Origin of the sequence: Shewanella maritima (assembly GCF_004295345.1) — a bacterium.
GTDB lineage: Bacteria > Pseudomonadota > Gammaproteobacteria > Enterobacterales > Shewanellaceae > Shewanella > Shewanella maritima.
In genome coordinates this window covers 4,152,572-4,210,242 of sequence record NZ_CP036200.1, presented here as the reverse complement: position 1 = coordinate 4,210,242, position 57,671 = coordinate 4,152,572, and the positions used below count along the sequence as shown (strand labels likewise).

The window sequence follows — 57,671 nt, the reverse complement described above, 5'->3', positions numbered from 1 at the left end:
GTTAGACCCACAACCATACCTGCAATCGCGCCCTCTTTATTGATAGTGCGAGAGAAGATGCCCATTACAATCGCTGGGAATAGTGACGCAGCAGCTAAACCAAATGCAATTGCAACCACTGCGGCAACAAAGCCTGGCGGATTAATACCGAAGTAACCGGCCATTACAATACCTGCCGCCGCCGCAATCCGAGCATACAACAACTCTTGCTTATCGGAGATATCTGGCATAAAGCTCTTCTTAAGTAAATCATGGGACACCGAGGTAGAGATAACTAACAGCAGACCGGCAGATGTTGATAGCGCCGCAGCTAAACCACCAGCTGCAACTAGCGCGATAACCCATGCTGGTAAATCTGCAATTTCAGGCGTCGCCAGTACCATGATGTCTCGGTCAATCTTCATCTCATTGGCATCACCGTTCGAATAGTAGATGTTGCCGTCGTTGTTTTTATCGTCCCACTTAATTAGGCCTGTTTTCTCCCAGTTTTTAATCCAATCTGGTGCAGTTTCATAAGCAACACCTGTTGATTCAGGGCCATTGATGGTTTCAATCATGTTTACACGAGAGAATGCCGCTAATGCAGGAACCGTAGTGTACATAATCGCGATGAACACAAGTGCCCAACCAGCCGATACACGTGCATCTTTAACTTTAGGTACAGTGAAGAAACGTACAATTACATGTGGCAGACCCGCAGTACCAAACATCAGAGCACCAGTAATAAAGAACACGTCAATCATGCCCTTAGAGCCTTCGGTATATTGGGAGAAGCCTAGCTCGGAGGATAATCCATCGAGCTTATCGAGCAAGTATGTGCCAGTACCATTACCGGCTGCATCAATCAATTCAGCACCAAAGCCAATTTGTGGTAATACGTGACCTGTCATCATCACTGAGATGAAAATCGCTGGCACCATGAATGCAAAGATAAGCACACAGTATTGAGCAACCTGAGTATAGGTAATACCTTTCATGCCGCCGAGCACCGCATAGAAGAACACCACAGCCATACCAATGTACACGCCAGTTTCAACTTCAACCTCTAGGAAGCGCGAGAATACCACGCCAACACCACGCATTTGGCCTGCAATATAGGTAAAACAAATGAAGATGGCACACACAACCGCTACCGTACGCGCCGCTTGTGAGTAGTAACGGTCGCCAATAAAGTCTGGCACAGTAAACTTACCAAACTTACGTAAGTACGGCGCCATACACAGTGCTAGTAATACATAGCCACCAGTCCAGCCCATAAGGTAAACCGAGCCGTCATAACCCACAAACGACACAATACCTGCTAATGAAATAAACGATGCGGCCGACATCCAGTCAGCGGCAGTTGCCATACCGTTCATCACTGGAGGCACCCCACCACCAGCAACGTAGAACTCTTTAGTAGAACCTGCGCGAGACCAAATCGCGATACCTATGTACAGCGCAAACGTTGCGCCAACAATTAGGTAGGTCAGTGTTTGAACGTCCATTGCCCTATCTCCTTAGTCTTCTTGCACGTTGTATTTTTTGTCCAATGCATTAGCTTTTGCCACATAGACAAAAATCAATGCCACGAACACATACATTGCGCCTTGCTGCGCGAACCAGAAGCCTAATTTGAATCCCATGAAGGTAATTTCATTGAGCACATCCACCAATAAAATACCGCATCCAAAAGACACTGCTGCCCATATTGCCAACAAACTAAGAACGAGACGTAGGTTCTCTTTCCAGTAGCCTGCTGCCTTATCGTTATTTTCAAAAGCCATAGCGACTCCCTTGTGCTATTTATTGTAAAGTCTTAGCAAATCTAGCAAGTCTAAAGGGAGGGACAATCAAGACCTTAGTCTAAGCTCAACTTATAATCGCCATTAAAACCCTCAATTAATAACAGCTAAATCAACAACTTAAGCCAATCTAAAACGATTTCGTCCAGATCGAGCATGCTAGACTATGGTCTAACAGTACGCAGGGCGAAAACGGAGTAAGCCTTCTGGTTGATGGGGAATCTAAGTAAAGGAAAGCATTGTGCATGTTAATAACTGTAATCTGAGCTTTATTTTGCAGTTAACTTGAGATAAGCGCCTCTAGCAGTTACAATTTTTTAACAAAGGATGACACAAAAGTTGTAGCGGCTTAATAGGACTGTGAATTGCTGACAAGCAAGAAGATAAACCAACAACATTTAACGTTTGCAATTGTTTTTGGCTTACTTGGATTCGCCATCAACAGCTACCCGATCCCATTTTTTGCTAACGTACAATTAGTATTAGGCAATACCTTTTACGTCATTTCAGCGGTGTTATTTGGCCCCTGGTATGCACTAATTACCGCTACGATTGCAGCTACAGGGTTGCTTTTAGCCTGGGACAGCCCGCACGTCTACGTTATCTTTTGTCTTGAAGCACTTTTTTTAGGTTATTGCCGTAAGCGAGACATTTACTCGTTATATGGCAGCGCAATTTATTGGGTGTTCATCGGCTCACCAATTTTTTACCTATACTCTCGAGTGTTTTTTGATATACCAAGTGAACACGTCCCCTTCACGGTGCTGAAACAAGGTATTAATGGATTAATCTACGTCAGCATTGCTTCACTGCTTATACTGTTTGTCCCAAGATTATGGAACTTCGAAGGTAAAGTTCAGGACAAAAAACGCCGCCAATTCAGCGCCCAGCTAACCTACTTTATGACGCTGATGGTGACAGTTTCACTATTGATTTCGGCAATCGTGTTCAATTACTTTTATTTAAGCCGCCAGCAAGATTTGCTGCAGAGCAAGTTGGAAAGTAATGCGTCTTACATTGGCTCTGCGACTGAAAACTACTTGAACAACCATAAACAAGTCATCGACAACGCTGCTAAGCAATTTAACTTAATGCAATCCTCAACAGAGCAGCGCCAGCAGTATTTAAATACCCTGCATCAATCTTATCCAGGCTTCATTACCATGTTAATAGCTAACCAAGATGCTCATGTTATTAACGCGTCACCTAGTTCTCGGTTTTTAAATATAAAGGGAGATATTCAGCAGATATCGATTAAAGATCGCGACTATTTTATTGAGGCTTTTTACAACCGTAAGTTGTTTATCTCTTCAGTTTTCTTAGGCAGAGGCTTAGGTAATGAGGCCATTATCGCCATCAGCGCCCCGCTATTCGATAAAGGGATACCTACTGGTATCATTGAAGGTTCGCTAGATTTGAACCATATCAGTAAAGTAGAAGATATTGCTAAAGAAGCGCGCGAGCAATCAATCATCCTACTTGATGAGCAAAACCAAATAGTCTATGCCAGCGATGAATTAGGCCTTAAACCCATCACTCAATTTCAATACAACCAAGGAAATAAGTTTTACCGTACCAGTTTAGACCTACTCAATATTCATGACATAGAATCCATTACTCCTGAGTATTTCTACGCTAAAAAGCAACTTAATAACGGCTGGACGCTATATGTTGTTGAGGAGTTCTCGCCACTACTAAAGTTAGCAGAAAGCCAAATGCTCAACAGTTTTATCATGTTATTGGTGTCACTGCTCTTCTCTTATCTGATATCAACCAAGATTAGCCGCTTGCTTAATGGTCCGCTTGATTTAGTCGCCAACCACTTTAGTAAAATGGACGCTAAACAGTTGCAAAGTTTACAACTTGACGAGTCATTTCCTCGCGAGGTCTACAACCTGTACCAAAGACTATCTGCCAGTAAGCAGCAATTGCTGTCACACCAAATGGCGTTAGAAGGCATTGTCAGTAAGCGCACTAAAGAGCTAGAAAGCGCCAACAAAAAACTAAAAGACCTAGTTGATAAAGACACATTAACTGGATTGTACAACCGCCGTTATGCCGAAAATCGATTTAATGATGTATTGGATTTCTGTTTGCGCAGTGAACAGGCCATTACTGTCGCAGTGCTAGATTTAGATTTCTTTAAAACCATTAACGACTCATACGGTCATCTGGCCGGTGATGAGTGCTTAAGACAAGTCGCTAAACTGCTAAAAACGCACTTTAAACGTGATACTGACATTATTGCTCGCTATGGCGGTGAAGAGTTTATTCTTATCTTACCTATCTCGAATGCGCTTAAAATTGAGCAACACCTCAACACCTTCCGCAAAGCCATTGAAGCCAATGAAATCGTTATGCATGAAACCGGTAAGCGCTTTAACGTGACTGCCAGTATTGGCGCGATTACCGCCAATGCCAGCTACTCGAAAGACTTAGACGACTGGATCCGCATTGCGGATAACAACCTTTATCAGGCTAAAGATGTAGGTCGCAATAAGGTGATTATTAACATCATTGATGACACCACCCTATTCGATGAGAATTCGCCAATTGAAGAAAAAGAAGTAAAACAGAAACTAGAACAACCCGAATAGTCCACTTTTACGCTATTACACTAATACAAACTATTGCTCAGCAGCAAAGGTTAATGCTCAATAAAGCCTTGCATCCGCTCTACCACATACGGATAAAACGGGTTCCATTTTTGTCTCAGCATATCCGATGGCGGCACACTGAATAATCCGCGCTCACCACTGTAAATCGCCTGCCCAATGCGGATAAACGGGTAGTCATCAGCAACATCAACGCCATACAGTGGGTCATTTGCAGGAAACGGCAGCGCTACATGAGAGAGTGAAAACACATCTTGTGGCCAAATGTAGTTAAGTGTTTTGAACTGATCGCCCTTTAACTCATGACTAACGGTTCTCGCTTGCACTTGTGCTGAGTTTACTGAGATATTTTCCACTAGCGTTACATCAAAATTCTTGTTTATATCCAAACCTAATGTCGCTAGCTCAGCAAGCGGCTCATTGGTCATTAAATTACGATTCACCAGGTTTCGATTCACATCAAACATCACGATTTGATGCTCACCCACTGGTAAATAACGGTATAAATTATTAAGAATCGCGCTGGTTGAAACCGTAGCATCGACAGCTGATTGAAAGGTTAAAATCGGCGCTATTTTTTGTTGTTGCTCAGGATTAAACTGACTAATTAACTCAAGATTGCGCTGCGCCACACCATAAACCACATCGGCCGCATTAACCGCAAACGACAAATACTTAAACGGATCGTACTCAATTTTGATGCTATTCCAGGCAAGCTTTTCTAGCCCTAGCAGTTCACCTAACCTTGCCTGCCAATAAGCACCTGCAGCAATGGTAGGCAGGCCAATAGCGGGTGACACAAACACCATACGCTCATAACTTCCCTGCTTACCTTTAGCTATTTTTTCAAGCTCATGGTTAAGCGCAAGCGCGGCGCCAGTTGAAAACCCCACCACATATAACGGCTTACCGTTGAGCTGCTGTTTTAGATCCTTGGTCACCAGAGCAACCGCTTTAGCCATATCTTGCCAGTGCAAGTCGGTTAACGCGCTAGGAATGGTGCCATGCCCAGGTAAACGCAGCGATACCACATCTGCACGGTCTATAAAATTTTCAGCCAGATGACGCATCGAATATGGCGAGTCAGACATACCGTGAATAAACAACACGCCAAATTGTGCCGATTCACTGCGCGACACAAAAGTGCGATTCCAATTAACTTGCCATTGCCTTGGATCAGCAAGCGAGTCAGTTTCAAAACGATTGATTGCGGAAGCGACGGTTGGCGAGTAGCGTTGGTAAATCTTGGTGTCGACCTCTGCAAACAGCTTATCTTCAAGCGCTAAATAATCATCAAGCGTTTCAATGCCCTTTTGACCGCGATATTGATGGGTGAGCTCAGTCTTGTGCCATAAGTCCAAATCCGCACGATTATTTAACACCCACACCAGCCCAAACAACCCTGCGACAATAATGCCAATAAGGGCATAGCACAAAGCAAATAGAATATGTTTAGTTGAACCAATAACAATCGCGCGCATGGGTTTCCTTTCTATAGCGAGTGAAGTAACCTGATTTTGTTTCAGTTTACCGATTGTAGCGATGAAATATAACCACGCCGTTAACGCTTATTTATCACTAATATTATAAGGATAGCTACTTGTGCCCCATTACCAGATAATTGGTGATATCAATGCTGAAATACTCATTTACCTGCCCAATGTGCCTATCATGCCGAGCTATGAAGATGGAGTATCAAGCGCTGAGAATAAACCCATAGCGCCTGATAACCCAAAATTTTGCCAACAGTTAATTGCTTTAAATGGTAACCATTGGCGTAAAATCCTCACCATAGCGGCGAAGCTATGCGCCCATGATGAAAGCCAGTGGCGAGATATCAAAGATAGCCTGTTCTCTAGCAGTGGAACTATTACTAAGTGTAAAAGCTGTGCCTTGATTATCTGCTGTGACAAAGAATTGCAGCCAGAGAAAACTCTACACCGACAGCAAGAGCCACAAGTGAAAGTTGATTCACTCATCAACAATCAAACCGTGTGGCATATTTTTGCAGGGCAACAAGTTCAGCAACATTTTAATCTCGATTTAGCTAAACAAATTGAAAAATCCGATGCTGACTCACCAGATAAACTGCCAAGCAAAACAGTTAACAGGCAACTATTAACGCCCTACCTGGATTACCGACAATTTCCCAATAAACTGATTACTGAAATTCGCAAGGTTATTCACGACTATGACTGAGTCATCCCAAGCTGCATCATTAGCAAGAAGACGCAGCTAGGGCATTGATTAACAAAGAATCCACCAATTGAGAAATTAACGGTACAAAAACGCCGCCCAAGATTTACTCATTGGCGGCGATTTTAATTGGCAGCTTTTACAATGTTATCTAACGACTAATCGTAAATCGTTGGAATTGGCTCGCGCTTGTGTTGAGTACGCTTGTAAATGCCAATTAGCTTGGCTTCAACGCTGTCATCCACATCTTTGCCTTCTAGGAAATCATCGATTTGATCGTAAGTCATGCCTAATGCCACTTCATCTTCAAGCTGCGGTTGATCTTCTTCCAAATCAGCCGTTGGCGCTTTAGTGACTAATACATCTGGCGCACCAAGGTAGCTTGCTAGCTGGCGAACTTGACGTTTGTTCAAACCAAAAATTGGTGCTAAATCACACGCACCATCACCGTATTTGGTGTAAAAGCCAGTAATGTTCTCAGCGCTATGATCAGTGCCCACTACTAAACCGCCAACCATACCAGCGATTTCATACTGGGCAATCATCCGCATACGCGCTTTAACGTTACCTTTAACAAAATCAACTTTACTCGCCTCAGGCAGCTCAATACCCGCGCCTGCAAGACCTGCTAATGTAGATGCATGCACGCCTTCAACGCCATCAGCAATGTTTACTGTGACTTGTTTACTTGGCTCAATGAACTGACAAGCTAGCTGGGCTTCGTCTTCATCTTTTTGCACGTGATACGGCAAACGCACCGCAATAAATTGATAAGCCTTGTCGCTTTGCTCGGCATTTAACTCGTTCACCGCTAACTGGCATAAACGCCCAGTGACTGAAGAGTCCACACCACCACTGATCCCAAGTACCAGGCTAGTGGTATGTGACTCCTTTAGCTTGGCTTTAATAAAGGCAACGCGGCGCTGCACTTCAAACTCAGGCTCAATTGCTTTGAGCACTTTCATTTCCCTTAAGATTTGTCCTTTCACGTCAGGCTCCATTACATCAAATTAAACTAGCCTGAACTTGGGATAAGGAAGTGCCAATGACTCTCTTGTTCAGAGCTAGATCTAGCACTAAGTTTCTAGCGAGATAGTTTTGTTTAGTTCAAGGCGAAGCTACGCGTCAATAGCTAGCCTATTGCAAGTAGCTTCAACACAGAAATAGACAAAAATAGCCGTTAGAAACCGATTTATTATCCCGAGTTCAGGTTAAACTAGAACCATTCTATAAAATTCAGCCATAAAAAAAACGCTAATGTGGAATTCACTAGCGTTTTTTTATCTAAAAATAGGTATTTCTAGCCAACTGATTGAAACCAAAGTCGATGTAAGCGTTTACTATCGCTCCCAGTATGACTCTTCTAGGCTGTCTTCTCGCTCGGGTAAGGCGCGAGACAAACGCGGGCTATGCTGAGCTAACACTTCGTAAGCAACGCGGTTAGCATACTTACAAATTTGCGAGAATGACGAATAGCATAATCCCTCACGCTTATGCTTGCTCGAACCAGGCACGTTTACCTTGTGGAACACGTTAGCAGATAAGTCGTGTAACAATGCTGATAAAGCTCCATCGCCCGCGCCATTGGTGTTACGGATAAGCTCTGGACCGCCCATATAAGGTGAAATATGCGCATAAACCTTAATTGGCTCATCACAATCAGCTTTTAACATCGGGCGCGAGAACTCATAACGGTTAAACTCAGGAATAGCGCCAGGCAGCAGTGGATGACTCGTTTGGCGCTTAGCGCTGTCATCAACATAACCTGCAGTGTAAAGACCAATTGGGCCAGCTGTGGTTAATACCATGTCGCACCACTCAAGCGCTGCTTCACTCGCAAGCAGTGGGTCAACTTGACCTGTTAATGCCTCACCTTCATCTTCATTCATCGCAAGAATAGTCACATGTTCTTTAATGAACTTTTGCCACCACTTAGGGTCTTCCTGAATTAAGAAGCGTGTTCCTAGGGTTAGTACCACTGGTACATCGGCTTCTTTGGCGTATTCAATTGCCTTCATTGCCGCGCTAGTCATGCCATCGCCTTCAGCGGCGCGCATTAGGTACGCAGTAAGTACTAACGCCGCACTGTTTTGTACCACATCTTTATTGATGAACTCAGGCGTTAGCTTGTCCATCGAACCTTTGCTAATGGCGAACGTACGCTCACCATCGTCAGAAATCAGCGTGAAACAACGACCAATCGGGCCATCAACAGGTTGTAGGTAGTTAAGGTCAACTTTAGATGAGGTGTTGCATAAATAACGGTATGCGTAGCTGCCAACCATAATATTTTGGCTCATTACGCCAAACAGCACCGAGCGGTCATCGGCCAAAATCGAGTAGTTATGTACCGTGTTACCAATGGTGCCACCAGCAAACTCGTCGCTGATCATATTGTTCGACTTAAGCTCGGTATATAAAGCGTGCGCTTGCTCGTCGTTAATAAGAGTAGAGTTTCCTTTTGGTAGGCCGTAACGCTCTAACAATTCCGCTTCAACTTTCGCCTCAATGTCGACCAAAGTTTGGTCAATACCACAGACATAACTTGCTTGTGCTTGAGGTTGATGAGTGAGTTGAGCTAACAGGGGATCGCGATGATTTACTGGAAAGTAATGTTTAGATTTACGCTGTCCGGGAAACTTCATATTGTACTCTCGTTGATTAGCATCCGTGCAATTTAATCTATAAACCGCCATATAGGCATAATGGCGGCAGATCTTACCTGAACACTGAAATAATTAACACTGTAACGGCTATAACTATCTGAACCTATGGTTATATATTAATCAGGGATCACATTTCGTCAATTGCTTGTTAGTTAACTTTTTTGCGCTTGTTTATAGCGCTTTACCAACACACATACCTTTGATTGTTTAGCAAAGCCATATTGTAACTATCACTCGCTGATCAATGCCGAGTCTCGTATAATAGCCGCCACTTATTTTTCATCCTTCAAACGGGCTTTACCATGGCAAAAACGGCATCTGCACTTCACATTCTAGTTAAACACAAAGTACTCGCTGAAGAGATCATGGATAAACTCAATAAAGGCGCCAAATTCGATGTGCTTGCAAAAAAGCACTCTACTTGTCCATCAGGTAAAAAAGGCGGCAGTTTAGGTGAGTTCAAAAAAGGACAAATGGTGCCAGCATTTGACAAAATTTGCTTTACTGGCGAATTGATTAAACCACACCTAGTAAAAACTAAGTTTGGCTGGCATGTGGTTAAGGTGCTGTATCGCACTTAACGGCTAAGGCTCAGTAGACATCCCTCTCACTTTATAAGTGTGATAAGGGCTCTCAACAGAGAGCCCTTTGTTATTTTAACCATTCAATTAGTGTTTACGGCGGCCAAATCCAACCAAAGCTAACATCATTAATGCCAACCAACCTAAACTACTGCCTGATGAATCAGTTTCAGGCTCTGGTTCAGGTGTCACTGGTGTAGAAGGCTCAACGCCATCTGACATTACTGTAAGCATAAAGCTTGTTGATGCCTGATCTTGTTGGTTAGTGCTATCCATCACTGTCACCGTCACTTCGGTTTCACCATGCCAGTCAGCAGCAGGCGTAATGGTTAACATAGCGCCGTCAGCGGTTACGGTAACATTATCACCAGATGCACTAACAGAGACCGCACGGTTTTGACTATGCATGTACTCAACAGCAATACCTTCAAGTACTGTGTTCTCATCTATTTGATGATCAGCCATATCAAACACAGTTATATTGCCGGCAACAGGAACAGCAACAGACTTATTGACCGTGTTTCCGGTGCTCAATGTTGCACTAACCATTACGTCATTGTCACTTGCAACTGCTGCACTAGTTACTTTTGCTGAGAAACGAGTCACTAATCGTGTACTTTCAGGCCCTTGGTAGTTAGCACAAATCACCATATTACTGCCAAACTTCTCTGGCTCGTTCACTGCATAGTCATCTACATGGAAACCGTTAACTGGGTAGTAGAATCCACGCACACCTTGGTACCCCTTCAAACCAATCGTATGTTCACCTTTATCGTCATTCATTTCTTCATAAGTGAAGATCAACTCATAAACGTTAGGGGTAAAGTCGATTTCGGTAGAAGCCAGTATTGAGAAGTTATAGTGAGTTTCATAGTCTATCTCTGCGCCAAACCAACCAGGAATAGAGCCATACATTTTCTTCCATTGCACGCCAAGATATTTACTGTCGTTTAGTGCGGCAGCAAACAGCCCGTTGCTATACGGTGTAAATGTATCAAAGTCGATACCAGACTCATTAATTGTCACCCCATCTTTGCGCCAGTAAGGAGCAACCACTAGATCTTTAATCCCGTCAAATTCCAGGGTATAGCCAGGTAGAGACTCAATCACATGGGCATCAAACTTAAGCAGTCCATTACCCATAATGGTGATGATATTGGTTGTGTCATCACGAGAGACACCGTACAAAGGAATATGTGGGAAATACTTGTCAGCACCGACGAAATCCGGAATTTCAAACATTTGATTCCAAGTGCTGTCAAACCCAGGAAGCTGAGGAACGCCAAGCGCTTCAAGATCTAAGAAGTGAGTCTGATCGCTAAACGGTAAGCGACACATTTCATCCTCAAGACTTGTAGTGAACTCATAACGTGGCTCATCATCTTTAGATGAAGGTTGAGTACCATTTATCATCAGTTGCTGTGCCTGTGTCTCAGTTGTCATTGAATTGAAGAACTCGTTACCACGCACGCTATCTTCAATTAGCGTCATCCCCGCTGGTAGCTCAACTGTCAGGTTTAGCTCACGCTCTAAGCCATTTAAGTTAGCTTGATGAACCAGTTCAAAATCGACAATATCGCCTACGTTTGCGCCAGTATGAGAACTTGTGAGCTGAACGTCATCACTCGTACGGGTTAAACGCAGCGGTATTAAACCGATATCTTCTGTGTTACTCGTATCAGTTCCAAGGGCAATTGCACCATGATATACGTCACCTTCTACAGCGCTAGGTAAATCCCAGTTGATATTCAAAGACTGTGGTGTAAACCCATCGCTAGAAGTCGGTGACACACTCACTTCACCAGAAGCCTGATCACTAACTAGAACTACATTGGTCACAAAGCGATTAGCCATGTCATAAGGATCTTCCCAATATAGTCCCCACTTCATATTGGTTAGCATGTACCAATATTGCCCTGGCTCAGGGTTATTGATGGCGCAGTAATCACGCATTCGCCAATCTGAGACACAAATCGCTTCGTTATCCCAGTGGATCTTGCCATCATTATTTACATCACGACCAATACTCAAATGGCTTACAAATTTAGCAAAGTTATCTTCCTCAGCGATCTCAACTATGAGTCGCTTAGTTCCCTCTGGAACCTCGAAGAATCGATAACCAATTTGCGAGTCCTCACTCGGCACTGAATCTTCCATATCAAATGGCCACTCAGTATTCATTTTAAGGTGATACTCTTGCTGTTCGCCTTTCGCCATTCCATAAACCACAGCTGACAAATTATCAGTCGCTGAAGCAACAAGCTCTGGAGACAAAAATTCACCTTGCTCACGACCTATATTAGCCTCAATGATCACTGGAAGATCAGCCTTCTTATAAGTGGTGATAATTGGTAATACTTGCTGAGGCTTGCCAGAGTCCATTGGGGTTAGCTGCAGCTGCCCCTGGAAGGTGTAGCCGTTAGTATTACCTTGCCCTAAAGGCGAGTCAGATTGAAAATCGATATCAGGCAACTTCGCCGTCACCATAATACGCTGGCTTTCGCCGGCACTTAGCGAAAAGTTTGTTGGCGTAACGCTAATATCCATAAGCGACGCGCCCGTATAACCGATTTCTTCAGCACTAACATTCCAACTACCGTCTTCTGTTGCTGTAACCACTCTAAACCAACTGCAACTCCCTTCGCATTCACGGTTAACCAAATACGGCATGTTGAGCATTTTGACGTCACCGCCCACTAATGGATCTGCATTTTGATAATTCTCAATGGTTTCATCCAAAGTTAATGTCGCATTGATTGCCCTCGCGACATTGACAACACCAGCACCACCGTCGTCAAACGCAAATGAAGCTTGAGTCGCAGTAGTCGTTAAAGCAGATTGAATTTCCGCAGGGCTCCAATCTGGGCGGGCATTTTTAATCAACGCCATCGCACCTGCTACGTGCGGTGAAGCCATCGAGGTACCGCTAATTGCAGCCCAATTCATACCATAGCCTGTCATGGTAAAAATTCTGTCATTAGCGTAAGCAGCAAATACATCTACACCAGGAGCTGCCAACGTCGGCGTCATGATATTTGGATTGGTCTTACTCGGACCGCGAGAGGAGAAATCAGCCAGCTCATCAGCCTCGCCCATTTCTGTATAAAGTGAGCCGTCACTGATGGTAGCAGTATGACCAATACCAGCGGCTAACCATTCAACCACTTTACTGCCGTCATATGCGCCGATGTGTGCCGTCGGCAATGAATAATAATCTGCAACTTTCACAGCATCTGGCGACTCATATTCCCAATCTTGCTGAAGGTTATATAGGATCATCGCCCCTGCACCACCAGAGCGAATATTGTCAGCCTTGGCAACCCTAGCCTGGTCGCTACGCTGGCACACAACAATTGGCGAAGTAGCTAACGTAGAACCATCGGGGTAGAAACTGAATGTCCCCTCTGCAAATGGGGCATCACAACTCGCGTTAGCGCTGTCATAATCTGCAGCTAAAACCACAGGGCCAGTGTAGCCACCTGTTATTGATGCCGCACGCATTGGCCCCCAAGGACTAGGGCTTTCTTCACCACCAGTAAAACCATCAATGGTTTTTTCTTTAGAGGTAATTACGCGCCCATGAGTACTAGCAGCAACTGTCGTTACCCAAGGGGAGACATGGTCCATCCAAAAGGAACCAGCGTTACCCGCAGATGCAGCAACAGATATTCCTGCCTCACGTGCGGCTAGAAAAGCAAGTTCTGTAGGGGCTTGCCACGGATATTGCTCTGCACCACCAATGGAGTAGTTAATTACATCTACACCATCAGCAATAGCATCGTCGATAGCTTTTAGAGTCGTTTCTTGTGGGCAGCCGGCATAAGGTGCCCCTTGACCACCCGCCCAACAAACTTGGTATGAAACAATGTTCGCATGAGGTGCCACACCAGACACTCGCGGGAAGACTAAGTCAGTACCTCGCCCTGTAATTTGTTCACCATAGCCACTCTCAGCAACCTGGTAGGCAACATCAAGCAACACGTTACCAGCAACGGTCGAAGCAGTATGCGAGCCATGACCGTTATAGTCTTCGCCATTTGCTGGGCGAACATGTTCCCATGGAGCGTTCCAACCTAACCCTCTAAATACCGGATCACCATAGCTATCGGTAATTTCCGTATACGAGCGAATACCGATTAATTTGTCGTTACACATGTGGGAAAAATCGACTTGCTCGCAGTCACCTAGGTAATTGCCCGTACCAAGAGGGTTTATAATAGCTATGCCATCATCACCCATTGGAGCAAAAGACGGGTGCTGGCTATTAATCCCCGTATCGAGAATACCTACGGTAATACCGGCTCCGGTAAATTCGGTGCCTGTTGCAGCACCCGACCATACTTTATCAGCGCCAATATGCTCAGGGCCCACATCAGTATGCAGTTCTTGCACTATAGAGCGGGTAACAGCGCGAACCCCATCAAGCTTTGCCACACGGGCTGCTTGCGCTTGAGTCATCATTAAACTCATACCATTGAAAGCATATTTGTAGGATTGGCGAACGTTGTTATTAGCTCCCGCTTTGGCACTAATATCAGAAAGCACTTTAGCTTGTTGATTTTCAAGGTAGCCAAGATAACTAACACTGGCCGCCGACTGCAGGTTAAGTTTAACCCTAGGCTGCTTGCCAAATTGCAAAGGCCCTTGAGCAACACTTGCAGCAGTTGCCTGTAGTCCAGAAATACCACCATGATAAGTTGCAATTGGCGCATCTGAAAGCTGCACAATGTAAGTATGCTCACCCGGAGCTAAATCGGTTTCCATTTGAAATGGAACCTTATCTAACCCCACCTTTCGAATATGTTGATTAGGCGCGACAGTTTGAGTGGGACGATTCAACCTAGCATTTTTAAACTCATGCATACGTTGATATTCTTCATTTGAAATGTCGACGCCCTGAACGTCCATGCTAGCCAAAGAAAGTGATACAGGCTGCTGACTGGCAGCAGCTCCTGCACCTGCTGCATACATAGCCGCAATGGTCATTAGGCTTATCTTTTTTATTTTCATTAAAACCTTCCTGTTTTTCTACCACTCGAAAAAAGCCACCAGTGGTAGTGTTGAAAAATCCGCAAGCTGGTAATCAGCTCGCTATCAAATTGTTATCTTTTTGTTTAATTTCAATCCAATAGAAAGCACCTATAGCTTGATGCGCGGAAGGTATATTCGAAATAAAGAGTTTTTACATCGGCAGGTTTTTAACGCGAAAACAGTCGCACAATCTAGGTTCAGCTAATATTGCTGATTATTCACAAGCATCAGCTTCATCAAATTCGCGACAACCTGATACAAATTGTAACAACCTAGCACCCCTTAGCTTGCTCACTAATTTTTTATTCGGTAGCTTGTGCAAAAAATTATTGATTGCAATAACCAGTGTGCGGGCCAACTCGCAAAAATAGTCACTAAAACTGCATAGATTAAGCTGGATTTAACTCGGGTTATTTATGCTTGTTACCTAGTTAAATTTAAGAGGTGATAATGGAGCTAAGGCATCTAAAGCACTTTGTTACTTTGGCTGAATATAAAAGCTATAGCCTTGCTGCTAGTGAGCTCAATATCTCCCAGCCATCATTAACAAGAAGTATCCAGCGTTTAGAGAGCTTACTTGAAGCCAAACTAATGGAGCGCAACTCTCGATTTGTAAAACTCACCTACTTTGGCAATATCGTGCTAAAACACAGTGAGAAAATCTTATCGTCAGTCAGTGACCTCGAAGCAGAAGTTAAGCTGCCAAGAGACGACTCATTCAATGATATCGTGCTAGGTGGAGGTAACTTAGTAGCATCCCATGTCTATGACAGTATTTTGGTTGAATTCACAAGAAAGTACCCTAACTTTAATGTCGAGCTTTGCTATCGCTATGTCGAAGAGTTGTATGGCTTAATGCTTAAGGGAGAATTGGATGTTTTTCTCGCAGAAACCAGAATCACTCAATTAGACAAGATGCCAGACATTGACATCATCCCTTATTGTGAATCAAAAGGCGTCTTTTGCTGTCGCCCTGGACATCCACTATTAAAAGAGAAATACCTATTTACCCCAAGACTAAAAGACTACCAAATAGCCTTACCTCGAGGCACACCAGTAGAAATAACCAGTGCATTTGATGACTTGTTTGACACCGAACGAGAATATTTCAGCGGCTTAGTTCGTTTTGAAGAAATCCACACCATCAAGCACTCTTTGTACAACAGTGACATGATTTGTTTATTACCCGATGTCATCGTCAAGCAAGAGCTAGAAGCTGGCCGACTGGTATTGCTGAATATTAACAATATGCCTCAAATAGATGTGGCTTATGGGATCGTAACGATGAAAGGTAAGCCAATCAAACCAGCTGTTAAAAAGTTTATTGAGTTTGTACAAACCACTGCCGAGCATAATAGTTAACCCAGCGTTGGTCATTATTGTTAGCTGTTATGCGCAATAACTTAAATCTGTTTTATCACTTTGGCAGGGTTACCGCCAATCACCACGTTGTCGCCAAAGCTTTTGGTGACAACTGCGCCAGATGCCACAACCACGTTATCACCCAAAGTCACACCAGGGTTAATCGTTGCATTACCACCAATCCAGCAGTTGTCGCCGATAGTTATGGCTTTCGCAAACTCTAAACCGCTATTGCGCTCAGTTGCATCTAACGGATGACTTGCGGTGTAAATACCAACCTGTGGGCCTATCATACAGTTATCGCCAATGACGACCTTGGCGCAATCAAGAATTACACAACCAAAATTGGCGTAAAAGTTGTCGCCGACAAATATGTTACTGCCATAGTCGCAGTTAAAATGTGGCTCTATGGTGATGGCACCTTTTACCGCGCCAAATAGCGCTTTTAATAACTGCGTACGCTTAGCGTTATCTGTCGCTGCAGTGTTATTGTATTTGGCACTTTGCTCTCGGGCGTTGATCCGCATTGAGGCCAATTCAGCGTCTGCAGGGTCATACATTTCCCCTGCTATCATCTTTTCTAATTCAGTTTTCATCATCTTGCTACACCAAAAACGCTCGCCAACAAAGTCCATTAAAAAAGCCCGTCAAAACAGCCCCTCGAAAAACTCATTAGCCTATACTGCAAAACTCGTTTTTAACCTGTCTCAGCCATTTCAACAAGACAAGAGCGACCTAAAATTACCACTTTGTGAGCAAAATTAAACTACGGTGAACATGACAACCGCTTACTCCAACCACTTAACTAGTTTCAATCAAGACGCCTTAGTGATCAGCCAGGTAACAAGTCCGGCATTAATTGTCAGCTCGGCCATATGATCTAAACCAATAAGTTGCACATTATGCGGAAGTTTAACATCAGCCAACGCTACAGTACCTGTATGGCAGATATAATACATTTCATCGTATTGTGGCATCCCTTCAAATTGCTCAATGTAGCTTTTGAGTTCTTCCTTCGATGACTGAGACTTCACTTGGATAAACGCTCTACGACCAGTAACAGGCGACATAACATCAAGGTCAATCGATTTTTCAACTTTGCCTAAAGTGGCGACGCGTTGCCAGCCAGCATTGGCAAACACCAGATCGACCAGTAACTCAAAGTCTTGCCAGCCTAAGTTACTAATTAGTGGCTTTATGCTGGACTCAAGTTGCATAAGCGAGTCCTTAGCAGCTTTGACTTCAGCAAGTTCAATGGCATTAATTCGTTTAAGCAGGTAATCCGACTCTTTTACCGAGCAAATCGTGCCTCTAAACATCTGCACTTTAGTTAATTTCCCGCTTAGGTTCTCAACATATAAAGGCTCAGAATTAACGTTCCAAGACTGCCACTGGCCGATGACATTCCTAACCCTGCTGCCATCTTCAAGCTCAATGACTTCTTCGCTGGCAAAACACCAATACAGTTTGCGCTTATAAACCGTAATCCACATGGTAGTTGCAGGTTGCGTGTAAAAATCCTTAATCTGGTTGGTGGTTTCTGTGGCTTTGCCTTTCTTTTTCCACTCTTGCCAATAGCGATTGATAAAATCCCAATCACCTTCTAAGCATTTCTGATGATGAGGATTATCAAAGCCAAGTCTGATCATTGGCTTATCACCTTCGATACAACGCGCCTCCCAGTCGCCAGAACGCCCGAGCTTAATAAATTTTACTGTTGTCGCTTCTATCAAATCTAAACCCTCAACTGAACCCTAAAAATGCCAGCCTGATTGAGCAGGTGTTGCTAGCTTGAGTTAACTGCGCACTACACCAAACCGAATACAACTGTGTTTACTGGGTCATTATCTCCAATAATTGGGGTTGCGGTTGTAACGCAAATAACATTAGCCATTGATAATTTGAAGTGAAAAAATAACGACACAAAACTGTGAGCCTAGATTGACCAAAAGGTAAATTGAAGAATCGGAACTAGATACCGGCTTCATGAAAGAACGTAAGCTAACAACAAAAACGGCTAAACCCAAAAACAGGTTTAGCCGATTGATTGCGTATTTGAGATAGGTATTCTGAGCTATAACGCTAGAGCTTGAACCGCCAATAGTGTTCGCAGGAGTCCTATCCTTTAGGTATATTTTATTTTACCTGGGCGAAAAAGGATTCATCCTTGCTTGCAGCAGTAATAGTTTTGTAACCCAACGCTTTGGAATAATAATAAATATAAAACCGATCACAGGAAATATTAATGTAAATAAAAAAGCACTCAATTTAATGCCGAAGTCTGTAGTATCAACTCCGTTGTAATTTAGTACTCCATTTGGGTCTAACATTATCCGTCCAAATGAATAAGACATAAACCCACCAAGGACTACGAACCACCAACCTATAAATCGATAGCCAAGCCTTTTCTTCCTTAACTTTGAGAACGCTTTATTCTTTAACTTCCTGACCAATTTTCGCCCCATATCAGTATATAGCTAACGCCCGCGTATCGGGAGTCCCAAGCTCAACTCACTTGGAATCAATATTTAGACAAACATGGTGCGTTCTGGCCTAATAAATCTCGCCAAGGAAACTAAATCCTACACCACGTGAGAGCCTACAAACATACTACATCATCAGCCCTTCGAGCAACGGCCTAGAAATTTACAGAAACGTCTTTATTTTCTTATTGTTACAGCCCATTCACTATTTTGGGAAATCAATAGCCTCAGCCTTAAAGAGTCACTGCAACATAGTGAGCCTTTACTTGCTGATAACGGCTTAGCAATTGATACAAGCTAATGGCATAAACCAGCACGATACCAAATGGGATCACAACAAAACGTTGCTCAGGAAACACATACCAAGCGATAACGATAAGTGCGGTGCGCAGCAAAGTATGAATAATGCCAACGTTATGCTCTAACGACCATGATATAGGTAACCACATTAGCCCTGATACAATGCCAATAGCCATTGGCACTGCGGTATAGTTTTCTAATCCAAATGGAATAGCGACAGCAAACGCACACCACGACATGCCTAAGGTATACAGAAACAATGTATCAAAAGGGTTGCGTTCTTCCTTTTTCATAAGCAGTTTTTCACCCGTAAAGCGTGAGATGAAAAGTGCTAGGTAAAAGATACAGCCCGTACCTATGTAAACTGGCAACACCATATTCTTGACCGGTACAAATAATGCGGTAATTCCTAATGCCAACCAAACAATGGCACCAGCAATCGGCATAGTGATTAGTTTTTTCTGCTTATATTCTTCACGATATTGTTCAAGAGATTTGGTCTGTAGGGGCATAGTGTGTTCGTCCATTGGGTGATGTATGAATATATTATTGATACAAAACCCAAATAGGACTGCAGACAAAAGTCATCAGTCGTATGTGACAATTGTCATTAGAGGCGCAGTGCTTTAATCAGAGAACACAACAAAAACGTTTTATTCATGCCCATGAGCACTTTCCTATGATTGAGTTTGTTATGACTACGGAATACCCGGAACCCAAACCTCATAGACTAAGTTATTGATTTTATACTTAACCGTAGATTGAAATGAAACGGGCTTAGATAGAAGCAATCGTGCGGTATTATCATAGACACTCAAAACCGGTGTTTCATCAATGATGAAATAGTACCTTTGATCTGGAGTTAAACCACACTCACCAACACCATTGTTATGAACGATTCTGAGCGTTGACCCGTTTGCATTTATCAAATTGGCATTAGGCGCATAACTTAATGTGTCGCCACCACAATCAAAAATCTGGTTGTTGGTAGTAGAGTGATGAAAGCTGCCTAATAGGTTTTCAAACACATAAACGTTTCGGTTAGTCGAAATCGTTAAAGTGGATTGGCAATCATCTGTTTCAGGAACACAAGTCCGCTTTTCATCAAATGAAGCTATAACTTCATCTGCAGCATGAACGTTAAAGTAAAGAAGAGCTTGCAGTAGCAGATATTTATGCATGATTGTTTAAGATCTAACGCCCCCGTTTGCAGCCAATTTGGAGAACAACAGAGAACCAGTGCGACAACAAGCGCTTGTTAAGAGGCATTGGCACCCTCTGCCTCATCTAATTTCCTTAAGGCAAACTTCCCCCTTTCAGATACAGCGTGTGAGCTGTCTGAAGCAAAGCGTTCGGCAAAACCTCTGGCCTTTATACCTAGATTGCCCAATTCTCGTATTAGAATTTCTGCTGAAACACGCCTAACGATGGATGAACAATCTTCAGATGACCTTTTTAGTAAGTATATTAGTGGGGTATCAATTTCTAACTTTCGCTCGCCAACGATAGGCTTTAGCCTGCCTTCGCAGTACCTTATATCAGTCCACACCCATTTTCGTCCTTCCATCCATACAACTCGCCCTTCAAATAAGCTGCGGTATGCCTTTGCTCGAACCGAAGGCTGAATAGCGGATTTAGCTATTTCTTCAATTTGCCCATCAAGTATCGTAGTGCGACCTAGCTGAGAAAAGAGTGATGGCATAGGCCCTGAAGCAGACATAATTAACTTGAACCGAAGGGACTTTGCTATCTCTTTTTCACAGATAATTTCCTGTAGAACCTCTTTATCTGCTTCTTCTATCCTACCCCACGAGTTCCAATTGGAAAGCGCGACGCATAATGCCTCAACTACATATTCAGGATCAGTCGACCTTGCTATTTCAAGGAGCTTTTCCCTCGCGGCTTTACGAACCTGGGGCACCCAATCATTGAGTCTACGAACTGCAAGAGAAAAAAAGAAAGTGTTCGGTGCAGCCCCAGATAAGGCCCGAACTGCTTTTTCACGTTTGTAGCCATCCCAACTAATAAGATCAAGCCAAGTTACTAATTCCTTGGGCTTTGACCATACCTTCCACCTTGGGGGAATAAATTCCCTTATAGCTGAAGAAAATTCCGAACGAATGATTCGCTCCCAGTAGTCAAAACTCGAAAGAGGCAACTGAGACGTAACTTCAACTAGTTCAGACATATCAGCGACTACTTTGCTGCCTGAGCTTATCGAGCTAGCAAATGTTCTCACTGCTGAAATAATCTTGTCTTCCATAATCTGAGATTGTTGCACCTACTATTTTTGGTTTTTAACACCTTTATAAACCACACGGCATGCGGAGCCAGCTTGGTATAAAATTCGTGAAGTGCAATATCAAGTTGGCGGAGTATGTTGCGTCGGTTTTAACAAACTTTGTTATATTTTGGTACTATGAATAAAATTTAAAATCTTGTTGAAGCCTTCTTTCTAATTCTTCTTCAGAATCAAACTTTACTGTATTTGGATAAGGAGGTGACTCTTTATTACTAGACCAAGTAAGATGAACTATATATTTATTGCTACCAGATAAAATAAGGATTTCATCGCAATCTTCACGCTTAGCAATTACAGATAACTCTTTGCCAAATAGAATATGACCAATATCGATTTCTGTTTTAGCTTCGAATGACAATTTATTTTTATGAGGTTCGGAATATTCATTAATATCTAACCACGGTTCTAAATACATTTTAGTCCTCTAAAAATATAACGCCCTGTTAATGGGCAAAATATAGTTGGCTAAAATTAAGCGACGAAGGAGCAAAAGCCAACTGTATTTTGTCCTTGTTAAACAGCTTGTTAGGTACCGAAGTACACCTTGGCTTTATCGTATTTAAAGAGGTAAACCATTAGCAAGCATGGAATTATTAAAGCAAAAGGTAAATAGATAAAACTTTCTCCATTAACGTTTAAAATGACAAATGTTCCTAGAATAATCAACGCATAAAACTGGCGGCAATATTGCCACTTTTTTAAAAGTAAAATTGCACTAATAGGAAAAAGCGAACCTATTAAAATCAAGTCAATCCCCAAACCATTTTGCCAAATCTCATCATAGCCCATAGACTGGCCTTTATAGCTGAAATTTACATCAAAACCAGGAATTGTAGCCGACAGGAAAAACAAAAAGCAAAATAATCCGTGCGCTGTTATGAATTTCAATAGTAGAGGCATGGATTTAAAATCTTCGACCACGATAAGGTACCTAACGCCCGCATAAGGGGCTGATAATGCTTGGCTATACTTGTAAAGCGAAGCGGAACCGAGCCAAGCATTAGCAGTCCCTTCACTTTATGCGCTTGTTATACACCGCTTACGGCATTCAAGTATGTCTTTGAACCTAAGCCAATTTGCCCCCAAATAGATCTTTGGTGATTTCCTAAGTAATCGTACTGCTCATCTGCATCGTACAACGTTATTATTTGCTCAGGAAAAACATATTCGCTTCGTTCGAATGTATGTTCCAATGGTTCATTGGCAGATATAAGAGCGAATAATTTAGAAGCCTCTACATCAAATACATTAACACCCAAGTATGTTACGACATAAGATTCATCTAGAGCTACACCAATAAAACTTACTAAGTCATTTTCAAACTCAACCTGAAGATTACCATTAAAATAATAGTCGAGAGAATTTCTAGATGAATCAAACGAACCGCCAAGAATTTCGCGAACTTCTGTTCTAGGCATACCTAATTTGATTGAGCCAATTCCATTGTGCGGATTTATCGAAAACTCCATAACTTCCCTTGGTGTATAACGCCTTGCTAAGGTGCGGCTAACACCACGGAACTTGGGCAAAGCCACCGTAACCATTAAACTCAACCGAACCCAAAATGCCAAAGGTTAGCCGTCACTCTTAAGCAATTTGTTAGGGCTGAACTTAGTTCATTTCGGGGATTCGAGTGAAGACCTCATTTCCCTTAGCCCACTTTTGTTCTGATTTAGGGTCAGTAAGTGCTACAAGAAGAGCCTGACCTAATTCATGCGGTATTGCTGACAAACCACGCGATTCGTAGCTATCTGAGAATCCTTTACCTATTGCTCCAGTTTTTACCACGACTTCAGTATTTTCAGGAACTTGTGCATGTGGGTCCTCACACACTTGAGCATCGAGGGAGTTATACTTGCGGCACATCATTGGCCTATATTCGTAAATACTACATGCACCATTTTCTAACATTACGCATGGTATGATATGTTCATCGAACCGTAGTCCGGTAGCCTTATCTGCATAGGTCATCAGCTTTTCAATAAATGCCTGCATTTCAGACTTGGACATCGAACCTTTGAGCTTCTTGGTTATGTAAAAAACTTCGGGAGCTAGTACCTCAACTCGGAGATCACAACAATAACTACACCCCTTTCGACATCCGAATTTAATGCCTTTCTTTTTTACAGAGCTAATAACAGAGTCAATTTTATTGTGAAGATCACCCACCAGGTTTATGGCGTAAACAGAATTTTTATTCGCCCTAAGTCGCTTTCGGTATTCTTTTTCAGTTGCAACAAATATACTCTGGACTTCAAGTCGCTCTCTTTCATTTAAATTCAGCATATTTTCCCTCACATGCAATGTTACTTTTTTGCCTTCTTAAGCCCTAACGCCCTGCTAATAAGTGAACCAAGTGCTGGCGGGCGATTTGCTCAGCAAATGGCATGACAGCGTTGGTGAATCTGGATTTAGCAGCTTGTTAGCTATCCCTTTTCAGATTCGACGTCTTTATTAGACCAGATTAAGCCTAGCTCAGGGCTTTCGATTGTAAAACTAGAGAAGACACAACTGTAGGACTGCGCGACGTCACACATAAACTCTACCCAGCCAATAAAATCAACTTGGCTTAGTTCATTGCCATAGGGTCGAGTTGTGCCACTTAAAAACTGATATCCTTTATCATCTACATCACTGAATTCCAGTTCATAGTTTTCACTTAACTGTTTACCCAGTTCTTTTAGTTTTTCGGGAAGATCGCAAAAATGAGTAAAATCCATGGCAAACACAGTTTCACTTGAGACTCCTGCTTTCAACATGTTTTCCCAAAGTTTTGTTGCTTCGTCTACCTTTCGAGTTTTGATTCTTGAGTAGTAGTCATCCCAAGTTTGTTGAGGATCGTCCATGATATTCCTTGTATAGCTAACGCCCACGTTAAGGGGCGGATAATGCTTGGCTAAAATCTGCGAGGAACGAGCGTCAGCCAAGCGTTAGACGTCCATACCTTAAACTGCTTGTTATATTTACTTTTTATTGAGCTTATCAGCGTTTTCAACTTTATCCCAATCTAGATATTTAAGCTGAATTGGAATTAACTTACTTGAACGATTTAATAAAGCATAAACTACCAAAACGAGACAAAGTAAAAACCCAATATAAACACCTTTCAGAAAAGAGCTAAATTCATAAAAATTGGAAGCGACTAATGGTGTGAATAGTGCAACGATCAGATAAAGGTAAAACAATGGATGCTGAAGCTTTAAAGCTTCAAATAAAGATAATTCTTTTTTGTTTTTTAATTTAAGCCACCTATCTAGATGTAGCTTCTCTATATTAATCACGACATTTCCGAAGTAAATATAACGCCCGCATAAGGGGCTGATAATGTTTGGCTAAACTTGTGTAGCGAAGCGAAACCGAGCCAAACTTTAGCAGTCCCGTCACTTAATGCGCTTGTTAGGTATACATTACTCACCGTACTCAGATAAGTACAATTTTACACCTAGCTTTCCCATTAGACTCATAGCCTTAGGTGAGAGAATAGCTCCGCCACCGCAAGCATTTTCTCTGATGCTGAAACCAACATCAGCGATGTAATTTGAAGAAGGAAGATTTGATGAGTTTTCAAAAATCCAAGATTCTAGTTCCTTTATTTGAGATGGAAGATCCCAAACACCTTTTGACAACGTGGCGATCGTTTCCTCTGAACCTTCGACTTTAATGTAAATTGGCACCTATCTTCCTTGTATACCTAACAGCGTATTAGCGGGAATTCCGAATTAATCCATTAACATTTAGCCGAAACTCAAACCGATACACGTTTTTTAATTAATAATTCCAATAACTTACCAGCATCATCAACTAACAGCAATAGCAGCTAGCTACAGGAGAAACCGAGAATTTACTTAACCGAGAATTATCAGGTCTCGTTATGTAAATAATGACAACTGAGTAACACTATAAGAATCAGTAATTTAACAGTATTTCATTTTGTAAACCGAGAATTTTGTCACTTACATAACGAGAAGCGATTAGCGCTGTTTCCTGCTTTAAAATTAAACCTGTATAAAAACACAACAACAACACTGTCATCGATTGATGGATTGTTTAAACAACAGCTACTACGAGCTATCGCTTATCCTGGCGAAATCTTTGCTGGCATGGATGCCAGCGTAAAGCACTCTTGTGAAACTAAGAGGGGAAGTATTCACGGCATCTTTCAAAAGGAGTGCTGATAGCTCAACAACAAAAGCCAACTTAAGCTAGATACTGTTACTGTTACTGTTGCTGTTGCTGTTGCTGTTGCTGTTGCTGTTACTGTTGCTGTTGCTGTTGCTGTTGCTGTTGCTGTTGCTGTTTAAACAAGTAAATCAACAAACAACTCAGCCAAACTCAATTAAATTAAAACCGCCAAACGCAAAAAAGCCTGCATGATGCAGGCTTTTTAGTCAGTAATTTAAGCGTTTACGCTAATTACTTAAGTGCAGCTGATAGTTGCTCGCTCACAGCAGAAACAGTTTGCGTACCGTCGAACTTGCTGTACTTAGTTTTACCTTCAGCAGCGAACTTACCGTAGTAGTCTACTAGTGGCTTAGTTTGTTCGTGGTAAATACCAAGACGCTTACGTACCGTTGCTTCTTCATCGTCAGCACGGATTTGAAGCTCTTCACCAGTTACATCGTCTTTACCTTCCTCTTTTGGTGGATTGTATACGATGTGGTAAACACGGCCTGAACCTGGGTGTACGCGACGACCGCTCATACGCTTAACGATCTCTTCGTCTGGTACGTCGATTTCGATTACGTGATCGATGTCGATACCGTTTTCTACCATAGCGTCAGCTTGTGGAATAGTGCGTGGGAAACCGTCTAATAGGAAACCTTTAGCACAGTCGTCTTGAGCAATACGCTCTTTAACTAGACCGATGATTAGGTCGTCAGATACTAACTGACCCGCATCCATCACTTTTTTAGCTTCTAAACCTAGTGGTGTACCAGCTTTGATTGCAGCGCGTAACATATCACCAGTAGAGATTTGTGGAATACCGTACTGCTCCATAATAAATTGGGCCTGGGTACCCTTACCTGCTCCTGGAGCACCTAATAAAATAATGCGCATCTTCAAAGTCCTCTTTATTGATTCTCTGTTGTTACTCTTCCCACGTTTTTAGGGCGGCGATTTTCGCACATTTCTCGCAGCGATCATAGCAGTTTCATAAAGCCATTAGACCTATATCTAATGGCTGATGATCTGAATCAATTAAGCGAGTGTTTAATACAGCAAGGTATATAACTGGCGGCGATATTGATTAGCCAAGGCGTTGCCCTGACCTATGGCGGTTAAAATTTCCATAAAGGCTTGTTTAACTTGACCATCTTCTGCGCTGAGATCTTTTTTCAAGATAGCGAATAATACTTCTAGTGCTTCGTCATTTCGCTGCGCGGCGTGTAGCGCTTTACCTAAGGCGATCGCGACTTGTGCATCACCACTTTGTTGGTATTGCGCTGCTAAATTACGAATTTCAGGCGTGTCTGCCGCCTCTTCAGCCAGAGCAAGCTTTGCCATAAGGTTTTGGTAGTAGCTGTCTTGATCGGCTAAACCAATCGCATCTAGCAGTGCCTTAGCCTCTTCAAGTGAGCCATTCATTAGGTAAACATCTGCTAGCACCAGTGCTACATCTGCTCGCTCACCTGACTCCACATGGACTTGTTTAAGCGCTGTAATGGCATCGCTTAGCTCTTCTGGTGGCAGATTACCATCAGCAAGTTTAGTTTTGATGTCATTAAATGGGCCTTCCCAAACAGCAGGCAAGTGTTTATCAAGTAGCGTTTTAATTTCATCGCTGCTTTGGCTACCTGCAAAACCATCAACAGGGCGACCTTTATCAAGTAGCAGCGTAGTTGGCAGGCTTTGAATTTGGAAGTATTGGGCGATTTCAGGTTCGCTCTCGCAATTGACTTTTGCCAGAATAAAGCGACCTTGCTGCTCTAGCGCAATTTGCTCTAGCAGACTTTGTAGTTGCACACTTTCATCATGCTGCTGCGCCCAAAAGGTCATTACGACCATTTTTTCCATTGAGGCATCGACAACTTGCTGAATGTTTTCTTTAGTCAGGTGCAGTATGTGTTCCATTTCAATCCTTATGATTGTTGTTCACATAGGTTAATTATAGAGAATCTGATGTTCAGATAAACAAAAGCACTAATTCTAAAAAAACAAAAGCGGAACATAGTCCGCTTTTATCTTTCAACGCTAGTTTATTTTAGGCCAGCCATTAGCATTTGGTTCATTAGCTTAATGAATGCTGATGGATCAGCCAGGCTACCTTTTTCAGACAGTAACGCTTGTTGCAGTAGCAAGTTCGCCCAATCTGCAAATAGCTCTTCGTCTGGCTCGTTGTTTAAGCGCTCAACCAATGGGTGAGTTGGGTTGATCTCAAACGTTGGCTTAGACTCAGGTACAGGCTGACCTGCAGCTTGCATTAGCTTGATCATTTGAGTCGACATTTCACCTTCACCGGCAACCACACACGCAGGCGTGTCGGTTAGACGAGTGGTAACTTTAACCTCAGTTACTTTGTCTTTGAGTGCTTCTTTAACTCGCTCAACCAGTGGCTTAGCTTCTTCAGCAACCTTTTCTTGCTCTTGCTTGTCTGCCTCGTCCTCTAGCTCACCTAGTTCTAGGTCGCCGCGAGTCACAGAGTGCATCTTCTTGTCTTTGTATTCAGTTAAGTGGTTGATTAGCCACTCATCGATACGTTCTGACATTAGTAGCACTTCGATACCCTTCTTGCGCAGAAGCTCAAGGTGCGGACTGTTTACTGCAGCTTCATGACTGTCCGCAACAATGTAGTAGATCTTATCTTGACCTTCTTTCATGCGCTCGATGTAGTCATCTAGCGATACAGTCGTTGCTGCGCTGTTGTCGTTAGTAGATGCAAAGCGCAGTAGGCCAGCAATTTTTTCTTTGTTAGCAAAGTCTTCCGCTGGGCCTTCTTTTAACACTTGACCAAACTCAGCCCAGAACTCTTGATATTGCTCTGGCTCGTTTTTAGCCATTTTCTCAAGCATGCCAAGTACGCGCTTAGTCATACCTTGACGCAATGCTTTAGTAATTTGGTTGTCTTGTAAAATTTCACGCGACACGTTTAGTGGTAGGTCGTTTGAGTCGATAAGACCTTTCACAAAACGTAGGTAAGTTGGCATAAACTGCTCGGCGTCATCCATGATGAACACGCGTTGAACAAACAGTTTTAGACCATGCTTACTGTCGCGGTTCCACATATCAAATGGCGCTTTTTTCGGAATGTAAAGCAAGCTTGTGTACTCTTGCTTACCTTCAACGCGGTTGTGGCTCCACTTCAGCGCATCGCTGTAGTCGTGTGAAATGTGCTTGTAGAATTCTTGGTATTCTTCATCGCTAATGTCTGACTTGCTACGAGTCCAAAGCGCGGTAGCTTTGTTCATCGCTTTCCAAGCGCCTTCAGTCGCTTCGATTTTCTCGCCGTCAGGACCTTCAGACTCAGGTGTACCCTCTTCGAACATTTCTACCGGTACTGAGATATGATCTGAGTACTTAGTAATGATAGAGCGTAGACGGAAGTCGTCAGCAAATTCGGTTTCTTCATCACGTAGGTGAAGCGTAATTTCAGTACCACGCTCGTTCTTAGTGATGGTTTCAACATTGAATGAACCTTCACCTTCTGACTCCCACAATACGCCGTGTGCAACATCAGTACCTGCCGCGCGAGTACGTACAGTCACCTTTTTAGCAACAATGAATGCTGAGTAGAAGCCCACACCGAACTGACCAATTAGCTGAGAGTCTTTTGACGCTTCGCCAGATAGGTTGTTAAAGAACTCTTTAGTGCCAGATTTGGCAATGGTACCTAGGTGCTCAATCACGCCGTCACGGGTCATACCAATACCATTATCGCTAATGGTCACTGTGCCTTTTTCTTTGTCAGCACTGATGCGAACGCGCAGTTCACCATCACCTTCATATAAGCTGTCATTGCTAAGTGCAAGGTAACGTAATTTGTCTGCAGCATCGGCCGCGTTAGACACAAGCTCACGTAAGAAAATCTCTTTATTTGAATATAAAGAGTGGATCATCAAATGTAGGAGTTGCTTTACTTCGGTTTGAAAGCCATGAGTTTCTTGCTGTGACATGAAATTATCCCTTGGTTTACATGTTAGGTTGTACTTGCGCAGCCTTATTCATTGAAAAGTTCAGCGATATGCTCAGAGACATATTCAGAGAACAGACAACGCGACAAAATTTTTAAGTTAAACCAGAGATGGGTGCGCAAAATCACTTTTCAAGGGAAAATTTTTCTTTTGCATAAAAAAACATCATTAACCTGCAATTAGGTTGAAGCTTGAGCTAATGATGTTTGTTGATGTGATGAACAAGGACTTACAACAAAGGCGAAAGCTACAGCGGTAAGCGCCCATTGAACGATAACGCAAGTGTGGTGCTATCAACATACTCAAGCTCGCCGCCAACAGGCACGCCGTGAGCAATACGGCTGACTTTCACCTCATGCTTGCGGGCGATATCGGCAATAAAGTTCGCCGTAGCATCCCCTTCAACTGTAGGGTTGGTAGCCAGAATAAGCTCGCTAACATCTTCACTTGCCAATTGCTGCTCAAGTAACGACAGTCCAAGCTCGTCTGGGCCAATACCATCAAGTGGTGACAAATGGCCATGCAATACAAAATAACGCCCGGTGAAGTGGCCGCCAGTTTCAATGGCAAGTACGTCAGCGGGTGTTTCTACCACACAAATTTGCCCTGACATACCACGCTTAGCACTAGTGCAAATGCTGCATTGGTCTTCTTCGGTAAAGGTGCGGCAACTACTGCAATGCCCCACATCTGACATGGCTCGTTGCAGCGCCTCAGCCAGTTGTAACCCACCTTTGCGCTCACGCTCTAGTAGTTGAAAAGCCATACGCTGCGCAGATTTAGGGCCTACGCCCGGTAGCATTTTTAACGCATGGATTAGCTCATCAACTAATGGACTGAATTTCATAACACTCTTGTGACTCTTAAACTTTAATGGTTGCGATGATAACCATGTGCGCGTGTCATTGAAAGTAGATTTGCATCTGGGCATGTTCCTCAATAACAACTGAATTGCGATCCTCTGGCGATCAAGTTCAAAATTTGCACATTTTATGGAACTTATTTACACAAGGTGTATCAAAGTGTGAACAGATATACAGAATAGCCACCTCAAACCTTTTATGGTGTTGGCTGTTTTGTTCTAGCTCTGATTGTAGCGCTGCGATTAACCAAAACTAATCTCAGCTGCTGAGGTACTTCGGGAGCGCAGGATAACAACGACAATAATTACTGCGAGGAACTCATTATGTGGTGGCGAGTCATCATAGTTACATTAGCCTACTTACTCATTGGCGCACATTTTTTGCGTTACGGCGAAGTTGAAATTGCCGCTTTGTCTGCTGCAATGCCACTATTTATCGCCTTTAGGCACAGGTTAAGTAACCTGATCATGCAACTTGGTCTTATTGCCAGCAGCGTATTGGTTTGGGGGTATCAACCTTTGAGTTCATTAATATGCGCATGGCGATGGACACCCCATGGCAGCGCCTCGCACTTATTATGGCAACTGTTATTATCTTTACGTTATTTGCCGCTTACTGCTGCTCAGGCTTTCAAAAGCGCCGCCGCGAACTGCACTTATATAGATAAATCAGGCTAATCAAATACACAAAAGGGAGTCGCTGATAGCGACTCCCTTTTTGCTTTCAAATGCTTTAAATCATTAATTCTATGTTTTAAATAGAATTAATATGATTCATCACCCGCTTTTCTGATATTGGATAAGCCGTACCTAAAACTTGGGCAAAGCAAGATACACGGTATTCTTCAATCATCCAGCGTGCTTCAACTAATGCCTGCGGCACAGGTTGCGACTTGGGTACTTTTGCTAGCGTAGCCTCCAGTGCATCTTGTACTTTGGCGACACTTTGGGCGTGCAGGCGATCACGAGTTGGATCAACCGGCAGCTTATCAAGGCGGTTCTCAATCGCTTGGAGGTAGCGATGAATATCTGCCACTCGCTGCCAGCCACAATCAGCTACAAACCCTTTATACACCAACTTATCGAGCTGAGTTTGTATGTCGCTCATGGCAAAGGCGATTTCAAAGCTAATCTTACCTTTTAGGCGCTTTTTAATGCGGTTGTATACCGTGAGCACTTGCTCAACATTCAAGGCAATTTTCTCTGCGGTTGGGTTAAGCTCTGCCCTCACCCAATCTTTGGCTTTATCGAACTGCTCAGCATCACGCACATCAAGCTGTTTTTCATCCAACAATTGCTGCACTGCGGCGTTAATAATGTCTTCAATTAAAAACTGCACCTGACCAAACGGGTTAAAGTACATTGCCAGTTTGGCTTTATTCGGCAGCGCTTGCTGCAGGTGCTTCACTGGAGATGGAATATTAATCAGCAGCAGGCGGCGCAAGCCCACGCGGTGATGACGCATAGCTTCGTGCTCGTCGTCAAACAGTTTAATGCTAACATCATCTTTATTATCCACCAGCGCTGGGAAGGCCTTCACTTCATAGTTGCCTTTGCGCTTTTGGTACAGGCTAGGCAGGTTGCCAAAGCTCCACTCTTTGATGTTTTGCTGCTCAATACCGCTATCTGCCACCTTACGAATAGCCTTTGCCACCACGCCTTGCAGCGAATCTTTTAAGGTGTCTAAGTCACGACTTTGTTTAACCAAACGGCCGCGGTCATCTTCAACCTTAAAGTTAATGGTTAAGTGGGTTGGCAGCTGAGTTAAATCAAAATCTTCCACATTGATGCGGGTACCCGACATGCGTAAAAGTTGCTTACACATAGACTCAAGCATGGGCAGTTCAAATGGTTTCATCGCCTGAAAACACGCTTTAGCGTAGTCGGGTGCAGGCACAAAATTACGGCGTAGATTCTTTGGCAGCGACTTAATTAATGCGGTGAGTTTCTCTTCCCGCAGCCCCGGCACCAACCAATCAAAATCATCGGTATCAACCTGATTGAGCAAACCCACTGGAATATGAACCGACACGCCATCATCGTCGTGCCCTGGCTCAAAGTTGTAGCTTACTTTAAGCCCAAGGTTGCCCTTGTGCCACACGTCTGGGAAGTCCAGCGCTGAGATATGGTCGGCATCGCGCTTCATCAGCAGCTCGATATTAAAATCAAGCAGCTCTGGGGTTTTACGCTTAGCTTGTTTCCACCACTTAAAGAACAGCGGTGCATTGTAAATACCTTGAGGAACTAGCGGCTCATAAAAGTCCACCAGCACTTGATCGTCTACCAAAATATCGCGGCGGCGCGACTTGTGCTCTAAGTCTTCAATATCGCTGCGCAGCTTTTGGTTTTTAACGAAAAACGCTTCTTTGGTTTGTAGTTCACCCTCAGCTAGCGCACTGCGAATAAAGATTTCACGGGCTTCAACTGGCTCAATTGGGCCATATTGCACCTTACGACGATTCACTATTCTCAGACCATAAAGCACCTGCGACTCAAATGCGACCACACTGGCAGGTTTTGCCTCATAATGTGGCTCTGCGTAACTCTTTTTCACTAGATGCGGCGCAAGCTCTTCAAGCCACTCTGGCTGAATTTTAGCGCAGCAGCGAGCAAATAAGCGCGAGGTTTCGGTAAGCTCGGCGGCCATAATCCACTTAGGACCTTTTTTGGCTAGCGGCGAGCCTGGGAACACAAAGAAGCGGCGATTACGCGCCCCAAGGTATTCGTTGTTATTGTCTTTAAAACCGATGTGGCTGAGCAGGCCAGACAAAATCGCTTTATGCAGCGACTCATAATCTGCGGCGTTGTCGTTTAACTTCCACTTTAAGTCATGCACTGCTTGGCGCGTTTGAGTATATAAGTCTTGCCATTCACGTACGCGCAAATAGGCTAAGTATTCATCGCGGCAACGCTTTCTAAATTGGCTTGCTGATAACTCACGCTTAGAGTCTTTAATATGATCCCACAGCAATAACCAACTGCTAAAATCAGAGTCTTTGTCATTGAAGCGGCGATGGCATTCGTCAGCAGCTTGTTTTTTATCAATGGGTCGCTCACGTGGATCTTGAATCGACAAACCCGAGGTCACAACTAAGGTTTCGTGTAAACAGCCAAGCTCATTCGCCTCAATCACCATGCGCGCAAGACGCGGGTCGAGCGGGATTTTAGATAAGTTACGACCAAGTGGCGTCAGCACTAGATCGGCTTTGCGCTTTTTCACCGCTTGCAGCTCTTCAAGCAACAAAAAACCGTCACGAATATGCTTTTGCTCTGGCGGCTGAATAAATGGGAATGCGCCAATATCGCCCAGCCCAATCGCCAACATCTGCAAGATAACGGACGCGAGATTGGTACGCAGAATTTCTGGGTCGGTAAATTGAGGGCGGCTTAGAAAATCTTGCTCGTCATATAGGCGAATACAAATACCTGGGCCAACACGACCACAACGACCTTGACGCTGATTAGCACTGGCTTGTGAAACTGGCTCAATTGGCAGGCGCTGCACTTTAGTCCGGTAGCTATAACGACTAATGCGCGCGGTACCTGGGTCAATTACGTAGCGAATACCCGGCACAGTTAACGAGGTTTCAGCCACGTTGGTCGCAAGTACAATGCGCCGACCAACATGAGACTTAAACACCTTGGACTGCTCGCCATAAGATAAACGTGCATAAAGTGGCAGAATTTCAGTATCACGATACTGCTGTTTACGCAGCATATCGGCAGTGTCGCGAATTTCGCGCTCACCATTCATAAAGATAAGAATATCGCCCGGACCTTCAGCCATTAGCTCATCAACAGCTGCAAAAATGCCGTCGGTTACATCAAGGTCGGCTTCGTTATCTTTTACCAGTGGGCGATAACGGGTTTCAACGGGGAAAGTACGGCCTGATACTTCAATCACTGGCGCATTGTTGAAATGCTTTGAAAATCTATCAACATCAATGGTCGCCGAGGTAATGATAACCTTTAAATCTGGGCGTTTTTTCAGTACTTGTTTTAAATAACCAAGAATAAAGTCGATGTTAAGGCTACGCTCGTGGGCCTCATCGATAATAATAGTGTCGTATTGGTTCAGGTATTTATCTGAGGTTAGCTCGGCCAGCAAAATACCATCAGTCATCAACTTGATGTAGCTGTCTTCATTAAGCGCGTCGGCAAATCGAACTTTAAAGCCAACCACTTCACCTAGCGGACTATTTAGCTCTTCAGCAACGCGGTTAGCTACGCTTCTCGCGGCAAGGCGACGCGGCTGAGTATGACCAATCATACCGCGCGAGCCTAAACCAAGTTCTAAACAGATTTTAGGTAGCTGAGTAGTTTTACCCGAGCCTGTTTCACCCGCAACAATGGTGACCTGATTATTGGCAATGGCCTCGGCAATTTCATCACGCTTTTGCGAGACTGGCAGCGCGTCTGGGTAACTAATTTGCGGACGGTTTTCTAAACGCAGCTTAGCCTTTTCAAATGCCTTTTGCGCTAGCTCTTCTAACTTAGCTGTTTCTTGTACCTTTTTTTGCTCGTCTGGTTGTTTTTCTTGCTGCTTTTTCAGACGAAACAAACGACGCCTGATGTTAGCGGCATCAAGCTGGAAACATTGGTTGAGGAAAGTTTTAGAAAGAGGATGAAGACCAGAAGTCAAAGCTGTGTCCCTTGCCGATAATCAAAAACAGCGATCCTAGCAAGGAACATCAAACATTGATATGCCTAGGGCCTGTTTATCTTTACCGATAAAAATTTGTTCGAGTTAAAAGCACTTTAGTCAAACCGCGACCTATACAGCCTAATCGACTATTCAAGTGGCTCGCGAAACAGAACTTTTTGTTAAGGGCATGGTGCTTTTAAACGAACCGTTCCGGCAGCACTTGTTGTCATTTCTACTGCGTTAACGACTTATCATGTGGAACCACCACACGTCAAAGTCGTTGCCTTGTATAAATTTCCAACACCTAGCTGCAAAAGTAATCTTGAAAGATAAACAGCCCCTTAAAAACGCCCATTAGGCTGGGGTGAGATAGCATTGCTGCATATAAGTGTTCATGGCGCTCAGCACATTAGTTCGATTGATCGTACCGACCACTTTGCCATTGTTTACAACTGGGTAGATTTTAGGTTTTGCCCCAAGCATTTGCTCAGCAAGTTGTAACATGCTGCCTTCTGGTGACACAGACAACACCTCGGTTTTCATGCAATCTTCAACCGTGCTGGTTAAATCACAGTGGTAGCTACTTTTAAGCATCACGGCTAAACAATCCTGCTGTGATAAAAAGCCAACCAACTCGCCATTTTCACCAATAACAGGTGCGCCATTCTTCTTACTGTCTAGCAGTAGTTCTACCGCCACCGCTAATGACATATCGGGCTTTAGCAATACAGGTTGTCTGTCCATATGATCTTGAATTTTAATTGAATCCATATATTCCCCTTAAGCGTCATGCCTTAAGCAGCTACTGTAAAAACTAACAGTTAAACGGCAGACCGTTAAACCACTAGCATTAAATAACTATCCTCTAACGACATGAAACGGCAACAGCTTTATTAATATTCATTGTGTCTCATATTCAGTTTAGTCAAAAAAACAATAAAGCAACCATAGATTTAATCGATAACGCCAATACAAATAATCAATCTATTGCTCACATCAAGCTAACAAGTGAGCAAGCCACTTAACTTGCCCTGTGATTAGGCTCTCAATTTTGTACGTTATATGAATAACTAACATCACGCGCATTTACACATGTATACACAGAATCTAAATTAGCCTCACAAAAACCACGCGACTAGCTTGATAAACATTAACGACTAGGCGATTAGCACAAAGAGATGAGAGACCAATATGCGCAATGCAATTAAAAGCAAACTGATTGTTCTATTTACTGTATTGATGGCTGGTTGTTCCAACCTAGGGATTTACGAGGTCACTCAAGTCACCTCAAATCCTAGCCAACTCACGATTGCCAAAGACAGCAAAACCCGTAAGTCGGTGCTGCCAATTTTGGAAAAGTGGGCTTTCGAAAATGGTTACGACGTAAAAACTATCGACAACTATGTCATGGCGGAGCGCAATGAATACACGCTAACCTACCGTGTATGGTGGGGTTGGGATGTCGCATCTTACATGAAAAAAGCGGAAATGAAGGTGCTGAAAGATGGCGTGGCTGTTGGCTCACTTAAGTTTGATGCAACTGAGTATGGCGCGTTTGGTAAGTTTGGCGATGCAGAAGATCGACTCAATATCTTAATGGACGTACTGTTTAATAAGATAACGGTTGCCGAGGGCAATAAACGCGCGGGTGATGCTTAGCTCTTGTATAAGTGTATGTATTCATTCATGTATTAGCGCGTATACTGATTAAAACGATGCTCTGCTGCTTGTAATTTAGCAGCAGAGCATTTTTAGATTACTTATCTTTCCAAATCATCACTTTAGCTTGCTCACCATGAGCACGAGAAGCACGGTACATACCACCGGTGTTAAATGGCATAGCGATGTTACCCTTATGGTCAACAGTGATCACCCCGCCTGTACCACCTGCTTCGACCAAGGTTTGATTAATCACTTCATCAGCCGCTTTAGCAATCGGCTTTTGTTGATACTTCACTTTTGCGCAGATGTCCCCTGCCACTTGATAGCGAATAAAGTATTCGCCATGACCCGTTGCTGACACGGCACAAACGCCATTCTCTGCGTAAGTACCTGCGCCAATCACAGGCGAGTCACCAATGCGATTAAATCGCTTAGCCGTCATACCGCCAGTTGAAGTGCCAGCAACAAGGTTGCCCGATTTATCAAGCGCTACAGCGCCTACAGTACCGAACTTATACTCATCCTTTAAGCTGTTAACCGAAGCTTGATAATCGCCATTTTTCTGCTCACGCTGCATGATTTTTTGTTTGGCATCAAGTAACTGAGCGTAGCGATGCGGCGTATCAAAGTGAGTATTCGGCACAAATTGGTAGCCCTGAGTTAAGGCAAACTCTTCAGCGCCTTGACCATAAAGCATCACATGTGGCGATTTGTGCATCACAGAGATTGCTAAATCAATTGGATTTTTAATATGTTTTACACCAGATACTGCGCCTGCATTCATGGTTTTACCGTCCATGATTGATGCATCAAGTTCATGGCCACCGTCAAAGGTATAAACGCTGCCAACACCGGCATTAAAATAAGGCGTGTTTTCAAGCACATTGATAGCTGTTTTTACTGCATCAAGGCTAGTGCCTCCTTGCTCAAGAATGTCATATCCGGCATCTACGGCTTGCTTTAACTTGGCACGATAAGCCTTTTGCTGTTCATCGGTCATACTGCTTGGCTTGATAGTGCCTGCTCCGCCATGAATAGCAATCGCGTACGGTTTAGCATCTGTTGCAAGCAATTGTGGCGAAAAAACCATCCCTGTCAGTGCAAGTGTAAAAATTAATTTCTTCATTCTTTGCAAGTCCTTGATTAAATTGTTTGTTTAATTATTTTTAAACGAAGGTGTCCTTGCGACTTTACCGCTTTCTAGCGACAATAGACACATGTATCCCTCAAATATTGAGCTCTGTTCACCTTGCTGACTCACTGCGCCAAATTATTTTGTTTTCTAGTCATCGCATTATGTGCTTTGAGTGCCCCGCTTGCGCACGCGGAGTCAGTGCTTAAAGTGACAGTTAAAGGCACAAGTGAAGCGCTAGCAAGTAACATTCAGGCTCACCTTGGTAAAACACCAGAAAACGATGTACAACGCCGTGCGTTTTTATTCAATGTTGAAGATAACGTCACCAATGCCCTGCAAAGCATGGGGTATTACCATGCCGAGGTGAATACACAAATTGATAATAGTCAGCAGCCTTGGCAGCTAACGTTAGACATCAATCCTGGCGACCCTGTTACTATCAAATGGGTCGATATTTTGTTCTCAGGTGAAATGCTTGAAGATGAGGCATTTGATAGCTGGCTAGACACCTTAACCGTCAAGCCTGGCGATAGGCTGAATCACGGTATTTATAACACCATCAAAACACAACTGATCACCCTTGCCTTGGCGCGAGGCTATTTTGATGGCAAATTTACCTTGTCTGAAATCAACATCAATCGCGACGACAAAACCGCAAAACTCAACCTGCACTTTGACTCTGGTGAGCGCTACTTATTTGGCGATGTGACCTTTGAGGGGCACGAGCTAAACGACAATATACTTGAAGCGCTGGTACCTTTTGATGATGGTGCACACTACGCAACTACGCCGTTAAGTGCACTCAATCGTAACCTACTCGACACAGGTTATTTCGCTAGTATCAGGGTACTACCTCAGGTAGATAACCTACAAAATCAGCAAGTGCCAATTCGCGTTGCACTAGCATCAAAACCAAGCCACTCAATCGAAGTAGGTTTGGGTGTTGATATTGGTAATAGTTCAGAGTCTGGCGTTGACCCTAGAGTTAAGGTCACCTGGCGTACCCCACAAATTAACCGTTATGGCCATTTTCAAGACACCACGGCAGAATGGTCACCAGATCGCCCCAAGCTGTTAACCACCTACACAATTCCATTGTCACATCCGCTGGACGACCAATTAAAAATCCGTGTTGGTTTACTGCGTGACAAATACGGTGTCACTCAGGTTTATGATGAAGATAACCTCACATACAGCAATACAGGGCAGCTAGAAGCAACCAAGTATCAGCTAGCTGTTATCCGCCAGACCCGTACTGGTGGTAATTGGCTGATTGGCTACTCAGTAGAGGCTGTGCGCGAGTTCTATAATCAATCAGACGTCGATTACGACCCCGTACTATATCTATTTGGTTGGGGTATTTCGCGAACCCAGCGCGGTGACAACTCGCTGGATCCAAAATCAGGCTTTCGCCAAACCTACAGTATTGAATATGCTAATCCTAATCTTGGTTCAACCATTGAATTAACTCGCTTGCAAGCCAAATGGAAGTGGATAGACACCTTTTTTGACAAACACCGATTTGTTACCCGCCTAGATTTAGGTGCGAATATCGTCAGCGAGCAAGACTTTGATTTTGTACCGCCATCACTAAGATATTTTGCCGGTGGCGATCAGTCTATTCGAGGTTATAGCTATCAAGAGCTTGGTCCCTATATTGATTACATCAATAATGATGGCATTCCTGCGCGTCAGGTAGTCGGTGGCCGCTATTTAGCCGTTGCCAGTGCCGAGTATCAATATTACGTTACTCCTACCTGGCGTGTGGGCACCTTTGTCGATGCAGGTAATGCCTTTGATAGAGGCCAATTTGAACCTGTGGTGTCAGTGGGTGGTGGCATACACTGGATTTCCCCGATTGGCCCGATCAAACTCGATTTAGGTGTCGGCCTAAAAGAAACTGAAACCGTTGCTCGCTCATGGCGCCTGCACTTAACCATGGGGGCAGATCTTTAATGACCGACACCTCCCATAAACAAGCAGGCCCGCAGCCAGGTAAAAAACAAGCAACACAACCTCAAAGTGGCTTAAGTAAAAGCTTAAAGCGCCTATTTGGCACCTTTAAACTGTGTATGCGCACAGTGTTTTATGTGCCACTATTCTTAATCATTGCGCTTGCAGTACTTTTAAGCACGCCATTTGGCAGTCATTTAACGGTGTTTTTAGCCGACAAGTTTGTTCCAGGGTTAAGTCTTGAGTACCAAGGCGGCGTGATCAATCGTGAATTGAGCGTCACCAATGCTAGCTGGCGAATGTCAGGAATTGAAGTAGAGGTAGATGCACTTAGCTTACAGTGGAATCCAGCCTGTTTATTCTACAAACAAATTTGCGCAAAAAGCCTCACCGCTAGCGGCGTTGTGGTCAACATAGACACCGACCAAATCGGCGCAGATACGGAAAATGCAGATACCGGGATAATAGAGCAGACCTCGGAGCAAAGTTTAACTAAACCAGAAACCGACTCGAGCCAGCTGCCAACCAACGGCCAAAACCAATACTCAAGCGACAGTGAAAATGAGCAAGAACTTGCTCAAGTCACTGAGCAAGATTTAAGACTCCCTATTGATATCAGTCTTAGCTTACTTGAGCTCAATGATGTTCATGTGCGCGTCAACGACATGACCTATTCATCAGATCAATTGCGCGGGCAAGCGATTTGGAACGAGCCAGGACTTCAGGTTGATTGGCTGACAAGTCAAGGGCTTAACGTCAATATTCCACTTGGCAGTGATGAAGCGGACGCTAATGCAAGTGTCAAAGCTAACTCAGTTGTAAAGACACAAGCTGATGAGCAAACTAACGATTCAGACACTTGGGCAATGGCCGATTTACCTTTAGTTCGCATGCCGTTTGCGATTTTCGTTAAGCAACTCGATATACAACAAAATCAACTAACCCTTGGCTCGCGCACAGATAACTTTGCACATATCGCTTTACGCGGTAGCTTTATCGCCTACCACCTAACCGTTGACGAGTTAGCATTTACCCATGATTATGGCGACGCCGAAATTAAAGGCGAAATGCACTTTACCCGCCACTACCCTATGGATGTAATCGGTAACTTCAACTTTAATCAAGTTGATGAGCTGCCCGGGTTCACCGATCAACAAGTTGAGCTACAACTTTCAGGCGACTTTAGCCAACTACAAGCCAATACTGTGGTTACTGGGGAAACTCAAGTCAACCTTGAAGGGAAAATCGATCTCACAACGCCAGAGCTAAACTATGCAGCTAAATTAAGCGATAGCCGAGTTTATTGGCCGCTTGCTGGAGAGCGGGAGTATCAAGCTGATATTGATACACTGGTGACCGATGGCAATTTGACCAAACAAAACGCGACCATTAAGGCGTTATTTCAAAGCCCATTTCACGGCGCGACGCAAATTGAAGGAACAGTTTCACATCAAGCCAAACAGCTAAAATTAACAGATGTTGATTTACGCTCTAAAGCAGGCCATTTATTGCTGGATGGTGAATTGAGTTTTGGTCAGTCAGTCAGTAACAAGCAAGCAGGAACAGATATTCAATCCAAAGAAGGACACAGTAGCGACGAGCAGTTAAGCACTGACTTGACAGCCTTTAGCTGGCGCGCTGATGTTATTGCAGATCACTTGATTATTGAGCATATTGAACAGCTCGTCGACTACGATATTTTGTCGGGTAATGTGAATGGGCAACTTACCACTAGCGGCAATGTCGGCTCCATAACCGAAGCGGGAAAAGAACAGAGCACTTGGCAAGTATCACTATTTAATGCCGACCTTGATGGCGAGCTAAATGCAAACCCTTTCACCTTGAAAGGCGATATCGACATCAATCATAAACTGGCTATCAACGCCAATCACCTTGAAGCGCAAATGCTTGGAAGTAACCTGAGAGTCAATGGTCAGGCTGATGAAGTTTGGGATATAGACGCCGAGCTAACTGTGCCAGATTTAAGCCTTTGGGTTGCCGATACGCAAGGTACCATTCAAGCCAGTATTGATGTTAATGGCGCACAAGATAATCCTGTGGTTGATATCAATGCCTCAATAGATAATGCTGATCTAATGGGGTATCGCCTACAAAGCTTACTCGTTAAAGGTCAGTATCAACCATTGGCAAGTCATCTATTTAATGCACAACTTGATATCGAGCATGCGATGCTTGCTGGCGTGCACCTAGCGAAAGCGCAGCTCACTACAAAAGGCGATCAGCACAATCAAAATACTCAGCTCACCAGCGACGGTGACCTTGGCCTCAACGTCAAGCTCATTAGCCACTCAGACCTTGAAAAGCAACAGTTTGAAGGACATTTAGATAACCTGGATATCGACAGTCCAATTGGCTTTTGGCGATTACAGAACGACATTGTTATCAATTGGGACAACCTTGCCCAGCAAGGCTCAGTCACTAAATTCTGTCTAGGCCAATCAGAGCATTTAATCTGCTCGTCAACTGATATTGATATTGCGCCTACAGGCTCGGCAAATTTACAGTTTGCAGGCGAGCCGGGCAAATTGCTACAGCCTTATTTACCGCGCAACCTTAACTGGCAAGGTCATGCGGCAATAAACCTAAGCGCCAATTGGTTTGCCGAGCAAAAGCCAAATGCTGACCTGACGCTGATACTTACTCCAGGTAGCATTCAGCTTGAAGGTAATGAAAGCCGTAGCCTTGACTTTGACTATCAACAGTTAAAAGTCGACGCGAGTCTTGCCAACGACCTACTGAATAGCTCGCTTAACTTGCTATCGCAAGACTTCGCCAGCGCCCAAAGTAATCTCAGCATTGATATCGCTAATAACAAGGCACTAAGCGGCAGTTTCACGATCAATCAATTGAATCTGCTGCCACTTGTAACGTTATTCCCGCACTTTGCCACCCTTGAAGGTACAGTCTCAGCAGACCTTGATATCAGCGGCACGCTGGAGTCACCTGTTAGCCAAGGGGAAGTGAGAATTAATGACGGTGCCCTCGCCTTAACCGCCAACCCCACACTGATTAATCATCTCGACGCCACGTTGCAACTAAGTGGTCAGCAAGGCCAACTTCAAGCAGCTTGGCAGATGGGTGAAGGTAAAGTGACCAGCAAAGGCGATTTAGCCTGGGGTGATGGTGATATTAAAGGCGATATTCATATCAAAGGCGACAAACTGGCTATCATTCAGCCACCGCTAGCGATTTTAGATGTGTCACCTGATGTCCAAATTGTATTTGACACCAAACAGCTCGATGTAAAAGGTGATATTTCCATACCAAGCGGACAAATCACCATAGTACAGCTGTCAGATGACGGTATTGCGGTTTCAGATGACGTGGTTTACCAAGACTCAATTTCCGAATTGGAGAAAAAGTCACAACCTTACTTGCTCAGTAGCAATCTCAATATTAATGTTGGCGATCAAGTCTCAGTAGATGGCATGGGGCTACAGGGAAGCTATCGGGCACCTTGTTACTAAAACAAGAAACGACTAAACCAGCACAACTATTTGGTGATGTAAAAATTAACCAGGGCAGCTACAAGTTTATGGGGCAAACACTGACCATCGACACTGGTGAAGTACAATTCTCCGGCCCGCCGAGTGTGGCAAACTTGAACATTGAAGCCACCAAAGAAATTAAAGATGAAGATTTGGTGGCGGGTGTGCGCGTAACAGGTACCACCATGAAGCCAGTGGTAGACATTTTCTCAAATCCAGCGAAAGAGCAAGCAGAAGTGTTGTCATACATTCTCACTGGCAAAGGCTTTAGTACCTCTAACTCAGATGCCAACAATGCACTCATGCTTAATACTGCACTTAGTTTAGGGACTCAACTAGGTGGCGGCGCGATTGACAATATTGGTAGCACAGCCACCAACCTCATCGAAAAATTTGGTTTCTCTAACGTACAACTGGATGCGAATGATGACGGCCGCGTCGCGGTAAGCGGTTATATTGGTGACAGCCTAATGGTTAAGTACGGTATAGGTGTATTTAACCCAGGCTACGAAATGACAGTGCGTTACTATTTATTGTCTCAGCTTTACCTCGAAAGTGTGTCGAGTACTCTAAGTCAGTCGCTGGATATCTACTATAGTTTCGACATTGAGTAGCTTTGACATTAAATAGCGTTGATGTCGAACAGTTTTTATAAACATACTTTTAATAAACAAACCTAGCCCCTGAGGTAAATTTCAGGCACAAAAAAAGCGCCATTAAGGCGCTTTTTTTCGCAAACAGCTATTAAGCGTATTTGAAGTCAATGTGTTCAACCATTGGCTTGAACGCGTGACGTTGCATAGCTTGAGCGCGAACTTTCACTTCTTTACCATCTAAAACGATAGTTAGGTCAGTAGTGTAGAAGTCTTCGTTCACTTGGATGTTGATGATATCTTTGTGAAGAAGAGTAATAGCTACAGGCTCTTTACCTGGGCCATAGATAACTGCTGGTACTTTACCTTCGTGACGTAGGCGGCGGCTCGAACCTTTCCCGATTTCAGTGCGGATTTCAGCATTGATAGTGTAAGACATGATTAACTCACTTATATAAAAAATTTGAGATGTCATCAGGGATAAACGTCATTTTCGACCAATAACGCATATGTGTATGACTCTAAACCAATCTGCTTCAGACAAATTGAGGCGCGAATACTAACATAGCCCCAGAGCCCTCACAAGCAATTATATGAGTTAATTATCATCAGTATCGCGAGCCAGCAATCGAACAGTTAACCCCAGGCGCGAACAGGCCCACAATCTACATGCACAAAACCAGATTTAGGGTAATAGCCAACCCCACCGAGCTTTAACGACATAGCTGCATCACGCAAATTCTTAGTGCTCACGCCAGGAATAGCAATATCCATTGCCATGCCTTTCATGTGATAACTCTTTTTAGCCACGCCATTGCTCTTAGCTGCCAGCATGTTATTGGTTTTTGGTGAACGGTAGCCAGAAATCACATGGATCTCACCATCGGTATCTAGCGTTGATTGAAGCTTATACAGATACTCAAACAACCGCTTATCCATTGGCGCTGCCACGTTTTGACGGTGGTCGCGCAATAGATGATTGAACTCGGTAATAATATTGGCTTGATACTGGCCGTCTACCCAAAAATCACCTTGGATACGCTCACCAGTGTGACGATTATAAAAGCTTAACTGTTTAACACCTTGAGTCGAACGACTCGCGTTAGCGGTTTTAGGTAACATACTTACCAGGGCAGCCCCACCTAACCCAAACAAAACTTGCCTGCGGGCAACACACTCTAAAGACATTAACGCACCATATAATTGCTGTTTTTTTATTCGAATCACGGGCAAATTATACGGAAGTGAAAACTATTGCAAGTGCTCATTAAGCTTTTAAAACCAGTAAAAATGCAGGTTTTACCATTATCATCATAAGAATTAGCCATTTATCACCAATAGCTAATTTGGTTAATTTTTAGCTCATTTTCACTTTAGGAACTAAATCACAATCAAGATCACAAACCTGCAACCTTTTAATTACAGCCATGCGTGAACGCTGTTAGGTAAAACACAATTTTTGAAAGAAACAAGAAAACTGTGGTTGCACATCTAAGTACACATTCCCAAAACTAGATGCTAGATGTGAGGTGTTAGATGGGGGTATTCGCAGTGTTGAGGTTAAAATTGACGCTAGTATTAGCGCGCAAGGCTATTTTGTGCAATTTTTGTGGGTACAGGCGTCACCAGCTTACGATAGATGTCATCGCGATATTGCACCACTTGCTGGTCATTAACCCAGGCTGGCCAATAAACAAAATGGACTGGTAGTTTTTGTTTGAGCGAGAACCATTGAGTAGTCTCATAATCTGACTGTAACCGCTGCCAGGTGCGTTGGTCTTCAACCAGGTTATCAGCAAACCAATTGGCAAGCTCTTGTATCGACTCAACCCGCACACAACCTGATGATAACGCGCGTTGAGGCTCATTAAACAACTCAGGTGTTGGCGTATCATGTAGATACACGTTTAGATCATTTTGAAAGTGGATTTTATAACGTCCCAGCGCATTGTGTTTACCGGGGCGCTGCACTAATCGATAAGGAAAACGCCCAGAGGCCTCCTGTTGCCACTGCTCAGCTTCTTTAGCAACTCGGTTGCCTGAGTAATCGTAAACATCGAACTGCTCATCAACCACATAATTGCCGTCTTTTCTGATTTTTGGCAATAAATCACGGCGCAGTAGTTTTCGCGGCACTGTCCAGGTCGGATTAATGACTATATTAGAAATCTCACCCTGAAATACAGGCGTTTGTCGGTAGGCTTTACCCACAATGACTCTTGAAGTTAGCACTAGCTGGTTGTTATCAACTAGGTGTAGCTTATAAGCAGGAATATTGACCAGTAAATATCTATCACCAATGCTGGCAAGGTAAATAGTTTTTTCTATAAAGCTTTGTGCAAGAAGCTGCGCCTTTTGATAAGGCGTTCGATTGAGCCAGTACAAGGTTTTAGGGCCAATCACCCCATCTGTTTTCAAACCGTGGCGCGCTTGAAATTGCTGCACGCCAAGCATCAACTCTGTGCTGTAAACAGACTCAGCTTCTATCTCAGTAACTAAGTCACCCAACAATTGCAGCCTTTGAGTAATCGCCTTGATGGTTTTATGGCTATCTCCTTGCCTAAGCAATCCACCTGGCTCAATTGCTGCCCAACTAGACTGTTGTTGTAGCCACAATAGTTTACGAATTGCGTTTTGCACGGCGAGATAATCTTCTACCTGCGGCTCAACTGCCATGGCGATAACCTGAGTTGACGGCACATGATGAAAATTAAGCTGATGATAAGGCAGGCTCACCTGACGCTCAGACCAAAAACTCACTATGTCGTTAATAATCTCATCTTGAAACTCAAGCTTATCGGCATAGGACTGACCTTGAAGTATATCAAGATAATGCGCGCGCCTGGCGCTTGGGTATGCTAGCTGCAGTAATTGCACATGTTGCGTCAAGCTACGCTCGCTTAATGACTGCGCATTAACTGACGAAGCGAAACCTAAGCCAATCGCTAAGGCCGCGAACAAAACCGTTAAGGCGCATTTTAGCCCAGATGCCCTAGCATTCACTTGAGCAATCAACCTATTAGCAACCAATTGACTTTGAAGATTTGAGCGGGGGTATAACCTGACACAAAAGGACGTAAGGCCGAACGAAAACGCTGTAAATAATGAAACAACAAATCTCTTCATACTTAAAGTATGGCAAAGATTTTGGCGAATATTATGACAGTTCGTTTACTCGCGAAAAACTTCATACCTTTTAGGGAGATGAGGCCAAAAAAATTTTTTATATAGTCAATTCGCCGCAAAAAACAGCATACGCGCCAGCTGTCAGGTTAATAAACGCTAATTAACTAGGTTTGATTCGCAATGGCTGCTATAAAGACCGACCTCATGTTTTAAGCACAGGTGTTGAAGTAGCCGCGAATGAATAAGAAACAGCTCATTGAGCGTATGGCAGCCAAGATGGCAATCTCCCATGCCCAAACAAAACCTCAGTTAGAACAGATCCTAGCGACTATTCATCAAGCCTTAACCGAAGGCGAAAAAGTATATGTACCTCAGTTTGGCACCTTTGAATTGAGATATCACCTTGCCAAGCAAGGACGTAACCCGCAAACTGGCGAGAGCATCGAAATTGATGGTTTTAACCAACCAAGCTTCAAACCTGCGCCAAAGCTAAAGGAACAAGTGAACAGCTAACCAATACGCTTTGCACTTAGCTATATAGACCCTATTGATTATCACCATTAGGGTCTATCAAAATCCACTGGGCCGACCGCTAGCTAGCATCTCTCACTAGCCTGACATAATGATAAATTCGAATTGCGTCATTTTGCGGGCCAAAACCTAAACTATAATCCTCACCATCCCATTGCTTTAAATCACTCCGCTGCGCTCCCGCGCCATGAACATCAACCCATTCAGCTTGATTTGCGTTATAACCCAGCGCTCGACCAAATGCGATATATGCCCCGGCTCTGCCGTAAAAGCCGTCGTCATAAAAACTGCCATTGGTTGCGTGTGTAGTATTGCTCCAATAAAAGCCGTAATCGGCTTCACCATTTTCGTTGAATATCATGATACTAGTAAAAACAGGGTCAATGGCTGCGCTGGAATCGGTGGCAGGCGAGCGCGAGTAATCAACCAAACTGTGCAGTTCTTTCACATTAGGCAAGCGCCAGTCGTTATAGCCTAGGTGCCCTTCATTATTCATTTGCTCAGCGTAATCCAAGGCATCTTGCCAAGTCATTGCACCTTTAAGCTCAGCATCATCAGCAAGCGCAATAAAATCACCGCTATCTGATTGCACAAAATCCAAACCTGTTTTGTAATTGAAACCACTGGTATAGCCATTGCCACTGTCGGCTTGCATCCACATCAAATGGGTCGAATTGTCAGTCACCGTGCCGTCACCGTTATCAATAAAATCATTTTCGCCATAGCCAGTGTTAGCACGCATGCACATCACGTAATAAGTCTTCACTTGCCCAAACATAAGCTGCTCATAGCCTTTGATACGTCCATCGGCAAAGTTAACCCCAAATAACAAGTCCCCTGCCTCAGCACTCACGTAGCTGGTCGTGCTAGCGTACTGAGCATCAATCAAGCGCTCTGAATTGGCGGTGTCACCATAGGAGAAATCAAATACGGTTTGGTCAATAAAGGCTTTAAGGTAGGTTTGATCATCCGAGGTTGGGTCTGTGCCCTGAAAATTCATCAACGAATACAGCTGTTTGATGTTAGGTAGTTGCCAGTCTGAATAGCCAGCTAAGGTCAGATTACTACAGTAACTTGTGGCGTCATCTGATGATAACTTATCGTAAATATCAATGCTGCCATCGCCATTGGTGTCAGTGCTTTGGGTCCACATAATATTGGTCACATCATCTGTCACTGTGCTATCGCCGTTGTCAGTATAACTTTGGCTATTTCGGCTTAACTGCGCATCTTGACCGTAAAAGTTGTTGCCAGCGCTTGGGCAGATAATATCGACGAGGTTGTCGTAACAAGCGATTTGCTCAGTATCGACGATGGCATAATTTGCACTGGTAATGGTGTCATCACTGCTGCCGTCATCATCTGAGCTGGCATAAATCTCATCCAGTCCACAGCCTGACAACATTAAACTGGCTACAACAAAGGCTAAACCACTCAAAGGGATAATTCGTGTCATGCCCTACTCCCGCTTTAACTCAAACTGACTATTCACTAAGAGCTAGGTTATCGACTAATTGTGCAAGGAGTGTGTAGAGATAATGCAGATAAATAGGAGTGTTTGTGGCGTTGTTCGAAGAGTACGAGCGAGTTAATGCAAGCTAGTCACAAATCAAAACTGAATTGAGACGTAGCAGTCACCAGCGCCTTCGATGCCCTTAATCTCAGGTACATATCGCTGTAACTTCTCATCGCGAAAATACGAACCATAGGGCTTAGTGAACGCATTCATAAAATAACGATACCAAGACTCGTCATGAGACTGCGAGCCATAACGTGCATAGGCTTTCCATTTGTAATATTCAGCATGCTCGAGTGAGTGCACCACTGAATTACTCCAAACTAGATAAGTTAGCGGCACAGCTGTAGCTCTTAACTCTTCAGGAATAGGATAAATATGCTCGCTAAACCAATCAGAAAAAGCTTGTAACTCTTGCTCACTGAAGTTTTGTTTAAGCACATAGTCTCGAATAGGTCCGTAAAAACGGCGAATTTTTTGCTCAAATGGCAATCCACCTTTCGCTTCAACATGCCAGTCCATTACAAAGTTTTCAGGGTTAGCAATCTCCCTTGCCAAAGGTAATTCTGGCTTGGTTTGTTTTGTAATATTCCAATATTGCTGCACCCGAGCCAAAATCGAATCACTCGCCCTGTGATTGGTATAATCAGGCAACAAGGTTTGACACATATAGCTAGAGCTAGCCAAATCAATACCACCATTGTTATAAACCAAGGTGTAACGGCTATGGCGTTGCAAGAAGTGTTTAAAGTGACTTTTAGGCAGGGTTGCAGCATAAACCGCCATAGCTGTAGGAGCGTGAAAATGCACAAACGAATGATAGTGAATTGGCACAGCTAAAAAACACGCCCGCTGAGCCCTATCCATAGTTTGCGCTTCACTCTCATTATCAGCCGCGACAGGCATAGCTCTATGGGACTTATGATCAAGTTTTATCAATGCGCTCGGCATATTGATATTGGCAAAATAAGCGAGATCTAACTCATCACCTCTCACATATCTTGCAAGCCCTGTAGTTGCGATCAACTGATATAAGCTGTCAGCATCAAGATCTTTCGACGGTCCTTTATCAAAATGACGCTGCAAACGGTAATAAGTTCTACCAAACACCAGCGCAGGTAATTTAAACCAAAACATCTCAGCATAATCCATCAAGCTGATGTCAATGGGCGCGGCATGAAACGCTGTGACATCATTATGCTTTGATGTAAACGCCTGCTGATATTTAGCGGTTGATTTAAATAACTTCATTAGTTCCCTTAATGAATGACTGCTTCAACGAGATATCATCGTGAGAAGCAGATAGCGAACAACCTTAGATCCTAACCAATGACACATCACAATGGGCTTGATTGCTGACACCTGTAGCCGTTGAGCCTAATAATGAGCTAATGCCTGACTTGGAATGTGTACCTAAGACAATTAGATCAGCATTAATGTAGTTAGCTTGATCGCAAATCACCACGTAAGGCTTACCCACTTTCAATATGCTTTTTTTACTCACAACATCATGCTTTAACGCAAATGCTTCAAACTCAGGGATTGCTTTATCTTCAAGTTCTTTTTGGTAGTCCTTGGGCAAAAAACTGTAAGGCAGTACGCTGATCAAAATAAGCTCGCTATCAAATTTTTCGGCAAGCTGTTTCGCTTTTGCGATCACCGCATCGCCTTCTTCGCCAACTTCTACAGCACATAAGATTGTTTTGTACATACCAACTTCCTTTTAAACACAGTGACAACGACCATGACTCTTAGAATAGACTCATGTAACAAGCTGACGGTCACGCAAGCCTAATTACCATCAAATCAATTAGATATAGCTAAACTAGCGTTATCAGATGAAATTAACAATATAAACATATCAAGTCTTTGAGCTAGATTAAAAATTCAGCAAAATCACTACCACAACACCCTAGGCCAACTACTCTGGTACAAAAAAGCAGCTCCTAATAAGAGCTGCTTTTGTTAAGTTCAAATCGAACCGTATTGACTATATAAAGCTTCAATAATGCGCTTAGTGATTCAAATCCTCTAAACTAACATGCTTATTTTTACCAAGATAACTATCGAGTTGTTGTCGATTAACCGTCTCAAGATTCCCTGGGATTAACGCAACCTTGTTACCGGTCAGTGCACCGTACATAGGTGCAACGGTCAAACCATCGTCTCGCTCTTTGATAAAATAAGTGACATCTAGTTCACCTTGATGCATCGCGCTAACATGCGCTATATCGCTTAATCTCAGCTCCAGCTTAGTGGTATTTTCTGCATAATTACCCAGCCCTTTAGTGATCTTGGAAAGTGGTAGCACCATCACTAACACCACCATCAAGGCAACCGTTGATTTAGTCACTTTTTGATCAATACCCTTGTGCAAAAATAACAACCCAAGCATTAATATTGGTAGGTAAAAGTATCTGCTGTCGAAATATCCAGACAGAAAAAATGGCGCTAAAGAGGCGTTAATTAGCAGGAAGTAAAATATGCCCTCTTTGGTACTGAGCCTCGAATATTGCTTATGCTTAATAAATAAAACCAACAGGTACAGCAAAACAAAGTTACCCAAAAAAGCACGTAAAAAGTACAAGTTACCTTTCAAGTAATTTAGCGTGACCTTTTGCAACCAAGTCATCGTGTCATTAAACACTGTGTATGTTGCGCTAGCAGGAAAATCAGTTACATAGGCATGCACCGAGGACTTTACAACCCATGAGTTATCAGATACCCAGATACTATCGAAATACGTGAGGCTGTATGCCATCCAGGGCGTTAGTCCTAAAACAAAGCACAATGTCGGCAAAGCACTTCTAGATTGATATGAAAAATACAGCGAAACAAATAGCCCTAACGCCAACATATCAAACCTAACTAGACAGCATAGTCCCAACAACAAAGCGGCAAAACTAAACTTTCGACTTTGAAATAACACAATAAATGACAAAAACAGCACCATACTCAATGGAATACTTCTGCCACTTAATACTTCGTCGACATAGCCAGGAAACAAGGTCACACCTAACGCAAATGCTGCAGATAAGAACTTATTCTCCGTATATTGAGATGATACTTTTATCAACAAAAAGTAAGATATACAGGTGAGAATGACGTTGTAATAAGGCGCACTTAAGTAACTGTCAAAAAACAGAAAGTTCAAGCTAGCCAACAAGAGTGGATAAAGCAGTGGGAACGCCGCTGATTGCTCTAAATTAAAATAGCTTCTAATCGTATTTGGCTCATAAAAGCCAACATCACCAAAAAAGGTTTTGGACAACTCATAATAAGAGAAGCTGTCAGGTGAATACCAGTATCCTGGCAGCAAATACAGCGCCAACAACATAATCAAGCAGAAAGCGAAAAAGGCAAAGTGTATATGCTTTGCCTGTGCTTGCGATGCTAAGCCCACGAATTGTTGCTTACTTAACATTAAAACCTCTAAAGCACACCTTAAACAGGGTAGCAATAACGCCTAAGTTACCTTTAATGGGAGAGATTTTAGTCGGGACTTTACCTTTCGGATATGCCCTTGTGACTGGGATTTCAATACACTTAAAACCTTGTTTTGCCGCTTCAATTGCCAGATAGTAATGGTATTCGTAGCTAGTGAATACATCTCTAAACACCGCCATATTGTCATCTAGCAATAACTTACGGCTATAGGCACGAAAACCATTTGTGGTATCAGTATATTTAAAGCCAGACGCCATCCTAATCATTGGCACATGCAGCAGCTTTAACCCTAGAAGCCTAGATACGGGAGTGTTAATTGCCTTGCCACCAGGGATAAAGCGTGACCCTTGGATGTGATCGTAGCCCTCTTCCAGCTTAACCACAAAATCATTAATACTCTCAACGCTATCCTTGTTGTTACCGTCAATAACAACCACACCTTTATAGCCTTTATTCATCGCCCAAGAAAACGCGATTCTCATTTGACTACCCAGTTTGCCCACATCTTTTTTTACCAGTAAGGTGTTTACATTCAATGCTTGCAAGCTGTCTACATTGGTTGAACCATCAGTGCTTCCACCATCAGATATCACAATGTCTACATTGAGATTGCAGTCGTTCATTCTTTCTAACTGCTTGCGTAATTTTTCACCCTCGTTAATGACGAATATGGCGACACAATAGTCATGCTGCTTGGCTGACGTAAAAACTTCCTCATAATTAGGGATTTCGTGATGCTCTGAAATCACACTCATTTGTTTCTTCCTGTTTGACTATTGTTTATTTCGTTATTTGTTGATGTAAACAAGACATTGCTTCTATTCTCATTCAGCATCACCGAGCTATTACGCTCATACACCACGTTATATTCTTTATGTTCACTGCGATCGCTAAGTAGTCGAGCAAGATACTCACCAAAGAACGACAGCATGGTGAACAAAATGGCAAACAGCGTAGACATAAATAGAATCGTTGTCGTCCACCCTGAAGCAACCGTGTCGTTAACCAAGTGAACGAGTAAACTGTAAACTGAATATATCATCGCCAGCATACTGCCCATCACGCCCAAAAAGCTCATCCAGCGAAGAGGCTTAGTTGAGTTAAACACCATATGGTGAAGCGTTTCTGTTACGCCACTAATAAGGCTTTTCTTACTAAAACTGTATAAATACTTGGTCGCATCGAATGAGTGAAGCTTATAACCCACATTGGCCATTCGCATATGCAGCTTGCAATAAAACCTGCCTGACTCGGTAATTGCATTGACCGCTCGGCGACTGAAACAAAAGGTACCAGTGCTATTGTGTGGCAAGGTATAGCCAATAGATTTAAGCAAACGACGAGATAGACGTCTTACGACTTTATACAGTGGAGATGTCACCTTGTTAGATGTACATACAATAATGTCGTGTCCTGACAGGCCACTTTCTATCAATGGCAAAATAATATCAACGGCGTCTGATTCAACATTTAAGTTGATAACAAAATCGCCAATCGCGTTTTCAAGTCCAGCTGCAAGCGCCACATCGACAGGCTCTTCCTGTGCCAAACGAATGTGCCTTATCGATTGATAAGTTGTAAGCGACTTAGACAACTCAGCTTCCATACCATCCGTAGAATGCTGGTCGATAATGACTATTTCATAGTCATTGAGGTTGTTTTCTAAATATGGTGACAATTTTTCGATGAATGCCATCAACTTACTTGTTTGATTATTTACAACCAACACAACAGAGACAAAAGTATCACTCTTCATCACTCGTTTAATCCTAATTCGGTAATTGTTTGCACAACGTCATATACGTTATCAATTTTCCCACCCATCACGCAGTGGAAACCTTCTAAGCCATAATTCGCTTTGAACAAAATCGGTCTAGAGTCGTCCGTGCCACTTCGAGGGAGAATAGTCTTAACCTCCCACAAAGAATCCTCATAAGTGATATCGTCTAAAATAGGGATATACCTTCTAGCATCAAGCTTCATCTTTCTAAACGCGGTTTTTCTTACATTTTCCACCGCTATTTTGTGTGCATTTAAGTATGCACTGTCATTGCTGTCATCCCATTCATAGTGCGGCGTGTAACGAACATGACTAAGTGAATGCCGCTGTCTCGCGGGGAAAGGCATAATGGAGAAGAATGGGCCACACATCACTGTGATCCCAAGGTTCTTCAATTCATCTGGTACATCGACGATGCACATTTCAGTCATTTCGTGTCGCAGCGGAATAAGGTCAATTTGAGACTCTGACAAAACAGCATTCAACATCGAGTAAGTACAGTTGAAAACCTGCTTGCTCGAAACCGTTTTCACGTCGTCACCACCGCTAATCGTCAGCGCTAAGCATGACGCTGTCTTCTGAACGCTCGTCACTTCATGCTCAAACATAATCTCAACGTTCTTGTCTTTTAAACGGTTGAGCATGGTTTCCTTTAAAATTACCGAGTTAAAGGCAAATTCTTTTACTTTAAAAATGCCATCAATCATATTGGGATTAACTAACTGATGGATTGAAGAACTTGCTGGCTCATGAGAAGCGCCGATACGGTCACAAAACTTTTCAAACTGATTCGGACTCACCTTACCGAGGCGGTTTGAAATCATGTAGTACTTGTCAAAATCGCTATCAATACATGATTCAAACTCATCGACAAATCGCGGGAACGAAATGCGGGAACGTAATGCAGTAAGCACACTACGAGGATAATGATACCCATTGTGAACTCTGGCCTGATTGATATATGACGCCCTTTGCATCGCGTCACTTTCCTTCTCAACAACCAATACTTTTTTATTTGATAGCGCAAAATACTCAGCCAAATATAAACCGAAAAAGCCGCCACCGATTATCGTGATGTCTACATTACTATTCATAGATTATTTCGTTGTTAACGCGACAACGCCAAGAGTAATCAAAACAATTCCTACAATATTTATCGTAGTAAATCGCTCGCCTAAAAACACAACCGAAGCAATAGCGACAAGAGCAATTGACCCACTGGTTAACGTTGGGTGCGCGACGTTCAAAGGTAGGTACGTTAGCGCAGCTGCGTACAAAATAAACGCAAGGCAATACAAACTCAGCCCTGAAATCAAAGGCAAATTACAAATAATAGATAATGGTTTACTAAGCTGTATTGGCGAAGCCTTATCGGTCATCGCAACCTTAATCAACACACTTGCAGATGCATTCGACAAAATGCCTAACAACAATATTATCCACTTCATCTAGTACTCCCATAGATGTTTTGCGTGAGTTCGATTGCAGCGCTAATTTCTGCCATTGACGCATTATTTTCCGTGGTTAACATTTCAATAGTCATCGGCATATTAGGCAAATAGGTTTTTATCGCATCCGCTGCCTGAAGGTGAAACAAGTTGTCTTTGTTCAGTGGAGCAAGCTGAGGCTCACTAATATGGATGTGATGAACGACAGGCGCTACCGCCTTAATGATTTCAGCAGGAGACTCCTCATTAATACACATCGCGCCTATATCGAGTTGCATGCGAATATGAGGATGATCGATTGCTCTCACAACAGCTTCAGTATCAAGGCTATTTGTCATAAAGTTCGCCTGATAACACACGGGATTAGGCTCAAGACACACCACAACATTATTGCTTTTAGCTATGTCACCTAAGCGCCTAAAAAAGCTAATCGCCATTTCCTGAGTTTGTATATCATCCAAATGAGAACGGTCGCGGTTTCTTGGAGAGCCAAAAACTAATTTTCTTGCGCCAAGAATATCACCTATCTTACATATGTGAGTCAGATGCTCGAGCAACCTAGCTTGTACGGCCTCTTCGCCAAAAACATTCAGCCCCGCAGTGCCAAACAACAGCGCTTGCATCCCAATAGGCTCAATCCCCTTAGCATTCCAGTATTGCTTAACCGTTAATACCTGCTCTGCCGTCGTCTCACTTGGCACACTAAAGTACTTGGGAGGCGCAACATCAATATGAGGAACACCGAGATCGTTTAAAAGTGTGGCAACATCATCGTCTAGGCTGACGTCCCACGCTATGTTAGAAATAGATAGCATTAGATATCCTCTTTAAGCGCTTCAGATTGCGCATAAGAGCGAATAGCTAAAAAGACTTCTCGCTTAGCGTATTGGTAACCGAGTTCACTACCATACAAACTTGCGTGATTTGTCTGAAAATCATAGCTTGCTGAAGGGTTAGTCAATTCATTGTTAAAGTCGAGATTAAAGCACTCTGAGGCGATATCACCAACAGATACAGGCTCAGCCGTTAAATGAAGTAGATCAATATTGTTGTTAATTGCAACCTGAATGTCTGACCACAAGTTAACCATAGGATAAAACTGAAAAACGCCCCTACTATCAATAACATCAAGATTATTGTTATTTAAAAAGTCAAAGATTACGTTTTTCTTCAGACCAGGGCCGACAAGCCCAGGTAGGCGAACAATAAGGTAATTATCAAAATGAGACTTAACAAACTCTTCAAGCTCATGCCGATGAAGCCCGTAAGCATGAAGATTGTCTGTGTCGACTGGTGTTGACTCAGTAACTTGAAGCGGCGTCTTAAATACATCAACAGTACTGATTAAGATAAACTGGTCACACTTAATGGTAGACAAATGTGAAATAAGGCCTTGAATGCTCTGGCGGTCTTGTTCAGGATTTTTGTTTGCTAGCCATTTGACCGCAGGTGCGCCAGCACAAACAACTGTGCCAAAAGAGTTACCTCTAATATTTTCAATATTAGTCGAACGGTATAACTCGTCGAACTTACTTTGTTTTAGAAGAGTGCTACCAACAAATCCACTGTAGCCTATTAACGCGCTTTTCTTCGCCATTTTTGTGTGTTCCAGTCCCTATAAAAAACTGATAGCGATTGTAACAAAGTGGCTAAACTCAAGCTATACATAAAAACTAGGGCGTATGTTAACCGCATGATTTAAAAGTTTTTTATCAAAACCATAACCAGTTTGTAATATAAAGACAGATAAACAGTTAACTAGGCAACAACGAACTTTGGCAATGAGTTTGCTCAAACCCACTGTTGGCATTATCGACTAGCGCTTAGGTAAAAAACGTTAAAGGGAAGCACATGCTCTAGAGTGTCAACAAAAAGGCAAAGTACCCGGCCAGTGCCCTTAACTGCTTGTTAACCTGCAGTATATTTCAATGCTTTATGGGGATTTGCTTTAATCATCGCCTTGACTCAACTAAAAATTGAAGAACCAAACTTAAAGTACTTATAGGCTGAAACAA

46 protein-coding genes and 1 pseudogene (1 of these 47 cut by a window edge) are annotated in these 57,671 nt (G+C 43.3%); 9 read left to right on the top strand and 38 right to left on the bottom strand.

The window, feature by feature from the left end; translation table 11 throughout:
* Together EXU30_RS17825 and EXU30_RS17820 are read right to left on the bottom strand one after the other, a co-directional pair.
* Nucleotides 1–1,487: the 5' portion of a sodium:solute symporter family protein gene (locus tag EXU30_RS17825; protein ID WP_130602323.1), read on the bottom strand. 232 nt of this gene lie to the left of the window's left edge; the window shows 1,487 of its 1,719 coding nt (coding positions 1–1,487); it begins with the start codon at nt 1,485–1,487; its stop codon lies off the left edge, out of view.
* Nucleotides 1,488–1,499: 12 nt separating this feature from the next.
* Nucleotides 1,500–1,766, bottom strand: coding sequence for a DUF4212 domain-containing protein (locus EXU30_RS17820; protein WP_130602321.1), 267 nt, complete (start codon nt 1,764–1,766; stop codon nt 1,500–1,502).
* A gap of 383 nt (nt 1,767–2,149) precedes the next feature.
* Between EXU30_RS17820 and EXU30_RS17815 the strand changes: the two genes are divergently transcribed.
* Nucleotides 2,150–4,381: a diguanylate cyclase gene (locus EXU30_RS17815; protein ID WP_242620257.1), complete on the top strand. Its 2,232-nt coding sequence runs from the start codon at nt 2,150–2,152 to the stop codon at nt 4,379–4,381.
* Nucleotides 4,382–4,431: 50 nt separating this feature from the next.
* On the opposite strand, the gene EXU30_RS17810 is transcribed toward EXU30_RS17815, so the two are convergent.
* Nucleotides 4,432–5,880 (bottom strand): alpha/beta hydrolase, encoded by a 1,449-nt coding sequence (locus EXU30_RS17810; protein WP_130602319.1) that lies wholly within the window; start codon nt 5,878–5,880, stop codon nt 4,432–4,434.
* A gap of 121 nt (nt 5,881–6,001) precedes the next feature.
* On the opposite strand from EXU30_RS17810, the gene EXU30_RS17805 reads away from it, so the two are divergent.
* Nucleotides 6,002–6,598: a DUF6942 family protein gene (locus EXU30_RS17805; RefSeq protein ID WP_130602317.1), complete on the top strand. Its 597-nt coding sequence runs from the start codon at nt 6,002–6,004 to the stop codon at nt 6,596–6,598.
* Between the two features lie 155 nt (nt 6,599–6,753).
* Here the strand turns inward: EXU30_RS17805 and nadE are convergent, their stop codons facing one another.
* Together nadE and EXU30_RS17795 are read right to left on the bottom strand one after the other, a co-directional pair.
* Nucleotides 6,754–7,584: an ammonia-dependent NAD(+) synthetase gene (gene nadE, locus EXU30_RS17800; RefSeq protein ID WP_130602315.1), complete on the bottom strand. Its 831-nt coding sequence runs from the start codon at nt 7,582–7,584 to the stop codon at nt 6,754–6,756.
* A gap of 351 nt (nt 7,585–7,935) precedes the next feature.
* Complete coding sequence (locus tag EXU30_RS17795; protein WP_130602313.1) at nt 7,936–9,240, bottom strand: inosine/guanosine kinase; 1,305 nt, start codon at nt 9,238–9,240, stop codon at nt 7,936–7,938.
* 323 nt (nt 9,241–9,563) lie between these two features.
* Between EXU30_RS17795 and ppiC the strand changes: the two genes are divergently transcribed.
* Complete coding sequence (gene ppiC, locus EXU30_RS17790) at nt 9,564–9,842, top strand: peptidylprolyl isomerase PpiC (protein ID WP_130602311.1); 279 nt, start codon at nt 9,564–9,566, stop codon at nt 9,840–9,842.
* 87 nt (nt 9,843–9,929) lie between these two features.
* On the opposite strand, the gene EXU30_RS20825 is transcribed toward ppiC, so the two are convergent.
* Entirely contained in the window at nt 9,930–14,852 is a 4,923-nt protein-coding gene (locus EXU30_RS20825) for a S8 family serine peptidase (RefSeq protein ID WP_130602309.1), read from the bottom strand.
* 471 nt (nt 14,853–15,323) lie between these two features.
* Between EXU30_RS20825 and EXU30_RS17780 the strand changes: the two genes are divergently transcribed.
* On the top strand, nt 15,324–16,235 hold the full coding sequence (locus EXU30_RS17780; RefSeq protein WP_130602307.1) for a LysR family transcriptional regulator: 912 nt from the start codon (nt 15,324–15,326) through the stop codon (nt 16,233–16,235).
* 41 nt (nt 16,236–16,276) lie between these two features.
* On the opposite strand, the gene EXU30_RS17775 is transcribed toward EXU30_RS17780, so the two are convergent.
* From EXU30_RS17775 to recR, 16 genes are all read right to left on the bottom strand, one after another.
* Nucleotides 16,277–16,870, bottom strand: coding sequence for a sugar O-acetyltransferase (locus EXU30_RS17775; protein WP_278044720.1), 594 nt, complete (start codon nt 16,868–16,870; stop codon nt 16,277–16,279).
* Nucleotides 16,871–17,050: 180 nt separating this feature from the next.
* Complete coding sequence (locus EXU30_RS17770) at nt 17,051–17,968, bottom strand: restriction endonuclease (RefSeq protein ID WP_130602305.1); 918 nt, start codon at nt 17,966–17,968, stop codon at nt 17,051–17,053.
* 983 nt (nt 17,969–18,951) lie between these two features.
* On the bottom strand, nt 18,952–19,530 hold the full coding sequence (locus tag EXU30_RS17765; protein ID WP_130602303.1) for a DUF7010 family protein: 579 nt from the start codon (nt 19,528–19,530) through the stop codon (nt 18,952–18,954).
* A 186-nt stretch (nt 19,531–19,716) separates the two neighbouring features.
* A complete protein-coding gene (locus EXU30_RS17760; protein WP_130602301.1) occupies nt 19,717–20,199 on the bottom strand; it encodes a hypothetical protein in 483 nt (160 codons plus the stop codon).
* Between the two features lie 77 nt (nt 20,200–20,276).
* Complete coding sequence (locus tag EXU30_RS17755; protein WP_242620256.1) at nt 20,277–21,206, bottom strand: hypothetical protein; 930 nt, start codon at nt 21,204–21,206, stop codon at nt 20,277–20,279.
* A gap of 229 nt (nt 21,207–21,435) precedes the next feature.
* A complete protein-coding gene (locus tag EXU30_RS17750; RefSeq protein ID WP_130602297.1) occupies nt 21,436–21,735 on the bottom strand; it encodes a hypothetical protein in 300 nt (99 codons plus the stop codon).
* A gap of 110 nt (nt 21,736–21,845) precedes the next feature.
* Complete coding sequence (locus EXU30_RS17745; RefSeq protein WP_130602295.1) at nt 21,846–22,241, bottom strand: hypothetical protein; 396 nt, start codon at nt 22,239–22,241, stop codon at nt 21,846–21,848.
* A gap of 107 nt (nt 22,242–22,348) precedes the next feature.
* On the bottom strand, nt 22,349–22,891 hold the full coding sequence (locus EXU30_RS17740; protein ID WP_130602293.1) for a hypothetical protein: 543 nt from the start codon (nt 22,889–22,891) through the stop codon (nt 22,349–22,351).
* Between the two features lie 40 nt (nt 22,892–22,931).
* Nucleotides 22,932–23,606 carry a YkgJ family cysteine cluster protein gene (locus EXU30_RS17735; protein WP_130602291.1) on the bottom strand — a complete coding sequence of 225 codons (675 nt, stop codon included), beginning with the start codon at nt 23,604–23,606 and terminating at the stop codon, nt 22,932–22,934.
* Nucleotides 23,607–23,746: 140 nt separating this feature from the next.
* Nucleotides 23,747–24,166, bottom strand: a complete 420-nt coding sequence (locus tag EXU30_RS17730) for a hypothetical protein (protein ID WP_130602289.1) — start codon at nt 24,164–24,166, stop codon at nt 23,747–23,749.
* Nucleotides 24,167–24,283: 117 nt separating this feature from the next.
* Nucleotides 24,284–24,601, bottom strand: a complete 318-nt coding sequence (locus tag EXU30_RS17725) for a hypothetical protein (RefSeq protein WP_130602287.1) — start codon at nt 24,599–24,601, stop codon at nt 24,284–24,286.
* A gap of 126 nt (nt 24,602–24,727) precedes the next feature.
* On the bottom strand, nt 24,728–24,994 hold the full coding sequence (locus EXU30_RS17720; protein ID WP_130602285.1) for a hypothetical protein: 267 nt from the start codon (nt 24,992–24,994) through the stop codon (nt 24,728–24,730).
* Nucleotides 24,995–25,733: 739 nt separating this feature from the next.
* Nucleotides 25,734–26,378, bottom strand: a complete 645-nt coding sequence (gene adk / locus EXU30_RS17715) for an adenylate kinase (protein WP_130602283.1) — start codon at nt 26,376–26,378, stop codon at nt 25,734–25,736.
* 153 nt (nt 26,379–26,531) lie between these two features.
* The gene (locus EXU30_RS17710) at nt 26,532–27,392 is read right to left on the bottom strand and encodes a co-chaperone YbbN (RefSeq protein WP_130602281.1); all 861 of its coding nucleotides are present in this window, start codon (nt 27,390–27,392) and stop codon (nt 26,532–26,534) included.
* A 125-nt stretch (nt 27,393–27,517) separates the two neighbouring features.
* A complete protein-coding gene (htpG, locus tag EXU30_RS17705; RefSeq protein WP_130602279.1) occupies nt 27,518–29,431 on the bottom strand; it encodes a molecular chaperone HtpG in 1,914 nt (637 codons plus the stop codon).
* 265 nt (nt 29,432–29,696) lie between these two features.
* Nucleotides 29,697–30,296 (bottom strand): recombination mediator RecR, encoded by a 600-nt coding sequence (recR, locus tag EXU30_RS17700; RefSeq protein WP_130602277.1) that lies wholly within the window; start codon nt 30,294–30,296, stop codon nt 29,697–29,699.
* 339 nt (nt 30,297–30,635) lie between these two features.
* On the opposite strand from recR, the gene EXU30_RS17695 reads away from it, so the two are divergent.
* On the top strand, nt 30,636–30,989 hold the full coding sequence (locus EXU30_RS17695) for a hypothetical protein (RefSeq protein ID WP_242620255.1): 354 nt from the start codon (nt 30,636–30,638) through the stop codon (nt 30,987–30,989).
* Between the two features lie 76 nt (nt 30,990–31,065).
* Here the strand turns inward: EXU30_RS17695 and hrpA are convergent, their stop codons facing one another.
* Together hrpA and EXU30_RS17685 are read right to left on the bottom strand one after the other, a co-directional pair.
* Complete coding sequence (gene hrpA / locus EXU30_RS17690) at nt 31,066–34,953, bottom strand: ATP-dependent RNA helicase HrpA (protein ID WP_130602275.1); 3,888 nt, start codon at nt 34,951–34,953, stop codon at nt 31,066–31,068.
* A gap of 357 nt (nt 34,954–35,310) precedes the next feature.
* Nucleotides 35,311–35,727, bottom strand: coding sequence for a CBS domain-containing protein (locus EXU30_RS17685; protein ID WP_130602273.1), 417 nt, complete (start codon nt 35,725–35,727; stop codon nt 35,311–35,313).
* Between the two features lie 420 nt (nt 35,728–36,147).
* Here EXU30_RS17685 and EXU30_RS17680 point away from each other — a divergent pair, with 420 nt between their 5' ends.
* Nucleotides 36,148–36,615 carry an Sbal_3080 family lipoprotein gene (locus tag EXU30_RS17680; protein ID WP_130602271.1) on the top strand — a complete coding sequence of 156 codons (468 nt, stop codon included), beginning with the start codon at nt 36,148–36,150 and terminating at the stop codon, nt 36,613–36,615.
* Nucleotides 36,616–36,712: 97 nt separating this feature from the next.
* Here the strand turns inward: EXU30_RS17680 and EXU30_RS17675 are convergent, their stop codons facing one another.
* Nucleotides 36,713–37,708 (bottom strand): isoaspartyl peptidase/L-asparaginase family protein, encoded by a 996-nt coding sequence (locus EXU30_RS17675; RefSeq protein WP_242620426.1) that lies wholly within the window; start codon nt 37,706–37,708, stop codon nt 36,713–36,715.
* 243 nt (nt 37,709–37,951) lie between these two features.
* On the opposite strand from EXU30_RS17675, the gene EXU30_RS17670 reads away from it, so the two are divergent.
* Entirely contained in the window at nt 37,952–39,709 is a 1,758-nt protein-coding gene (locus EXU30_RS17670) for an autotransporter assembly complex protein TamA (protein ID WP_423213349.1), read from the top strand.
* A pseudogene (locus EXU30_RS17665) lies at nt 39,673–43,829 on the top strand (translocation/assembly module TamB domain-containing protein). Before EXU30_RS17670 ends, EXU30_RS17665 begins: the two are co-directional and overlap by 37 nt.
* Before the next feature lie 130 nt (nt 43,830–43,959).
* Here the strand turns inward: EXU30_RS17665 and rplY are convergent.
* From rplY to EXU30_RS17645, 3 genes are all read right to left on the bottom strand, one after another.
* Nucleotides 43,960–44,247 (bottom strand): 50S ribosomal protein L25, encoded by a 288-nt coding sequence (gene rplY, locus EXU30_RS17655; protein ID WP_130602261.1) that lies wholly within the window; start codon nt 44,245–44,247, stop codon nt 43,960–43,962.
* 197 nt (nt 44,248–44,444) lie between these two features.
* Nucleotides 44,445–44,996, bottom strand: a complete 552-nt coding sequence (gene mepK / locus EXU30_RS17650; protein WP_130602259.1) for a peptidoglycan L,D-endopeptidase MepK — start codon at nt 44,994–44,996, stop codon at nt 44,445–44,447.
* Nucleotides 44,997–45,386: 390 nt separating this feature from the next.
* The gene (locus EXU30_RS17645) at nt 45,387–46,697 is read right to left on the bottom strand and encodes a L,D-transpeptidase family protein (RefSeq protein WP_165399045.1); all 1,311 of its coding nucleotides are present in this window, start codon (nt 46,695–46,697) and stop codon (nt 45,387–45,389) included.
* Between the two features lie 474 nt (nt 46,698–47,171).
* Between EXU30_RS17645 and EXU30_RS17640 the strand changes: the two genes are divergently transcribed.
* Complete coding sequence (locus tag EXU30_RS17640; RefSeq protein ID WP_130602255.1) at nt 47,172–47,447, top strand: HU family DNA-binding protein; 276 nt, start codon at nt 47,172–47,174, stop codon at nt 47,445–47,447.
* Between the two features lie 79 nt (nt 47,448–47,526).
* On the opposite strand, the gene EXU30_RS17635 is transcribed toward EXU30_RS17640, so the two are convergent.
* The 10 genes from EXU30_RS17635 to EXU30_RS17590 form a co-directional block, all read right to left on the bottom strand.
* Nucleotides 47,527–48,921: an Lcl C-terminal domain-containing protein gene (locus EXU30_RS17635; protein ID WP_207234081.1), complete on the bottom strand. Its 1,395-nt coding sequence runs from the start codon at nt 48,919–48,921 to the stop codon at nt 47,527–47,529.
* A gap of 153 nt (nt 48,922–49,074) precedes the next feature.
* Nucleotides 49,075–50,232, bottom strand: a complete 1,158-nt coding sequence (locus EXU30_RS17630) for a hypothetical protein (protein ID WP_130602253.1) — start codon at nt 50,230–50,232, stop codon at nt 49,075–49,077.
* A gap of 64 nt (nt 50,233–50,296) precedes the next feature.
* Nucleotides 50,297–50,692 (bottom strand): universal stress protein, encoded by a 396-nt coding sequence (locus tag EXU30_RS17625; protein WP_130602251.1) that lies wholly within the window; start codon nt 50,690–50,692, stop codon nt 50,297–50,299.
* A 303-nt stretch (nt 50,693–50,995) separates the two neighbouring features.
* Nucleotides 50,996–52,405 carry a hypothetical protein gene (locus EXU30_RS17620; RefSeq protein ID WP_130602249.1) on the bottom strand — a complete coding sequence of 470 codons (1,410 nt, stop codon included), beginning with the start codon at nt 52,403–52,405 and terminating at the stop codon, nt 50,996–50,998.
* Nucleotides 52,395–53,183, bottom strand: coding sequence for a glycosyltransferase family 2 protein (locus EXU30_RS17615; RefSeq protein WP_130602247.1), 789 nt, complete (start codon nt 53,181–53,183; stop codon nt 52,395–52,397). Before EXU30_RS17615 ends, EXU30_RS17620 begins: the two co-directional genes overlap by 11 nt.
* A complete protein-coding gene (locus tag EXU30_RS17610; RefSeq protein ID WP_207234135.1) occupies nt 53,180–54,184 on the bottom strand; it encodes a glycosyltransferase in 1,005 nt (334 codons plus the stop codon). The genes EXU30_RS17615 and EXU30_RS17610 overlap by 4 nt, the downstream gene beginning before the upstream one ends.
* The gene (locus EXU30_RS17605; protein WP_130602243.1) at nt 54,184–55,302 is read right to left on the bottom strand and encodes an FAD-dependent oxidoreductase; all 1,119 of its coding nucleotides are present in this window, start codon (nt 55,300–55,302) and stop codon (nt 54,184–54,186) included. The genes EXU30_RS17610 and EXU30_RS17605 overlap by 1 nt, the downstream gene beginning before the upstream one ends.
* A gap of 3 nt (nt 55,303–55,305) precedes the next feature.
* The gene (locus EXU30_RS17600) at nt 55,306–55,656 is read right to left on the bottom strand and encodes an SMR family transporter (RefSeq protein ID WP_130602241.1); all 351 of its coding nucleotides are present in this window, start codon (nt 55,654–55,656) and stop codon (nt 55,306–55,308) included.
* Nucleotides 55,653–56,471: a sugar phosphate isomerase/epimerase family protein gene (locus tag EXU30_RS17595; protein WP_130602239.1), complete on the bottom strand. Its 819-nt coding sequence runs from the start codon at nt 56,469–56,471 to the stop codon at nt 55,653–55,655. Before EXU30_RS17595 ends, EXU30_RS17600 begins: the two co-directional genes overlap by 4 nt.
* Nucleotides 56,471–57,253 carry a pyridine nucleotide transhydrogenase gene (locus EXU30_RS17590; RefSeq protein ID WP_130602237.1) on the bottom strand — a complete coding sequence of 261 codons (783 nt, stop codon included), beginning with the start codon at nt 57,251–57,253 and terminating at the stop codon, nt 56,471–56,473. Before EXU30_RS17590 ends, EXU30_RS17595 begins: the two co-directional genes overlap by 1 nt.
* Nucleotides 57,254–57,671 lie beyond the last annotated feature (418 nt).

Bases quoted from the DNA above. Each gene is read 5' to 3' on its own strand.
- EXU30_RS17820 (WP_130602321.1), bottom strand. From the start codon at position 1,766: ATGGCTTTTGAAAATAACGATAAGGCAGCAGGCTACTGGAAAGAGAAC.
- EXU30_RS17810 (WP_130602319.1), bottom strand. From the start codon at position 5,880: ATGCGCGCGATTGTTATTGGTTCAACTAAACATATTCTATTTGCTTTG.
- EXU30_RS17795 (WP_130602313.1), bottom strand. From the start codon at position 9,240: ATGAAGTTTCCCGGACAGCGTAAATCTAAACATTACTTTCCAGTAAAT.
- ppiC (WP_130602311.1), top strand. From the start codon at position 9,564: ATGGCAAAAACGGCATCTGCACTTCACATTCTAGTTAAACACAAAGTA.
- EXU30_RS20825 (WP_130602309.1), bottom strand. From the start codon at position 14,852: ATGAAAATAAAAAAGATAAGCCTAATGACCATTGCGGCTATGTATGCA.
- EXU30_RS17780 (WP_130602307.1), top strand. From the start codon at position 15,324: ATGGAGCTAAGGCATCTAAAGCACTTTGTTACTTTGGCTGAATATAAA.
- EXU30_RS17775 (WP_278044720.1), bottom strand. From the start codon at position 16,870: ATGGACTTTGTTGGCGAGCGTTTTTGGTGTAGCAAGATGATGAAAACT.
- EXU30_RS17765 (WP_130602303.1), bottom strand. From the start codon at position 19,530: ATGCCCCTACAGACCAAATCTCTTGAACAATATCGTGAAGAATATAAG.
- EXU30_RS17760 (WP_130602301.1), bottom strand. From the start codon at position 20,199: ATGCATAAATATCTGCTACTGCAAGCTCTTCTTTACTTTAACGTTCAT.
- EXU30_RS17755 (WP_242620256.1), bottom strand. From the start codon at position 21,206: ATGTCTGAACTAGTTGAAGTTACGTCTCAGTTGCCTCTTTCGAGTTTT.
- EXU30_RS17750 (WP_130602297.1), bottom strand. From the start codon at position 21,735: ATGTATTTAGAACCGTGGTTAGATATTAATGAATATTCCGAACCTCAT.
- EXU30_RS17735 (WP_130602291.1), bottom strand. From the start codon at position 23,606: ATGCTGAATTTAAATGAAAGAGAGCGACTTGAAGTCCAGAGTATATTT.
- EXU30_RS17730 (WP_130602289.1), bottom strand. From the start codon at position 24,166: ATGGACGATCCTCAACAAACTTGGGATGACTACTACTCAAGAATCAAA.
- adk (WP_130602283.1), bottom strand. From the start codon at position 26,378: ATGCGCATTATTTTATTAGGTGCTCCAGGAGCAGGTAAGGGTACCCAG.
- EXU30_RS17710 (WP_130602281.1), bottom strand. From the start codon at position 27,392: ATGGAACACATACTGCACCTGACTAAAGAAAACATTCAGCAAGTTGTC.
- htpG (WP_130602279.1), bottom strand. From the start codon at position 29,431: ATGTCACAGCAAGAAACTCATGGCTTTCAAACCGAAGTAAAGCAACTC.
- recR (WP_130602277.1), bottom strand. From the start codon at position 30,296: ATGAAATTCAGTCCATTAGTTGATGAGCTAATCCATGCGTTAAAAATG.
- EXU30_RS17695 (WP_242620255.1), top strand. From the start codon at position 30,636: ATGTGGTGGCGAGTCATCATAGTTACATTAGCCTACTTACTCATTGGC.
- EXU30_RS17685 (WP_130602273.1), bottom strand. From the start codon at position 35,727: ATGGATTCAATTAAAATTCAAGATCATATGGACAGACAACCTGTATTG.
- EXU30_RS17680 (WP_130602271.1), top strand. From the start codon at position 36,148: ATGCGCAATGCAATTAAAAGCAAACTGATTGTTCTATTTACTGTATTG.
- EXU30_RS17675 (WP_242620426.1), bottom strand. From the start codon at position 37,708: ATGGTTTTTTCGCCACAATTGCTTGCAACAGATGCTAAACCGTACGCG.
- rplY (WP_130602261.1), bottom strand. From the start codon at position 44,247: ATGTCTTACACTATCAATGCTGAAATCCGCACTGAAATCGGGAAAGGT.
- mepK (WP_130602259.1), bottom strand. From the start codon at position 44,996: ATGTCTTTAGAGTGTGTTGCCCGCAGGCAAGTTTTGTTTGGGTTAGGT.
- EXU30_RS17640 (WP_130602255.1), top strand. From the start codon at position 47,172: ATGAATAAGAAACAGCTCATTGAGCGTATGGCAGCCAAGATGGCAATC.
- EXU30_RS17635 (WP_207234081.1), bottom strand. From the start codon at position 48,921: ATGACACGAATTATCCCTTTGAGTGGTTTAGCCTTTGTTGTAGCCAGT.
- EXU30_RS17630 (WP_130602253.1), bottom strand. From the start codon at position 50,232: ATGAAGTTATTTAAATCAACCGCTAAATATCAGCAGGCGTTTACATCA.
- EXU30_RS17625 (WP_130602251.1), bottom strand. From the start codon at position 50,692: ATGTACAAAACAATCTTATGTGCTGTAGAAGTTGGCGAAGAAGGCGAT.
- EXU30_RS17620 (WP_130602249.1), bottom strand. From the start codon at position 52,405: ATGTTAAGTAAGCAACAATTCGTGGGCTTAGCATCGCAAGCACAGGCA.
- EXU30_RS17615 (WP_130602247.1), bottom strand. From the start codon at position 53,183: ATGAGTGTGATTTCAGAGCATCACGAAATCCCTAATTATGAGGAAGTT.
- EXU30_RS17610 (WP_207234135.1), bottom strand. From the start codon at position 54,184: ATGAAGAGTGATACTTTTGTCTCTGTTGTGTTGGTTGTAAATAATCAA.
- EXU30_RS17605 (WP_130602243.1), bottom strand. From the start codon at position 55,302: ATGAATAGTAATGTAGACATCACGATAATCGGTGGCGGCTTTTTCGGT.
- EXU30_RS17600 (WP_130602241.1), bottom strand. From the start codon at position 55,656: ATGAAGTGGATAATATTGTTGTTAGGCATTTTGTCGAATGCATCTGCA.
- EXU30_RS17595 (WP_130602239.1), bottom strand. From the start codon at position 56,471: ATGCTATCTATTTCTAACATAGCGTGGGACGTCAGCCTAGACGATGAT.
- EXU30_RS17590 (WP_130602237.1), bottom strand. From the start codon at position 57,253: ATGGCGAAGAAAAGCGCGTTAATAGGCTACAGTGGATTTGTTGGTAGC.